Source organism: Enterobacter cloacae complex sp. P24RS (assembly GCF_014982165.1).
Taxonomy (GTDB): domain Bacteria; phylum Pseudomonadota; class Gammaproteobacteria; order Enterobacterales; family Enterobacteriaceae; genus Enterobacter; species Enterobacter quasihormaechei.
The window spans coordinates 1-41,402 of sequence record NZ_JADCKU010000023.1 but is presented as its reverse complement, the minus strand read 5'-3'; the positions used below and the strand labels follow the sequence as shown (position 1 = coordinate 41,402).

Sequence of the window (41,402 nt, the reverse complement as noted above, 5' to 3'; positions counted from 1 at the left end):
CTCACCCCCAGCCCCTCTCCCCTTTGGGGAGAGGGTCAGGGTGAGGGGTGTGCACAATTACTTCTTCTGGTCCTTCTTCGGCCAGTCGTCTTCATCGTCCCACTTGTCGTTAAAAACACGATGTGGCGGAAGATCCGGCTTGTTGGCAAGGAACTTCTTATGGTCAACGCGCTTGAGATCTTTGATCACGTTAAGCAGCACGCCTACCAAAAACACCAACACCAGAATCCACCAGTACTTTGAAAGCCAGTCCATTCGCTAATCCTCTGTAAGCACCCGTCAGGCGACGAGCTGCTCCATAATACGTTGATACATGCGGGCCAGCAGTTGTAAATCCGCTGCGTTCACACACTCGTTGATTTTGTGAATCGTCGCGTTAACCGGGCCCAGTTCGACAACCTGTGCACCCATGCGGGCGATAAAGCGTCCGTCAGACGTGCCGCCCGTTGTCAGCAGCTGTGGCTTAATCTCATTATAGTGCGCTATGGCGTTCACCACCGCATCCACCAGTTTACCGCGCTGCGTCAGGAACGGCTGCCCGGAAAGCCACCAGTCAATGGTATAGCGCAGCTGATATTTCTCCAGCAGCGCAACCACGCGTGCTTTGATCGTTTCGTCGGTCAGCTCGGTGCTGAAGCGGAAGTTAAACTGGACGAAGAGATCGCCGGGAATGACGTTGTTACTGCCGGTGCCGGCCTTGATGTTGGCAATCTGCATGCTGGTGGGCGGGAAGAATTCGTTACCTTTGTCCCACTCAATGCCCACCAGCTCGTTCAGCATCGGCGCTGCGCGGTGTACCGGGTTATCCGCCAGGTGAGGATAGGCAACGTGGCCCTGAACGCCATGTAGGGTCAAATTACAGGTCAGGGAGCCACGGCGGCCATTTTTCACTACGTCGCCCACCACTTCGGTACTGGACGGTTCGCCCACCAGGCAGTAGTCCAGGCGTTCGTTGCGCGCCATCAGCGCCTCAACGACCTTCACGGTGCCGTTGTGGGCGCTGGCTTCTTCATCAGAGGTGATGAGAAACGCAAGACGGTTTTTATGATTTGGATGCTGGGCAACGAAGCGCTCTGCCGCCACAACCATCGCGGCCAGGGAACCTTTCATGTCCGCCGCGCCGCGTCCAAACAGCATACCGTCGCGGATGGTCGGCTCAAAAGGCGGGTTGATCCAGCGGTCTGCGTCACCCGCAGGAACCACGTCGGTATGTCCGGCAAACGCCAGCGTCTCCCCCTGACCGCGCCAGGCCCAGAAGTTCTGCGTATCGCCAAAATCCATGGGTTCCACGGTAAAACCGATGGCACGCAGGCGCTCAATCATTAGTGCCTGACAACCTGCGTCGTCCGGGCTAAGGGAAGGACGGCGAATAAGCTGCTGAGTCAGCTCAATGACCGGGCATGACATAGACTACACCTCAACGAAAAAATCTGAATAAAGGGTTTCACTGAAACCCAGCAGCATAGGCCGACCTGGCTTGCAGAGCAATGGGCGTTTAATGATTGCCGGCATTTCAAGCATCAGTTTGGCGGCGCTGTCAGCGTCATCGATTGTGGCCCGGAGAGCTTCATCCAGCTTACGCCAGGTGGTTCCGCGCGTATTCAGCAGCGCTTCCCAGCCCAGCTCGTTGATGGCGGAATGGAGAAACGCCGGGTCAAGCCCGTCGGCACGGTAATCGTGAAAGCGATAGTCAATGCTGTGGGCTTCCAGCCAGCGGCGGGCTTTTTTGATCGTGTCGCAATTCTTAATGCCGTACATCACAACCATGGTGAATCCTTTTGTTCTTTTGTGGATTAAATGTTCAATATTTTCGAAGATATATCCTTAAGTGGAATATACCACATTCGGAATTTTTCGTGATTTACAATTCTCCATAATTCAACGAACAGTTGTAAGCTGAATAGTCTTTCATCTTTTAAGCATAGTTGTCCATCCTGTTTAAATAACCAATAAACTCAGAGGGAAATTTAAAATGCTGTCATTTTTCTGACTATTTCAAAATATTGCTGTAGGTCACATAAAATTTATCCGGCAACGCTCATAGTGATCTTAAACCCACCCACATAGCGGGGCGCAATCACAGCAATCGGATAAAGTGGCTTCACAATGATGATACGTTTTCGTAGAATGCGCATAATAATAAGAGAGGTTGTTATGATTGAACGTGAAATGGGGAACTGGAAAGATTTTATCGAAGGCATGCTTCGTAAATAAATTCCGGTCAGAATTGCAAGAGCACTTAATTAACTAAAATAACCATAGTGTGAAAACATCACACAATAAAAAAGGCGGCCGATAAAGCCGCCTTTTTTATTTCAACGGGTTATTCCGGCTTATCCTTCAGCGGGAAACGGCGGCGTACCAGCACGAAGAACAGCGGGACGAAATATATCGCCAGAATCGTCGCGGAAATCATTCCCCCCATGACGCCCGTTCCCACCGCGTGCTGGCTGCTGGAGCCTGCGCCGGAGCTGGTGGCCATCGGCAGGACGCCGAACACAAACGCCAGAGACGTCATCAGGATCGGGCGCAGGCGCTGGCGGCAGGCGTGCAGCGTGGCGGCCATCAGCTCGTGGCCTTTGGCGTTCATCTCGTTGGCAAATTCGACGATCAGAATGGCGTTTTTCGCCGACAATCCGATAACGGTGAGGAGCCCGACCTGGAAATAGACATCGTTTTCCAGGCCGCGCATCCAGGTGGCCAGCAGCGCGCCGATAACCCCGAGCGGCACCACCAGCATCACCGAGAACGGCACTGACCAGCTCTCATACAGCGCCGCCAGGCAGAGGAAGACCACCAGCAGCGAAAGAGCATACAGGGCAGGCGCCTGCGCACCGGAAAGCCGTTCCTGGTAGGACATCGCCGTCCACTCCAGGCCAAAGCCGGTCGGCAATTGCTGCACCAGCTTTTCCATAATGTCCATTGCAGTACCGGTACTGACGCCCGGCGCGGCTTCCCCGACAATCTCCAGCGCCGAATAGCCGTTATAGCGCTCCAGACGCGGCGATCCGGTCTCCCAGCGCGACGTTGCGAACGCCGAGAACGGCACCATACCGCCGGTGTTATTGCGCACATACCAGCGGTTAATATCGTCCGGCAGCATGCGGTATTTGGCGGCGGACTGAACGTAGACCTTCTTCACGCGGCCGCGATCCATAAAGTCATTTACGTAGCTTGAGCCCCATGCCGTTTGCAGGGTGTCGTTAATGTCGTCGATGGAGACGCCCAGCGCCTGCGCTTTACGCTGGTCAATATCCACCTGGAGCTGAGGGCTGTCATCCAGACCGTTATGACGAACGCGCGTAAGCTGCGGATCGTTCCCGGCCAGCTCCAGCAGTTTATCGCGAGCCGCCATTAACGCGTCGTGCCCGGCTCCCGCGTGGTCCTGAAGCTCCATATCAAACCCGGCTGAACTACCCAGACCGCTGATGGCGGGCGGGCTGCTGGCGAAAACGCGCGCTTCCTTGATTTTGTTGAACGCTTTGGTTGCGCGCTCAATGATGGCAAAGGAGGAGCCGGTTTCGCTGTCGCGCTGATCCCAGTCTTTCAGGCGCACAAACATGCGCGCCACGTTTTGCCCGTTACCGCCAGGGCCAGAGCCGACGGTAGAGAAAACGGAGACCACGTTATCTTTTTCCTGGATATGGAAGTAGTTCTCAACCTTTTCTACCACCTTCAGGGTTTGCTGTTGGGTCGAGCCGCTCGGTAACTGCACGGAGGTGATAAACATGCCGCGATCTTCCAGCGGCAGGAAGGAGGTGGGCAGCCGCAGGAATAAGAAGACCATGCCGCCAAGCAGCAGGACATACACCACCATCCAGCGCATGCTGCGGTGCAGCACCTTGCCCACGCCCGCTTCATAGCGCGCCGCATTACGGTTGAACATGCGGTTAAACCAGCCGAAAAAGCCTTTTTGACCGTGATGCTCACCCTTGTGCAGCGGCTTGAGCAGCGTCGCACAAAGGGCAGGGGTGAGGATCATCGCCACCAGCACCGAGAGCACCATCGCGGAGACGATGGTGATCGAGAACTGGCGATAAATCGCGCCCGTGGTGCCGCCAAAAAAAGCCATCGGGATAAATACCGCCGACAGCACCATGGCGATACCGACCAGCGCACCCTGAATTTGCCCCATTGACTTGCGCGTGGCCTCGCGGGGCGAAAGCCCTTCCTCGCTCATAATGCGCTCGACGTTTTCCACCACCACGATGGCATCATCCACCAGCAGGCCGATGGCCAGCACCATGGCGAACATGGTCAGGGTGTTGATGCTGTAGCCAAAGGCATACAGCACCGCAAAGGTTCCCAGCAGCACCACCGGCACCGCAATGGTGGGGATCAGCGTGGCGCGAAAGTTTTGCAGGAACAGGTACATCACGAGGAACACCAGCGCGATGGCTTCGAGCAGGGTTTTCACCACGTCTTCGATAGAGGCCTTAACGAACGAGGTGGTTTCGTAGGCGACTTTATACTCCAGGCCGTGCGGGAAGTAGTGCGACAGCTCGTCCAGACGATCTAATACCAGCTGCGCGGTCGCCATTTCGTTGGCACCGGAGGCCAGCTTCACCCCTAATCCGGACGCGGCATTGCCGTTAAAACGGCTCAGGTAGTCATATTTTTCCGCCCCCATTTCCACGGTGGCGACATCACCCAGACGCACTTCCGACCCGTCCTGATTCACGCGCAGCGTGATATTGCGGAACTGTTCAGGCGTCTGGAGCAGCGACTGGGAGTTGATGGTGGCGTTAAGCGCCTGGTTATCCACGGAGGGCGTACCGCCCAGCTGCCCCACGGCAATCTGTGCGTTCTGCGATTCGATAGCGTCGGTGACATCCTTGGCGGTCATCTGCACGCTGTTCAGCTTGTTGGGATCCAGCCAGATGCGCATGGAATACTGCGAGCCGTAGGCGTCGATATCGCCCACGCCGTTGATGCGGCTGAGCGGATCCTGGATATTACTGGCGACGTAGTCCGCGATGTCCTGTTTATCCATCGAGCCGTCGGTTGAGACGAACGCGATGGTCAAAATATTGGTGTCACCGGTTTTACGCACGGTCACCCCCTGGTTCTGCACCGCCTGAGGCAGTTTGCGCAGGGCGGATTGCAGCTGGTTTTGCACCTGCTGTACCGCTTCATCCGGATCCGTGCCCGCCGTAAAGCTCAGGGTGACCGTCGCCTGGCCCGTGGCGCTGCTCTGCGAGGACATGTACATCAGGTTATCGAGACCCGTCATGTTCTGCTCGATAACCTGCGTGACGGTATTTTCCAGCGTCTGCGCCGAGGCGCCAGGGTAGTTCGCCGTGATACGCACGTTGGGGGGCGCGAGGTCGGGGTATTGCTCAACGGGAAGTGATGTAATCGCCAGGACACCCGTCAGACACAACAGGATTGCAAGCACCCAGGCAAAAATGGGGCGATCGATGAAAAAATTCGCCATGAAAAAGTGACCTCGTTATGCAGCACGTCATTATTGTATATTGCCCGCAACACTGTAGCGGGAAGGCGCAGGCCAAACGTGGAGAAATAAAGGAGATAATGTAAATTATCATGCGCTTTTTTCAGCGCGCCTGCTTTCTCGCTATTTTTCAGCCCGATCCGCAGGCGTCCGGAACGTTACGCTGACCTGCGTACCACCCTGCGGCGGCTGGGAAAAGCCCAGCGTCCCGCCGAGCCGTCCCGCGCGTTCGCGCATGATGTTCAGACCATAATGCCCCGGCGGTTCACTGGCGTCGCCGATGCCAATACCGTTGTCGCGGATAGTGACCGTGTGCATGCCGTCCGCAGCGGTGACGCAGCTGACGAGGATCTCGCTCGCGTCGGCATGTTTAATCGCATTCAGCACCGCCTCACGCACAATCTGTAAGAGGTGCACCTGTTTTTGCGCGTCCAGCGCCAGGGACGAGAGACGGCAGTCGAGCACCAGTTTCGCCCTGGTCTGGCTTTGCAGCCCGTCAAGAGACTCCTGTAGCGCGGCAGGAAGATTGGCGTGATTGAGCGTCAGACGGAAGGTGGTGAGCAGTTCGCGTAGCTGATGCCAGGCGTTATTCAGCTCGCGGGAGAAATCCGTAATGATGGTCTGTGCGGGGGCATTGTCGCCCGGCACGGCATGCTTCAGCAGCGTAAGCTGAATACGCAAATAAGAGAGCACCTGCGCCAGCGAATCGTGCAGCTCGCGGGCGATGGTGGCGCGCTCCTCCATCAGCAGCAGTTGCTGATAGTGCTTCTGCGCCTGATTGAAATAGAGCCCCCGGCCCAGCATCGTCGCCACGCTTTCCATTAGCGGCAGGGGCACATCGCCCGTAGTGCTTTGCCAGCGCAGTTCGCCGTACAGGGTATCCTGCATTAACACCGGTAACGTGTGCATCTTCTCGCCCGGTGTTTCCTGCCCTTCGCACAGCCGCCAGTCGTCGCTGGTGCGCAATTGCAGATAATTCATCTGCGTATATTCATGCACAATCTGCAACATATGTCGGAAGCAGTGGCTGTCTATCTGCCCGGTATTCAGCGCCTGCGAGCATTTGAACAGCATGTCGAGTTGCTGATGCGCTTCATTCAGATGGCGGGTTTTTTCGGCAACGGACTGCTCAAGGGAACGATACAGGGTGTGCAGTTCTGCCGACATATGGTTGAAGGCACGGGAAAGCTGGCCCAGTTCGTTAGGCAGCGCGGTATCCGGCGCGGGGGTATCGAATTGCCCCTGTTCGATACGCTCGCTCGCCGCCACCAGATTATTCAGCGGCAGCACCACCTGACGCCGGATCCGCCGCAGGGTTAATAGCGCCAGCAGCAAAATGCCCAGCCCGCCGGTCAGCGACATGAAAATGACCAGCTGAATTTTATGTTCGGTGTAGTGCTGAAGCGCCAGCACAAAGGCATCTATGCGGCCAACGAAATCCTCAATGTGGTTCTGATACCACCCGGTGTCGCCGCTGGCGATGCGCTTATCCATCTCCTGCCAGGCAAGGTGGAGCTGCCGGTAACGCTGCTTGACGTCCTCCGGCACATACCAGCGGTTTAACTTCTGCAACGCAGGTGCGCTCAGGGTTTTCTGCCAGACCGCACGGTGTTCTGCCAGCGACGGGCTGGCGCGCTGCATCTCGTAGCCCAGGCGGTAGCTCTGCATGCGCAGCGATCCGGCGATGTTAATCGCCTCGGCGTCACGCTGGCTGCTGGCGAGCGTGACCAGCGCAATGGCGCTGATTAACACGGACAATACAATCATCGAAAAGAAAGCCCGAGCCAGGCTTCCCGAAACGGGGCGTTTAACGGTCACTCATCAGCTTCCTGAATAAAATTGATCTGCCACAGGTTCACTGGAAATAGTTCGGCTTCCTGGGCATTTGAACATTGCGTCGCCATGCCGCTGTGGGTAAATACGATAACAATAGAAAGAATAAGGTTATTGAACCAAAAACAGGTGTAGTTATGAATCGTTTTATTATGGTCAACGGTCAGGAGTGTATCGGTTGTCGCGCCTGCGAAGTCGCCTGTGTGATGGCGCACAACGGGGAACAGCACGTACTGAGCGAGCGCCATTTTCATCCCCGCATTACGGTCCTTACCTCCGCTACCCGCACTAGCCCCGTCACCTGTCACCACTGCGAAAACGCGCCTTGCGCGCAAAGCTGCCCGAACGGCGCTATCACGCAACACAGCGACAGCGTACAGGTGAATCAACAAAAATGCATTGGCTGTAAAGCCTGCGTGGTGGCCTGTCCGTTTGGCACGATGGACTTGCTGGTCACCCCGCTGGAGAACGACCGCGTGAAGGCCTCGGCGCATAAATGCGACCTCTGCCTGGAAAGGCCGCAGGGGCCGGCCTGCGTCGAAAACTGCCCGGCAAACGTGCTCACGCTGGCTACCCCGGCGGTGCTGGAGAACCTGGCGAAGTCACGGCGCGAGCGCAGTGCAAGGCTGGACGCGCAGCCGTGGCACAGCGAAGCGGTTCAGGCAGAATGCCCGCAAACCAAACGGCAGCAGAGGCAAAATACCCCGGCGCGCGGTGAACCGGACAAGCTCAGCCCCGACGCGCGCGCCCGCCATTTTAACGAGATCTCCCTGCCGTTTCGCCCGGAACAGGCGCACCGCGAGGCATCCCGGTGCCTGAAATGCGGCGAGCACAGCATTTGCGAGTGGACCTGCCCGCTGCATAACCACATTCCGCAGTGGATTGAACGGGTCAGGGCGGGGGACATCGTCGGCGCGGCCGAGCTTTCTCATCAGACTAACTGTTTACCGGAAATTACCGGGCGCGTCTGTCCACAGGATCGTTTATGTGAAGGGGCCTGCACCCTGCGGGATGCGTCGGGTGCGGTGACCATTGGCAATATCGAACGGTATATCTCGGATCGGGCGCTGGCGACGGGCTGGATGCCGGACGTCAGCCACGTTATGCCGGTCGGTCAGCGCGTCGCCATCATCGGTGCCGGTCCGGCAGGGCTGGCCTGCGCCGACGTACTGGTGCGCAGCGGCGTCGAGGTCACGGTCTACGACCGTCATCCGGAAATCGGCGGCTTGCTCACCTTCGGCATTCCGGCCTTCAAGCTGGATAAATCCCTGTTAGCGCGGCGCAGAGAGATATTCAGCGCGATGGGTATCCGCTTCGAGCTGAACTGCGAAGTGGGGAAAGACGTGTCGATGGCACAGCTGCAAAACGACTACGATGCCGTTTTCCTCGGCGTCGGGACCTACCGCTCCATGAAAGCCGGTATTCCCCATGAGGACGCGCCGGGCGTGTATGACGCGCTGCCGTTTTTAGTGGCGAACACGCGGAACGTAATGGGTCTTGAGCCCGTCGCTGACGCGCCGTTTATCGACACCCAGGGGTTGAACGTGGTGGTGCTGGGCGGGGGCGATACGGCGATGGACTGCGTGCGTACCGCGCTTCGACACGGCGCGGCGAAGGTGACCTGCGCCTATCGGCGGGACGAGGCCAACATGCCGGGCTCCAAAAAAGAGGTTAAAAACGCGAAAGAAGAGGGCGCGGCGTTTGAATTTAACGTTCAGCCGGTTGAGCTTGCGCTGGATGCCGACGGCAAGGTCAACGGCATTCGAATGCTGCGCACCGCGCTGGGCGAGCCGGACGCGCAGGGGCGGCGGCGGCCTGTTCCGGTGGCGGGCAGCGAGTTTGTGATGCCTGCTGATGCGGTCATCATGGCGTTCGGGTTTACTCCGCACGCCATGCCGTGGCTTCAGGCACAGGGCGTCGACACCGACGATCGGGGGCGTATCAGGGCGTCCGTTGAGAGCCGTTATCGCTACCAGACCTCGAATCCGCAGATTTTTGCCGGCGGCGATGCGGTGCGCGGTGCGGATCTGGTGGTCACCGCGATGGCGGAAGGGCGCCACGCCGCACAGGGGATCATGGACTGGCTTGGCGTGCCGCCGCGCAGCATGCATTAACGCCGATGGGCGACAAAGCGGGCTTCACGGCGTAGTATAAACAGACTCATTTTGCCGTGGAGCCCGTATGTCCCTGAACATTAGCGTTATTAAAGACAAAATCCTTTCTGAAAATTACTTTGTCCTGCGTAACATCACTTACGATCTGACCCGCAAGAACGGGGACGTTATTCGCCACAAACGCGAAGTCTACGACCGGGGCAACGGGGCAACCATTCTGCTGTATAACCGTGAAAAGCAGAGCGTGGTGCTGATCCGCCAGTTTCGCATCGCCACGTGGGTCAATGGCAACGCGGACGGACGTCTGATTGAAACCTGCGCAGGCCTGCTTGATGACGATGAGCCGGAAGTGTGTATCCGCAAAGAGGCCATTGAGGAGACGGGTTTTGAAGTGGGTGCGGTGCAAAAAGTCTTTGAGCTTTTCATGTCCCCTGGCGGCGTCACCGAGCTGGTCCACTTCTTCATTGCGGAATACACCGATGCCCAGCGCACGCACCGGGGCGGCGGCGTGGATGACGAAGACATTGAAGTCCTGGAGATGCCTTTTGCTCAGGCTGTCGACATGGTGAAACGCGGCGAGATCCGCGACGGTAAAGCGGTGATCCTGTTGCAGTATCTGCAAACCAGCGGGCTGATGAGCGCTGCGCCGCAAGCGTGATAAGTTGTATTTCAGATAAATCTATCCGATAAATCCGATTGAGCCAGCCCGTCCAGGGCACGAAGATACGCCCCAGATTGACCTTTTCGTTTTCCGGGGCTGTGCCATTCATGCGCTACTGCGTTTTTCTTCTCTTCTTCATTTGCGTGCTTCCTGCGCCTCTGGCGTGGGCTGCACCTGCGCAGCAGTCTTTTTCTGACTGGCAGGTTACCTGCAACAACCAGAATTTCTGCGTGGCGCGAAACACCGGCGAGCATCGCGGTCTGGTCATGACGCTGAGCCGCAGCGCGGGAGCCAAAACGGACGCCAGCCTGCGCATCGATCTCGGCGGGCTTTCTGCGCCTCCGGTGAAAGAGCCTGACATCGCCCCGCGCCTGCTGCTCGACAATGTTCCGCTTACGCTCACGTCGAAGCACTGGCAGTTAACCCCCTGGCACCTTAAAACAGACGATACGGGCACCATCACCACGTTTCTCAAAACCATTCAGGAAGGTCAGGCGCTGACCCTGCGCGGCGGGAAGCAGACGATCTCCCTGGCCGGTCTGAAAGCTGCGCTGCTGTTTATCGACGCCCAGCAAAAACGCGTCGGCAGCGAAACGGCATGGATTAAAAAAGGGGACAGTCCACCGCTGAGCGTGCCGCCTGCGCCCGCCTTAAAAAAGGTGGCCGTGGTGAACCCGACGCCAACGCCGCTGACCCATCGCGAACTGAACGATCTGCTGGATTACGGTACCTGGCGCATGAACCATAGCCAGTGCTCCCTCGATCCGAACCGACGCGAAGTGCGCGTTACCGCGTTGACCGATGACAAAGCGCTGATGATCATCAGCTGTGAGGCGGGGGCGTACAATACCGTCGATCTGGCGTGGCTGGTGTCGCGTAAAAAACCCTTTGCGGCCAGGAGCGTGAAATTGCGCCTGCCGTTTACCCCGTCCAGCCAGAGTAGCGACATGGAGCTGATGAATGCCAGCTTCGATGAAAAAACGCGCGAGCTGACGACGCTGGCGCTGGGACGCGGGATTGGCGACTGTGGGATCCAGACCCGCTGGCGTTTTAACGGCCAGCGTTTCCGCCTGGTGCGCTACGCGGAAGAGCCAAGCTGTGATAACTGGAATGGGCCAGATGCCTGGCCCACGCTGTGGATCACGAGGTAGTTTTGCCGGGTGGCGCTGTCGCTCACCCGGCCTACGTTTTGGCGATTTGTAGGCAGCCGCCACCCGGCAATGCAGATCGCACTACAGCACGCTCAGCGCTTTCTCCACTACGTTCTCAACGGTAAAGCCGAAGTACGGGAACAGCTTATCGGCAGGGGCGGACTCGCCGTAGCCCCGCATGCCCACAATCGCCCCTTTCAGCCCCACGTACTTATACCAGTAGTCGGCAATACCCGCCTCCACCGCCACGCGCGCTGCAACGTTCGAAGGCAGCACCGATTCCCGGTACGCCTCATCCTGCGCATCAAAGATATCCGTTGAAGGCAGAGAAACGACGCGCACGGCGTGACCTTCGGCGGTCAGCTTCTCCGCCGCTTTCACGGTGATTTCCACTTCGGAACCGGTGGCAATCAGGATCACGTCCGGCTTGCCGCCGCTGTCTTTCAGAATGTATCCACCGCGGGCGATATTTTTCACCTGCTCTGGCGTGCGCTCAATCTGCGCCAGGTTCTGGCGCGACAGGATCAGCGCCGTAGGGCCGTTATGGCGCTCAACGGCCAGCTTCCAGCCTACAGCCGCTTCAACCTGATCGCACGGACGCCAGGTGCTGAAGTTTGGCGTTAACCGCAGGCTCGCCAGCTGCTCTACCGCCTGGTGCGTCGGGCCATCTTCACCCAGCCCGATGGAGTCGTGGGTATACACCATGATCTGCCGTGCTTTCATCAGTGCCGCCATACGCGCCGCGTTACGGGCATATTCGACAAACATCAGGAACGTGGCGGTGTACGGCACGAAGCCGCCATGGTGGGCGATGCCGTTGGCAATGGCGGTCATCCCGAACTCGCGCACGCCATAGTGGATGTAGTTCCCGGCAATGTCTTCCTTCAGGGATTTAGAGCCGGACCAGATGGTGAGGTTGCTTGGCGCCAGGTCCGCCGAGCCGCCCAGCAGTTCGGGCAGGATCGGGCCAATGGCGTTCAGGGTATTCTGCGACGCCTTACGGGTGGCGATTTTCGCCGGGTTGGATTGCAGGTTCTCAATCAGGGCCTGGGTTTTTTCTTCCCAGTCCTCCGGCAGGCCGCCGCTCATGCGGCGGGTAAACTCGGCGGCCAGCTCCGGGTGCGCTTTTTTGTAGGCGGCAAATTTTTCGTTCCACGCGTGCTGCGCTTTTTCACCGTCCTCGCGCGCATCCCAGGCTCTGTAGATCTCTTTTGGGATCTCAAAGGCCGGGTGTTTCCAGCCGAGTTTCTGACGGGTCAGCGCCACTTCCTCTTCGCCCAGCGCCGCGCCGTGCGCCTCTTCTTTGCCCGCCTTGTTCGGCGAGCCGAAGCCGATGGTGGTGCGGCAAATAATCAGGGACGGTTTATCCTTGACGCTCTGCGCTTCCTGAATCGCTTTTTTCACCGCTTCCGGATCGTGGCCGTCGATCTCGTGCACCACGTGCCAGTGATAGGCCTCGAAGCGCTTCGCCGTGTCGTCGGTAAACCAGCCCTCGGTTTCTCCGTCAATGGAGATGCCGTTGTGATCGTAGAAGCCAATCAGCTTGCCCAGCCCCAGCGTGCCCGCCAGAGAGCAGACCTCGTGGGAGATCCCCTCCATCAGACAGCCGTCGCCCATAAAGACGTAGGTGAAGTGATCGACAATCTCGTGGTCGGGCTGGTTGAACTGCGCGGCCAGCGTACGTTCGGCAATTGCCAGGCCGACGGCGTTCGCCAGCCCCTGGCCCAGCGGTCCGGTGGTCGTTTCAACGCCCGGCGTGTAGCCAATTTCCGGGTGGCCCGGCGTTTTGGAGTGCAGCTGGCGGAAGTTTTTTAACTCCTCAAGCGGCAGGTCGTAGCCGGAAAGGTGCAGCAGGCTGTAGAGCAGCATTGAGGCGTGACCGTTGGAGAGAATAAAACGGTCCCGGTCATACCAGGTCGGGTCAGTGGGGTTGTGCTTCAGAAAGTCGTTCCACAGCACTTCAGCGATATCAGCCATCCCCATGGGGGCGCCAGGGTGGCCGGAATTGGCTTTTTGTACGGCATCCATGCTGAGGGCGCGAATGGCGTTGGCGAGCTCTTTACGGGACATAGTTCACTCCGTGGCAAGGTTAAAGTTTGGCGGCAAGAAGATCTTCGAGTTTGCGCTGGTCGACGGCGAACTGACGGATGCCGTCCGCCAGTTTTTCCACGGCCATTGGATCCTGATTGTGCTCCCAGCGGAATTCCGCTTCGGTCATGGCTTTCGGTTTTGGCAGCACGGTAGAGGTTGGCACCAGCTTGCGGATCACCGTCTCTTCGCTCTCCTGTAGCTTTTTCAGCAGGTCAGGGGAGATGGTCAGGCGGTCGCAGCCCGCGAGCGCGAGGATCTGCTCGGTGCGGCGGAAGCTGGCCCCCATCACGATGGTTTCATAGCGGTGCTGCTTGTAATAGTCGTAGATATTACGCACCGATTTCACGCCCGGATCTTCGTCCACCACGTACGGATCCATCGGCTGTTTCGCCTGATACCAGTCGTAGATACGTCCGACAAACGGGGAGATCAGGAACACGCCCGCTTCGGCACAGGCACGCGCCTGGGCAAACGAGAACAGCAGCGTCAGGTTGCAGTGGATCCCCTCTTTTTCCAGCACTTCTGCCGCGCGGATACCTTCCCAGGTGGACGCAAGCTTAATCAGAATGCGCGATTTATCGATTCCCTGCTCCTGGTAGAGCTCCACCAGGCGGCGAGCCTTGTTAATGCTCTTTTCCTGGTCGAACGAGAGCCGGGCGTCCACTTCGGTGGAGACGCGTCCCGGAATGCTTTTAAGAATTTCCGCACCGATATTGACCGCCAGCTTGTCGCTGGCTTCGGCGACCTGTTGCTCCTGCGTTTTCCCGCGCTGTTTGCCGTAGGCAAGGGCGTCATCAATCAGATGACTGAAGTGCGCAAGCCCCGCCGCCTTGAGCAGCAGCGAGGGGTTGGTGGTCGCGTCTTCCGGCTGATAGTGACGAATCGACTCGATGTCGCCGCTGTCTGCAACCACGGTGGTAAATTGTTTGATGCCGTCTAGCTGGTTCATAATTACTCCTTGGAAATAAAAGAGTTAGTCGAGTGCGTTAGTTCACACTTCTGAGAAAATCATGATGGACTTAACAAAAAAGCATAGCAGACGGGGGAGGCATTGCCTTCTGAGACGGGTAACATGGCTGTTATAAATTGATAACAATTTTTATTCTGCAATGGTGAGAGTTTGGCAGCCTTCAAAGTTTAGGAGCCTGCCTGCGGCGATACTATGCGGCACACCAGGGTGTGCACAGGACCGTCGACATCACCCTTTTTGACCGAAACGTGAAAGGAATAACAAGATGGATGATCAGTTAAAACAAAGCGCTCTCGATTTTCACGAGTTTCCTGTTCCGGGTAAAATCCAGGTTTCCCCTACCAAACCGCTGGCGACCCAGCGCGATCTGGCGCTGGCCTACTCGCCGGGCGTGGCTGCCCCGTGCCTTGAAATCGAAAAAGATCCGCTGGCAGCCTACAAATACACCGCGCGCGGCAACCTGGTGGCGGTGATCTCTAACGGTACGGCGGTGCTGGGGTTAGGGAATATCGGCGCGCTGGCCGGTAAGCCGGTGATGGAAGGCAAGGGCGTGCTGTTTAAGAAATTTGCCGGTATCGACGTATTCGATATTGAAGTGGACGAGCTGGATCCGGATAAATTTATCAACGTGGTGGCGGCGCTGGAGCCGACCTTCGGCGGCATCAACCTGGAAGATATCAAAGCGCCGGAATGTTTCTATATCGAGCAGAAGCTGCGCGAGCGTATGAACATTCCTGTGTTCCATGACGACCAGCACGGCACGGCGATTATCAGTACCGCCGCCATTCTCAACGGCCTGCGCGTGGTGGAGAAAAATCTCTCCGACGTGCGCATGGTGGTGTCCGGCGCGGGCGCCGCGGCCATCGCCTGTATGAACCTGCTGGTGGCGCTGGGGATGCAGAAACACAACATCGTGGTCTGCGACTCCAAGGGCGTGATTTACAAAGACCGCGAGCCGAACATGGCGGAAACCAAGGCGGCGTACGCGGTTGAAGACGACGGCAAGCGCACGCTTGAGGACGTGATTGACGGCGCGGATATCTTCCTCGGCTGTTCAGGCCCGAAAGTGCTGACCCAGGAGATGGTGCAGAAGATGGCGCGCGCGCCAATGATCCTGGCGCTGGCAAACCCGGAGCCGGAAATTCTGCCGCCGCTGGCGAAGGCGGTGCGTGAAGACGCCATCATCTGCACCGGCCGTTCGGACTATCCGAACCAGGTGAACAACGTGCTCTGCTTCCCGTTCATCTTCCGCGGCGCGCTGGACGTGGGCGCCACGGCGATCAACGAAGAGATGAAGCTGGCCGCCGTTCACGCCATCGCGGAGCTGGCGCACGCCGAACAGAGCGAAGTGGTCGCCTCCGCCTATGGCGATCAGGATCTCAGCTTCGGTCCGGACTACATCATTCCAAAACCGTTTGACCCGCGTCTGATCGTGAAGATCGCGCCAGCGGTGGCCAAAGCGGCGATGGACTCCGGCGTAGCGACGCGTCCTATTGACGATTTCGATGCCTACGTCGATAAGCTCACCGAGTTCGTCTACAAAACCAACCTGTTTATGAAGCCGATCTTCTCCCAGGCGCGCGCCGACGCGAAGCGCGTGGTGCTGGCGGAAGGGGAGGAGGCGCGCGTGCTGCACGCCACGCAGGAGCTGATCACTTTAGGGCTGGCGAAACCGATCCTGATTGGTCGTCCGAGCGTGATCGAGATGCGTATTCAGAAGCTGGGCCTGCAAATTAAACCGGGCGTGGACTTTGAGATCGTTAACAACGAATCCGATCCGCGCTTCAAAGAGTACTGGAACGAATACTATTCGATCATGAAGCGTCGCGGGATCACCCAGGAGCAGGCGCAGCGGGCGGTGATCAGCAATACCACGGTGATCGGCGCGATCATGGTACACCGCGGTGAGGCGGATGCGCTGATCTGCGGCACCATCGGTGAATATCACGAGCATTTCAGCGTGGTGCAGGAGATCTTCGGCTATCGCGAGGGCGTCCATACTGCCGGAGCTATGAACGCGCTGCTGCTGCCGAGCGGTAACACCTTTATCGCCGATACCTACGTTAACGACGATCCAACCCCGGACGAACTGGCGGAGATCACCGTGATGGCGGCGGAAACCGTGCGCCGCTTTGGTATCGAACCGAAAGTGGCGCTGCTGTCGCACTCTAACTTCGGATCATCCAAATCCGCTGCGGCGTGCAAGATGCGCCAGACGCTGGAGCTGGTGCGCGAACGCGCGCCGGAGCTGATGATTGACGGCGAGATGCACGGCGATGCCGCGCTGGTGGAGAGCATTCGTAACGAGCGCATGCCGGACAGCCCGCTGAAAGGCTCGGCGAACGTGCTGATCATGCCGAACGTGGAAGCGGCGCGTATCAGCTACAACCTGCTGCGCGTATCGAGTTCTGAAGGGGTGACCGTAGGGCCGGTACTGATGGGGGTGTCAAAACCGGTGCATGTGTTAACGCCGATTGCCTCCGTGCGTCGTATCGTGAACATGGTGGCACTGGCGGTAGTTGAGGCGCAGACGCAGCCGCTGTAAGGGCGCGTTTGCTTACCCGACCTACGGATTGAGTAGGCCGGATAAGCGCAGCGCCATCCGGCAGTTAAATCCAGTCGCGTACTTTAAGGAACTCACTCAAGGCAGCCTCCGGGCTGCCTTCTTTTGGCGCGTAGCTGTATTCCCAGCGCACCAGCGGCGGCATCGACATCAGAATGGACTCCGTGCGTCCACCGGTTTGCAGGCCAAACAGCGTCCCGCGATCCCACACCAGGTTGAACTCTACGTAGCGCCCGCGGCGGTAAAGCTGGAACTCACGTTCGCGCACCCCGTAATCGGTATTTTTGCGGCGTTCGACAATCGGCAGATAGGCGTCGGTAAAGCCTTCACCCACCGCGCGCATAAAGCTGAACGCGGTATCAAAATCTGGGGTATTCAGATCGTCAAAGAACAGCCCGCCGATGCCGCGCTGCTCGTCGCGGTGCTTCAGATAGAAATAGTCATCGCACCACTTTTTGTATTTCGGGTAAACGTCTTCGCCAAACGGCAGGCAGAGGTCGCGCGCGGTGGTGTGCCAGTGCACGGCGTCCTCTTCAAAGCCGTAATAGGGAGTCATGTCAAAACCGCCGCCAAACCACCAGACCGGATCGGCTCCCGGTTTTTCCGCGATGAAAAAGCGCACGTTGGCGTGACTGGTCGGCACAAACGGGTTATGCGGATGCACCACCAGCGAGACGCCCATCGCCTCGAAGCTGCGCCCCGCCAGCTCGGGCCGATGCGCCGTAGCGGATGCCGGCATTGCCTCGCCGTGTACATGGGAGAAGTTGACGCCGGCCTGTTCAAAAATGCCGCCGTTACGCAGCACGCGGCTGCGCCCGCCGCCGCCCGCGTCGCGCTGCCAGGCGTCTTCCTGAAATTCACCGCCGTCTGCGGCGGTCAGTTTCTGGCAAATTTCATCCTGCAACTGCATCAGGAAGGTTTTGACCAGCTGTGCATTGGGTTTCATCAACGTTTCCTGGAGTGCGCTTTTTGGTTATCGAACCAGTTGAAATAACTGATGACCCCGGAGGCGATGGCGTTCGCGATCTTCTGACGAAACGCCTTAGTGCCGAGCAGGCGCTCTTCTTCCGGGTTGGTAATGAACGAGGTTTCAACCAGCACGGACGGAATGGACGGGGACTTCAGTACCACAAACGCGGCCTGCTCGGTGCTTTTACTGTGCAGACGGTGCACGGGCTTGATCCGCTTGAGGATATGCGAGCCGAGCGTCAGGCTGTTTTTGATGGTGTCCGTCTGCACAAGGTCGAACAGCACCTGCTGCAACAGATGATCTTTGTCGGTCGCTTTTTTACCGGCCACTTCATCCGCGCGGTTTTCGCGGTCGGAAAGGTATTTCGCCATGGCGCTACTGGCGCCGCGGTTGGAGAGCGCAAACACCGACGCGCCGGCGGCGGAAGGGTTTGTGAAACCATCCGCGTGAATGGACATAAACAGGTCGGCGCCGTGCTTGTGGGCAATTTCCACGCGGTCGTACAGCGGAATAAACGTGTCGCCCGTGCGCGTCAGGCGGGCGTCAATACCGTTGCTGCGTAAAATTGCGCGCACATTTTTTGCAATTGCCAGCACGACGTGTTTTTCTTTCGAACCGTTTCGGCCAATGGCGCCGGTGTCGATCCCGCCGTGGCCCGGATCGAGCATGACCAGACGCTTTGCGCCGGCTTTTTTGGTTTTCGGCTTGCTGTGTCCGTTACTGGTTTTAAGCGTGCTCTCTTCTTTTGCCTGAGCCTGCTTTGCGATGCCCGTTAACGTTAAGGCCGCCAGCCCCGCTTTGAGAACCTGACGACGCGATGTGAGTGCTTTTAATGGTTTGAATGTGCTCATGCGGCCTGAATACTAAAAAATGAGGTCCTGGTGTTATATCGTATCGTGTTTACCGTTACGACAGTCCTTATTGAGAATTGTTTTACTTTTCATTTCAATACGTGACAAAGTGACATTATGCCAAATTTTTAGACGATTTTCGCTGGTTATTGGCTAAACGCGGCGTTCACGCCATAATCACTGTTTTTAAACCCGAAAAGGCGGTTAATACCATGGAGATACGCGTTTTTCGCCAGGAAGATTTCGAAGAGGTGATCACCCTTTGGGAGCGCTGCGATCTGCTGCGTCCGTGGAACGATCCGGAAATGGATATCGAACGCAAGGTGAATCACGACGTCAGTCTGTTTCTGGTCGCGGAGGTCAACGGCGAGGTGGTTGGGACGGTGATGGGCGGATATGACGGCCACCGCGGGTCGGCCTACTATCTGGGCGTACACCCGGAATATCGCGCGCGCGGCATCGCCAATGCGCTGCTTAACCGTCTGGAAAAGAAGCTGATCGCCCGTGGCTGCCCGAAAATCCAGATTATGGTCCGGGAAGATAACGACGTGGTGCTGGGCATGTATGAACGTCTGGGCTACGAGCACGCGGACGTGCTGACGCTGGGTAAGCGCTTGATCGAAGATGAAGAGTACTGAGTTCCACCCCGGCGACTATGATGTTCACGGTCGTCTGCGTCTGCCTTTTTTGTTCTGGTGCGTTCTGCTGTTGCAGGCCAGAACCTGGGTGCTGTTCGTGATGGCTGGCGCGTCGCGCGGGCAGGGCGATACGTTACTGAATCTCTTTTATCCCGATCACGATGCGTTCTGGCTGGGGTTGCTGCCCGGCGTACCGGCGGTCCTGGCATTTCTGTGCAGCGGACGGCGGCAGGCCATTCCGCGCGTCTGGCGCGCGCTTCGCTGGCTGCTGATCCTGGCGCAGGTTGTGCTCCTGGTCTGGCAACCCGTGCTCTGGCTGTACGGCGAGCCGCTTTCCGGTATCGGAATTGCGCTGGTGGTAGCGGATATTGTCGCGCTGCTGTGGTTACTCACTAACCCCCGTTTACGCGCCTGTTTTACGCAAGAGTCAGATTAACACGGCACTTTTTGCCGATACCGCACTCCAACAAGCGTTGATTTACTACGTAAGGACGTCTCAATGAAATCGCTGCGTTTACTTTTATGCGCTCTCCCGCTGGCGTTAACCGGCTGTTCCACGCTCTCCTCCATCAACTGGTCTGCGGCCTATCCGTGGAACTGGTTTGGCTCCTCAATGGAAGTGACCGAGCAGGGCGTGGGCAACATCACCGCCTCGACGGCACTGGATCAGGACGCTATTCAGGATGCCATCGGCGGTGATTATCGCCTGCGCAGCGGCATGAAAACCGAGAACGGCAACATCGTGCGCTATTTCGAAGCGTTGAAAGACGACAAGGTGGCGATGGTCATTAACGGCGATAAAGGAACGGTAACCCGCATCGCGGTGATGGATGAAGCTATTCCAGCCTCGGGTGGCGTGAAGGTGGGAACGCCGTTTGGCGAACTCTATCAGAAAGCGTTTGGCCACTGCGCCAGCGCGCCGTCGGATGACAGCGTCGCGGTTGAGTGTAAGGCCGAAGGCAGCCAGCACATCAGCTACGTTTTCAGCGGCACCTGGAACGGTCCGGAAGGGTTAATGCCGTCTGACGACACCCTGAAAAAGTGGAAAGTGAGCAAAATTATCTGGAAGCAGTAATTTGCGCCTGAGCAAACCGCCTCGCTGAAATCCGGGTATAATAGCCGCCATCAATGCCACGCTGTCGTGGCATCTTTTTTTCAGGAGGAGCGATGTCTCAGGTTCAGAGTGGCATTTTGCCAGAACATTGCCGCGCGGCGATTTGGATTGAAGCCAACGTCAACGGGGACGTGGATGCCCTGCGCGGGGCCAGCAAAATTTTCGTTGATAAACTGGCCACCTTCCAGGCCAAATTCCCGGAAGCCCATCTGGGCGCGGTAGTGGCCTTCGGCAACACCGTCTGGCGTCAGCTGAGCGGCGGCGAAGGCGCGGAAGAGCTGAAGGACTTCATTCCTTATGGTAAAGGTCTCGCGCCAGCCACCCAGTACGACGTGCTGATCCACATTCTCTCCCTGCGCCACGACGTGAACTTCTCCGTCGCTCAGGCAGCAATTGAGGCTTTTGGTGACAGCATTAACGTGCAGGAAGAAATCCACGGTTTCCGCTGGGTGGAAGAACGCGATTTAAGCGGCTTCGTCGACGGTACCGAAAACCCGGCCGGGGAAGAGACGCGTCGCGACGTGGCTGTTATCAAGGACGGCGTGGACGCGGGCGGCAGCTATGTGTTTGTCCAGCGCTGGGAGCACAACCTCAAGCAGCTTAACCGCATGAGCGTGCATGACCAGGAGATGATGATTGGCCGCACCAAAGACGCCAATGAAGAGATTGATGGCGATGCGCGTCCGGTGACGTCCCACCTGACCCGCGTTGATCTTAAAGAAGACGGTAAGGGGCTGAAGATTGTTCGCCAGAGCCTGCCGTACGGCACCGCAAGCGGTACGCATGGCCTGTACTTCTGCGCCTACTGCGCGCGCCTCTATAACATTGAACAGCAGCTGCTGAGCATGTTTGGCGATACCGACGGCAAGCGCGACGCCATGCTGCGCTTCACCCGCCCGGTCACCGGCGGCTACTACTTTGCGCCGTCCGTTGAGCGCCTGCTGGCGCTGTAAAACGCACTCCACATATAGGCCGGGTAAGCGTTAGCGCCACCCGGCAATTTCTCCCGCACCCCTTATTCCCTTTTCTGCTTCCAAATCACCAAACGGTATATAAAACCGTTACTCCTTTAGACTCCGTTATAAATATTATGACTATAAGATAGTCATCACATTTATAAGGGCGCGCAATGGCCGTTACTGTACTGAAAAAAGGATCGCTGGCACTGGCAGGCTTACTGCTGGTGGCGCAGGCGCAGGCAACTGAGTTACTGAACAGTTCTTATGATGTTTCGCGCGAGCTGTTTGCCGCCCTTAATCCCGCCTTCGAACAGCAGTGGGCGAAAGAGAACAACGGCGACAAGCTGACCATCAAACAGTCTCACGCCGGCTCGTCCAAGCAGGCGCTGGCCATTTTGCAGGGGCTGAAGGCGGATGTGGTGACCTATAACCAGGTGACAGACGTGCAGATCCTGCACGACAGAGGCAAGCTGATCCCGGCGGACTGGCAAAGCCGCCTGCCGAACAACAGCTCACCGTTCTACTCCACCATGGGCTTCCTGGTGCGCAAGGGCAACCCGAAAAACATTCACGACTGGAACGATCTGGTGCGTTCTGACGTAAAGCTGATCTTCCCGAACCCGAAAACCTCCGGCAACGCGCGTTATACCTACCTGGCAGCGTGGGGCGCGGCGGACAAAGCTGACGGTAACGATAAAGCGAAAACCGAACAGTTTATGACCCAGTTCCTGAAAAACGTCGAGGTGTTTGATACCGGCGGCCGTGGCGCAACCACCACCTTCGCCGAGCGCGGGCTGGGCGACGTGCTGATCAGCTTCGAATCCGAAGTGAACAACATCCGCAAGCAGTATGAAGCGCAGGGGTTTGAGGTCATTATCCCGAAAACTAATATTCTGGCCGAGTTCCCGGTGGCGTGGGTAGATAAAAACGTTAAGGCTAACGGCACCGAAAAGGCAGCTAAAGCCTATCTCAACTATCTGTACAGCCCGCAGGCGCAGACGGTGATTACTGACTATTACTACCGCGTCAACAATCCGGACGTGATGAACAAGCTGAAGGATAAATTCCCGCAGACCGCGCTGTTCCGCGTGGAAGACCATTTCGGCGCCTGGCCTGAGGCGATGAAAACCCATTTTGCCAGCGGCGGTGAGTTAGACAAGCTGCTGGCGGCGGGGCGTAAGTAATGTTTGCAGTCTCCTCCAGACGCGTGCTGCCGGGCTTTACCTTAAGCCTCGGGACCAGCCTGCTGTTCGTCTGTCTGATTTTGCTGTTGCCGCTCAGCGCGCTGGTGGTGCAGCTCTCTGAGATGAGCTTGTCCCAGTACTGGGAAGTGGTCACCAACCCGCAGGTGGTGGCGGCCTACAAGGTCACGCTGCTGTCGGCGTTCGTGGCCTCGATTTTCAACGGCGTGTTTGGCCTGCTGATGGCGTGGATCTTAACCCGTTATCGCTTCCCGGGCCGTACGCTGCTCGACGCGCTGATGGATCTGCCGTTTGCGCTGCCGACGGCGGTAGCCGGCTTGACGCTGGCGTCGCTGTTCTCCGTAAACGGCTTCTACGGCGAATGGCTGGCGAAGTTTGATATCAAAGTGACCTATACCTGGCTCGGTATCGCGGTGGCGATGGCCTTTACCAGCATCCCGTTTGTGGTGCGTACCGTGCAGCCGGTGCTGGAAGAATTAGGCCCCGAATACGAAGAGGCCGCGGAAACGCTGGGGGCCACGCGCTGGCAGAGTTTCCGTAAGGTTGTGCTGCCGGAACTTTCTCCGGCCCTGCTGGCGGGTGTTGCGCTCTCGTTTACCCGCAGCCTCGGTGAATTTGGCGCGGTCATTTTTATCGCCGGGAACATCGCGTGGAAAACCGAAGTGACCTCGCTGATGATTTTTGTCCGTTTGCAGGAGTTTGATTATCCGGCCGCGAGCGCGATTGCCTCGGTGATCCTTGCCGCGTCGCTGCTGCTGCTGTTCTCGATTAACACTCTGCAAAGTCGCTTTGGTCGACGTGTGGTAGGTCACTGATGGCGGAAGTTACGCAATTGAAGCGCTATGACGCGCCCCGCATCAACTGGGGCAAATGGTTTCTGATTGGTACGGGTGTGCTGGTCTCTGCCTTCATTCTCGTTGTGCCGATGGTGTACATCTTCGTTCAGGCCTTCAGCAAAGGGATTATGCCCGCGCTGCAAAACCTGGCCGATCCGGACATGCTCAACGCCATCTGGCTGACGGTGATGATTGCCCTGATCACCGTTCCGGTGAATCTGGTGTTTGGCGTATTGCTGGCCTGGCTGGTGACCCGCTTTAACTTCCCGGGGCGTCAGCTGCTGCTGACCCTGCTGGATATCCCGTTTGCGGTGTCGCCGGTGGTGGCCGGTCTTGTCTATCTGCTGTTTTACGGCTCTAACGGTCCGCTGGGCGGCTGGCTGGATGAACACGACCTGCAAATTATGTTCGCCTGGCCGGGCATGGTGCTGGTGACGGTCTTTGTGACCTGTCCGTTCGTGGTGCGCGAGCTGGTGCCGGTGATGTTAAGCCAGGGCAGCCATGAGGATGAAGCGGCCGTCCTGCTGGGCGCCTCCGGCTGGCAGATGTTCCGCCGCGTGACGTTGCCGAATATCCGCTGGGCGCTGCTTTACGGCGTGGTGCTGACCAACGCCCGTGCGATTGGTGAGTTTGGCGCGGTGTCGGTGGTATCCGGCTCGATTCGCGGCGAAACCCTGTCGCTGCCGCTACAGATTGAATTACTGGAACAGGACTACAACACCGTCGGTTCCTTTACTGCCGCAGCGTTGCTGACGCTGATGGCGATTTTGACCCTGTTTTTAAAGAGTGTGGTGCAGTGGCGTTTAGAGAATCAGGAAAAACGTCAGCATCAGGAGGGAAATCATGAGCATTGAGATTGCCAATATTAAGAAGTCTTTTGGTCGCACCCAGGTGCTGAATGATATCTCGCTGGATATCCCTTCCGGACAAATGGTGGCGCTGCTGGGGCCGTCTGGCTCCGGTAAAACCACGCTGCTGCGTATTATCGCCGGGCTTGAACATCAGACCAGCGGACATATCCGCTTCCACGGTACGGACGTTAGCCGCCTGCACGCCCGCGACCGTAAGGTGGGCTTTGTGTTCCAGCATTACGCCCTGTTCCGCCACATGACGGTATTCGACAACATCGCGTTTGGCCTGACCGTACTGCCGCGTCGTGAGCGTCCGAATGCGGCCACCATCAAAGCGAAAGTGACCAAACTGCTGGAGATGGTGCAGCTGGCTCACCTGGCGGACCGCTTCCCGGCCCAGCTTTCGGGTGGACAGAAGCAGCGCGTGGCGCTGGCGCGCGCGTTGGCCGTTGAGCCGCAAATTTTGCTGCTGGATGAACCGTTCGGCGCGCTGGATGCGCAGGTGCGAAAAGAGCTGCGCCGCTGGCTGCGTCAGCTGCATGAGGAACTCCAGTTCACCAGCGTTTTCGTGACCCACGATCAGGAAGAGGCAATGGAAGTGGCCGACCGCGTGGTGGTGATGAGTCAGGGCAACATTGAGCAGGTTGACGAGCCAGAGCAGCTCTGGCGTGAACCGGCGACCCGCTTCGTGCTGGAGTTTATGGGCGAGGTGAACCGTCTTCAGGGCACCATTCGCGGCGGTCAGTTTCACGTTGGGGCGCACCGCTGGCCGCTGGGCTACACCCCGGCGCATCAGGGGCCGGTCGATCTGTTCCTGCGTCCGTGGGAAGTGGACGTCAGCCGCCGTACCAGCCTGGATTCACCGCTCCCGGTGCAGGTGCTGGAAGCGAGCCCTAAAGGTCACTACACCCAGTTGGTCGTTCAGCCGCTGGGCTGGTATACCGAGCCGCTGACCGTGGTTATGCGTGACGACGAGCCGCCACACCGGGGGGAACGCCTGTTTGTGGGGCTGCAACACGCGCGCATTTATCACGGCAACGAGCGCATCGAGACGCGCGAGGATATTGCTCTGGCGGAGTCAGCCTGATAGGTTAGGATTACGTAGTTTTGCCGGGTGGCGCTGCGCTTACCCGGCCTACAATATGACGTCTGTAGGCCCGGATCGCTGCGCGCCACCGGGCTTTTTATTGGACAGCGATCATGAATACATTAGAAAACACCATCGGCAACACCCCTCTGGTCAAACTTCAGCGCATGGTGCCGAACAACGGCAGCGAAATCTGGGTCAAACTCGAAGGCAATAACCCGGCAGGCTCGGTAAAAGATCGGGCGGCGCTGTCGATGATTGTCCAGGCCGAAAAGCGCGGCGAGATAAAGCCCGGCGACGTGTTAATTGAAGCCACCAGCGGTAATACCGGTATCGCACTGGCGATGATTGCCGCGCTGAAGGGCTATCGCATGAAGCTGCTGATGCCGGACAACATGAGCCAGGAGCGCCGGGCCGCCATGCGCGCCTACGGGGCCGAGCTGATTCTGGTGAGCAAAGAGCAGGGGATGGAAGGGGCGCGCGACCTGGCGCTGGCGATGGCCGGGCGCGGGGAAGGCAAGCTGCTCGACCAGTTCAACAATCCGGACAACCCGTACGCGCACTACACCACCACCGGCCCGGAAATCTGGCAGCAAACCGACGGGCGTATCACCCACTTTGTCTCCAGCATGGGCACTACGGGCACGATCACCGGTGTGTCACGCTTTCTGCGCGAGCAGGCAAGCCCGGTGACGATTGTCGGCCTGCAACCGGAAGAGGGAAGCAGTATTCCGGGCATTCGCCGCTGGCCCGCGGAGTATATGCCGGGCATCTTTAATGCGCAGCTTGTGGACCAGGTGCTGGATATTCATCAGCGCGAGGCGGAAAATACCATGCGTGAGCTGGCCGTGCGTGAAGGCATCTTCTGCGGCGTCAGCTCTGGCGGTGCCGTAGCGGGCGCGATCCGGGTGGCCAAGTCCACGCCGGGAGCGGTGGTGGTTGCGATTATTTGCGATCGCGGCGATCGTTACCTGTCTACCGGCGTCTTTGGTGAAGAGAGTTATTCGCAGGGGGCGGGGATCTAAGCGTCATGGAGATGATTTTATTCCGGGATAATACCCGGGCGCAGCAAACCGATATTGTCGCCGTACAGTCGCAGGTGGTGTACGGCAGCGTAGGCAACAGCATCGCGGTGCCGAATATTCGCACCCACCGGCTGAACGTTACCGCCGTGCCAACGGTGCTGTTCAGCAATACGCCGCATTACGACACCTTCTACGGCGGTGTCATCCCGGATGAGTGGTTTAGCGGCTACCTTAAGGCGCTGGAAGAGCGCGAGATCCTGCGCGAACTAAAAGCGGTCACGACCGGCTATATGGGCAGCGCCAGCCAGATCGTGCTGTTGGCGCAGTGGCTAAAGGCGATAAAGGTACAGCATCCCGATCTGCTGGTGCTGGTTGACCCGGTAATCGGGGACGTCGACAGCGGGATGTACGTGAAACCTGAAATTCCTGAAGCCTACCGTGAGCACCTGCTGCCGCTGGCCCAGGGCATTACGCCCAACGTGTTTGAGCTGGAAGTGTTGAGCGGTAAAACATGCCGTACGCCAGAGAGCGCCATCGCCGCCGCGCAGGGGCTGCTCTCCGACACGCTGAAGTGGGTAGCCATTACCAGCGCGCCAGTGGCTGACGATCCGCAGAATATCCACGTGGTGCTGGTCAGCGAAGAGGGCGTTACCGTAAGCGCGCACCCGCGCGTAGAGACGGACCTGAAAGGGACGGGCGATCTGTTTTGTTCGGAGCTGGTGAGTGGTATCGTCGGGGGGAAAACCGTGGCTGACGCCATTCGCATGGCGGGTGACAGAGTGACTGACGTGATGATCTACACGCAGTCGAAAGGCTACGACGAGCTTATTCTGCCTGCATAAACAAAAATGGCGCCCGAAGGCGCCATTTTACCGTGCGGCAAGAATTACTTCTTGATGCGGATAACCGGGGTTTCACCCACGGTAACGCTGCCAGACAGTTTGATCAGCTCTTTGATTTCGTCCATGTTGGAGATAACAACCGGAGTCAGGGTAGACTTCGCTTTTTCTTCCAGCAGTGGCAGATCGAATTCAATCACCGGGTCGCCAACTTTCACACGCTGGCCTTCTTCCGCGATACGTTTGAAGCCTTCGCCTTTCAGTTCAACGGTGTCGATACCGAAGTGAACGAACAGTTCGATACCGCTATCAGATTCGATAGAGAACGCATGGTTGGTTTCAAAAATCTTACCAATGGTACCGTCAACTGGAGCAACCATTTTGTTGCCAGTTGGTTTGATAGCAATGCCATCACCAACGATTTTCTCAGCAAACACTACATCCGGCACGTCTTCGATGTTGACGATCTCGCCGGAAAGCGGAGCAACAATCTCAATAGTTCCGGAGTCGCTATTGCTTTTGTCACCGAACAGTTTACTAAATAAACCCATTAGACTTATCTCCTAAGCAGTAATTTGGGCCGCATCTCGTGGATTAGCAGATTGTTTTTTCTTCAATGAACTTGTTAACCAGCGTCATTAACTCGTCCGTTGTCGGTTGAGCAAGAGCCTGCTCTGCTAATACCTTCGCATCTTCGAAGTTCGTGTTACGGATAATCTTCTTGATGCGCGGGATGGAAATGGCGCTCATAGAGAATTCGTCCAGACCCATACCCAGCAACAGAAGTGTAGCACGTTCGTCGCCTGCAAGCTCACCACACATGCCAGTCCATTTACCTTCTGCATGAGAAGCATCAATAACTTGCTTGATCAAATTCAGTACAGACGGCGACATTGGCTGGTAGAGATGTGAAATCATATCATTACCACGGTCAACTGCCAGGGTGTACTGCGTTAAATCATTGGTACCGATACTAAAGAAATCAACTTCTTTGGCTAAATGACGCGCAATGGTCGCGGCTGCCGGTGTTTCCACCATTACGCCGATCTCGATTGACTCGTCAAACGCTTTACCTTCGTCACGCAGTTCCTGCTTGTAGATTTCGATCTCTTTCTTCAGTGCACGCACTTCTTCAACAGAGATGATCATCGGGAACATGATGCGCAGTTTACCGAAAGCGGAAGCACGCAGGATAGCGCGAACCTGGTCACGCAGGATCTCTTTGCGATCCATGGCGATACGCACGGCACGCCAGCCCAGGAACGGGTTCTCTTCTTTCGGGAAGTTCATGTACGGCAGCTCTTTGTCGCCGCCGATGTCCATGGTGCGAACGATTACGGCCTGTGAGCCACACGCTTCGGCAACCGCTTTGTACGCGGCAAACTGCTCTTCTTCAGTTGGCAGTGCGTCGCGGTCCATGAACAGGAATTCAGTACGATAAAGACCTACACCTTCCGCACCGTTGCGCTCAGCGCCGTCAACGTCGCGTACGGTACCGATGTTAGCGCACACTTCAACCTGATGACCGTCCAGCGTGATGGCCGGCAGGTCTTTCAGTTTAGCGAGTTCCGCTTTCTCGGTGGCAACCTGCTCCTGAACGGAACGCAGCTGCTCGATCACATCGTTAGTTGGGTTGACGTAAACCACGTTGTTTACGGCATCCAGAATCAGATAGTCGTCGTTTTTCACCTGCGAGGTGACGCTACCAGTACCCACGATAGCTGGCAGTTCCAGAGAACGCGCCATGATTGAGGTGTGGGAAGTACGGCCACCTGCATCGGTAATGAAACCCAGCACCTTGTTCAGGTTCAGCTGTGCGGTTTCAGACGGGGTCAGGTCAGCGGCAACCAGGATCACTTCGTCCTGAATCGCGCTCAGATCGATGATGGCCAGACCCAGGATGTTGCGCAGCAGGCGCTTACCGATGTCACGTACGTCAGCCGCACGCTCTTTCAGGTATTCATCGTCCAGCTCTTCCAGGGCAGAAGCCTGACCTTCGATAACTTCATGCGCAGCCGCGTCGGCCGTCATGCCTTTATCTTTAATCAGGGCTATGATTTCCTGCTCCAGCTCCTCATCTTCGAGCAGCATAATGTGCCCTTCGAAGATGGCTTCTTTTTCTTCACCGAAAGTTTCACCAGCTTTAGTTTTAATCGCTTCCAGTTGCGCAGATGCCTTGGCACGACCGCTCAGAAAACGTTCAACTTCCTGATCAACCTTGTCGGCAGAAATTTTTTTCCGGTCAATGACGATTTCGTCTTCTTTCAGCAGCAGTGCTTTGCCGAAAGCGATACCCGGGGATGCTAAAATGCCTGAAATCATAACCCTACCTTACTTGTGACTGATATTGAAAAGAACCCGGTAAACTTACTCGAGTTCAGCCATCAGCTTAACCAGATGCTCAACTGCTTTCTGCTCGTCTTCACCTTCAGCAGAAATGGTAACAACGGTACCCTGAGTCAGGCCCAGAGTTTGCAGTTTGAACAGGCTTTTTGCGCTAGCGCTTTTGCCGTTGGAAGTCACAGTGATTTCAGAAGTGAAGCCTTTCGCTTCTTTAACAAACTGAGCAGCAGGGCGGGTGTGCAGACCGTTCGGAGCGGTAATGGTAACTTCTTGCTGGAACATTGTATTTCCCCAACTTATAGGTTTAGTGTTGTGGAACTAAAGTCTAGCCTGGCGACTTAACTTTAGCCTGTATTGTTAGCGCTGACGTTTCAATCGTCATTAAACATTATGCAGTGAAAGCAAGACTTGAACCAAATCATAAAATCGATTCAGCAGCGCTATTTCGTTCACTGATTAATTTCGCGCATCAAAATAATTGCTGGTTTAAATACCAGACCCAACGGGGTGAAGCAATGCCAGGAGGGGTAAAAGTTTGAAGCAGGCCACAAAAAAGCACCTGAAAAGGTGCTTTTTTACGCGTTTTTAACATACTGGCATCACTGTTGCAGTTCTTTCTCCGTGAAGAGATCGGCAAACAGTGCGGTGCTCAAGTAACGCTCACCCGAAGAAGGCAGGATAACCACAATATTCTTATTGGTAAAGGTTTCATCTTCCAGAAGTTTGAGGGCAGCCGCAACCGCCGCACCGGAAGAGATACCCGCCAGAATGCCTTCCTCGTCCATCAGGCGACGCGCCGTGGAGATGGCTTCTTCATTGGTAATGGCAACCACTTTGTCGATCAGCTTCAGATCCAGGTTGCCTGGAATAAAGCCTGCGCCGATACCCTGGATTTTGTGCGGGCCTGGCTTAATTTCTTCTCCCGCCAGCGCCTGAGCGATAACCGGTGAGTCGGTAGGCTCAACGGCAACGGTAATCAGATCTTTTTTACCTTTCGTGCCTTTAATATAGCGAGACACGCCGGTCAGCGTACCGCCGGTACCTACGCCGGAGATAAAGACATCAACCTGGCCGTCGGTATCTTCCCAGATTTCCGGACCGGTGGTTTTCTCATGAATTTCCGGGTTGGCCGGATTGCTGAACTGCTGAAGCAGCAGATATTTTGCCGGATCGCTGGCGACGATTTCTTCCGCTTTCTGAATCGCACCCTTCATGCCTTTCGCGCCTTCGGTCAGGACCAGATTCGCACCCAACGCTTTCAGCAGCTTGCGACGCTCAATGCTCATGGTTTCAGGCATGGTCAGCGTCAGCTTATAGCCGCGCGCCGCCGCAACGTAAGCCAGGGCAATACCGGTGTTACCGCTGGTAGGTTCCACCAGCTCAACGCCGGGCTTCAACACGCCACGTTTTTCAGCATCCCAAATCATATTTGCACCGATACGGCATTTCACGCTGAAGCTTGGGTTACGAGATTCGACCTTCGCCAGAATGCGTCCATTACCGATACGGTTCAGTCGAACCAGGGGCGTATGACCGATAGTCAGCGAGTTGTCTTCATAAATCTTACTCATGGCCTGTCCTTAACTGTATGAAATTGGGATACCGACCCAGCATACCTGTTGAATAAGTATGGGGAAGTAAGGAAATCGCATATCTATATGCTGCAAGGAAATAATGGGGATCAGTATGGAATAAGGGGCGGCATAAGCCACCCCTCTTTTACACATTTTTGCATTATTTCCATAACGCGTGCTTAGCACGGTAGCAGTCCACCCACATCGCCGTCGCGCCGCAAACGGCAACGGGCATGATGAACAGATTCAGGAAAGGAATCATGGTGAACAGGCTGGTGAGCGCGCCGAACTGCATATTGGCAACCTTCTGAGTGCGCAGGGCGGTGCGCATCTCTTTAAACGGCACCTTGTGGTTATCGAACGGGTAGTCGCAGTACTGAATGGCGAGCATCCAGGCGCTGAACAAAAACCACAGCACGGGGGCCACCGTCTGGCCGATACCAGGGATGAAATAAAGGATAAGCAGCACAATCGCGCGCGGCAGGTACCAGGCAAATTTCTGCCATTCGCGCTTCATGATGCGGGGGATATCCTTCATGATCCCCAGTACGCCCGTGTCAGGAGGGGTCGCACCGGTCAGGCGCGCTTCCAGCTGTTCGGCCAGCAGACCGTTGAACGGCGCGGCTATCCAGTTTGCTATCGTGGAAAAGAAATAGCCGAAAACCAGCAGCACGGAAATGACCGCTATCGGCCAGAGCAGGTAGTCAAGCCACTGTAACCAGTCCGGCACATAGCTCATCAGGGAAGGGATCCAGCTTTCCAGCCTGGTGAACAGCCACCAGAACGCGCCCCCCATCAGAAGAATGTTGATCAGCAGCGGCAAAATAACGAAGCGTCGAATGCCCGGCAGGGAGACCAGTTTCCAGCCCTGTGAAAAATACCAGACCCCGCTACGTGGGGCAGAAGAAGATGTTGAAACCATACCAGGCTGTACTCCTTTTTACACAACCAGTGGAATTGCCCGCCTATATTATCCAGTTACGGGCTAATGACCAGTTCGGAAATGTTCGAAAAACCAGCAAAAAGCACGATTTAGTTCATCTTTATGCTGTGAATGCTCTGCATACACTTGCACTTGACGTAAACGGCAAATACTCTTAGTGAGTAAATGTTTGCCGTGGTGGCAAGGTGTTAGAACAACAGAGAATATAATGATGCAGGATTTGCGTCTGATATTAATCATTGTTGGCGCGATCGCCATAATCGCTTTACTGGTACATGGTTTCTGGACCAGCCGTAAAGAGCGTTCCTCTATGTTTCGCGATCGTCCACTGAAGCGCATGAAGTCCAGTCGTGACGACGATGACGTTGAAGACGACGTCGACGGCCTTGACGACGACGGCGTGGGTGAAGTCCGTGTTCATCGGGTCAATACTGCGCCCGGCGCAGCGCATGGAGAGCATGAAGCTCCCCGCGCTCCGCAGCACCAGTATCAACCACCGTATGCCTCTGCCCAGCCGCGCCAGCCAGCGCCGCCGCCAGTGGAAGAACCTGTGCGTCATCCGCCGCAGCAGCCTGTGCAACCGCAGCCCGTTGCGCCACAGCCTGTACAGCCGCAACCTGTGCATCAGCCTGCTCAGCCAGTGCAACAGCCGCAGCCGACTCAGCAGCCACAGCCGGTACAGCAGCCGCAGCCAGTGCAGCAATCGCAGCCGCAGCCTGAACCCGTACCGCCTGCGGCACAGCCCGCTCCGCGCGTTGAGCCAGAGCCGGTAGCAGCGCCAGAACCGGTTGTTGAAAAGCCGCAGCGTAAAGAAGCGGTGATCATCATGAACGTGGCTGCCCATCACGGCACCCATCTGAACGGTGACGTGCTGCTTAACAGCATCCAGCAGGCAGGCTTCAAGTTCGGCGACATGAATTTTTTCCATCGCCACCTGAGTCCTGACGGCAGCGGCCCGGCATTGTTTAGCCTGGCCAATATGGTGAATCCAGGCACGTTTGACCCGGAAATGACCGGTGATTTCGTCACGCCAGGCGTAACGATCTTTATGCAGGTGCCGTCCTACGGTGACGAACTGCAAAACTTTAAGCTGATGCTACAGTCCGCTCAGCACATTGCCGACGAAGTGGGCGGTGTGGTGCTCGACGATCAGCGTCGAATGATGACGCCGCAGAAACTGCGCGAATATCAGGACCGCATCCGCGAAGTTAAGGAAGCGAACGCGTAATCGTCGCGTTAACGTCAACCCCTCCTCAACCCCCGCTTGTCGGGGGTTTTTCTCATTGATGGTGCGATATGGACTCAATCGAACAACAACTTACTGAACTGCGAACCACGCTTCGCCATCATGAATATCTCTATCATGTTATGGATGCACCGGAAGTGCCGGATGCGGAATATGACCGCCTGATGCGTGAACTGCGCGAACTGGAAGCGCAGCACCCGGAGCTGATCACGCCAGACTCCCCGACGCAGCGCGTCGGCGCCGAGCCGCTGGGCGCTTTCAGCCAGGTGCGTCACGAAGTGCCGATGCTGTCGCTGGATAACGTTTTTGATGAAGAGAGTTTTCTGGCTTTCAACAAGCGCGTACAGGATCGCCTGAAGAGTGTCGACAATCTGAGCTGGTGCTGCGAACTGAAGCTGGACGGTCTGGCCGTCAGCATTCTTTATGAGAACGGCGTGATGGTGCGTGCCGCAACGCGCGGCGATGGCACCACCGGGGAAGACATCACCACCAACGTGCGCACCATACGTGCGATCCCGCTGAAGCTGCGTGGGGAGAACATTCCAGCCCGGCTGGAAGTGCGCGGGGAGGTGTTTCTTCCGCAGGCGGGCTTCGAAAAGATCAATGAAGAAGCGCGTCGTACCGGGGGAAAAGTGTTTGCTAACCCGCGTAACGCGGCGGCAGGTTCTCTGCGTCAGCTCGATCCGCGCATCACCGCGAAGCGACCGCTTACTTTCTTCTGCTACGGCGTTGGGATCCTGGAGGGCGGCGAGCTGCCAGATACCCATCTCGGGCGCTTATTGCAGTTCAAAGAATGGGGGTTACCGGTAAGCAACCGCGTGCAGCTCTGCGACTCTCCGGAGGCGGTGCTGGCGTTCTACCGTAAGGTTGAAGAGGATCGCCCCACTCTCGGGTTTGATATTGATGGCGTGGTGATCAAGGTTAACTCCCTGGCGTTGCAGGAACAGTTAGGGTTTGTGGCCCGTGCGCCGCGCTGGGCGGTGGCCTTTAAGTTCCCGGCGCAGGAGCAGATGACCTTCGTTCGCGACGTGGAGTTTCAGGTAGGGCGTACGGGGGCGATTACGCCGGTAGCGCGTCTGGAGCCTGTACAGGTGGCCGGCGTGCTGGTAAGCAACGCCACGCTGCATAACGCCGATGAAATTGCCCGCCTGGGCCTGCGCATCGGTGACAAAGTGGTGATTCGCCGCGCGGGCGACGTGATCCCGCAGGTGGTCAACGTTGTGGAGTCAGAGCGTCCTGCCGACACCCGTGCCATTGAGTTTCCGGCCCACTGTCCGGTATGTGGTTCTGACGTAGAGCGCGTGGAAGGTGAAGCGGTAACGCGCTGTACGGGCGGGTTAATCTGCGGCGCGCAGCGTAAAGAGTCCCTGAAGCACTTTGTCTCACGCCGGGCGATGGACGTGGACGGAATGGGTGACAAGATCATCGACCAGTTAGTTGAGAAAGAGTATGTCCATACGCCAGCGGACCTCTTTACGCTGACGGCAGGCAAGCTGACCGGCCTCGATCGTATGGGACCGAAATCCGCCCAGAACGTCGTTAACGCACTTGAGGCAGCCAAAAACACCACCTTTGCCCGATTCCTCTACGCGCTCGGCATTCGTGAAGTCGGGGAGGCGACGGCGGCGGGGCTGGCGGCGTATTTCGGCACGCTGGAGGCGCTGGAGAAAGCCAGCATCGACGAGCTACAGAAAGTCCCGGATGTCGGCATCGTGGTCGCCACCCACGTCTTTAACTTCTTCGCCGAAGAGAGCAACCGTGAGGTGATCGGTAAATTACTGGAGCAGGGGATTCACTGGCCTGCGCCGGTGGTGGTTAATGCCGACGAGATCGACAGCCCGTTTGCCGGTAAAACGGTGGTGCTGACCGGTAGCCTGAGTCAGCTTTCGCGCGATGACGCGAAGGCCCGCCTGGTGGCGCTGGGGGCGAAAGTGGCGGGCAGCGTGTCGAAGAAAACCGATCTGGTGATTGCCGGGGAAGCGGCCGGCTCGAAGCTGGCCAAAGCGCAGGAGCTCGGCATCGAGGTGATCGACGAAGACGAAATGATGCGCCTGTTAGGAGAATAACGTGGAAAAAGAGCAGCTCGTTGAGATCGCCAATACGGAGATGCCGTTCGGTAAATATAAGGGCCGCAGGCTGATTGATTTACCGGAAGAGTATCTGCTGTGGTTTGCCCGTAAGGATGCGTTCCCCGCCGGGCGACTGGGCGAGCTGATGGCTATCACGTTAGTGATCAAAACTGAGGGGCTGACCCAGCTGGTTCAGCCCCTGAAGCGTCCTTAAGCTTTCGCGGCGCGGGTCTCTTCCTGCGCCAGCTTTTCCGTCTGCGCCTTGTAGCGCCGCGCCAGTACCGCACACACCATCAGCTGGATCTGATGGAAAATCATCAGCGGCAGCACCATCATCCCAATGACTGAGGTCGGGAACAGGATATTGGCCATCGGGATCCCGTTAGCCAGGCTTTTTTTCGACCCGCAGAAGACGATGGTGATTTCATCGGCCTTATTGAAGCCGCACCTGCGGGCCACAAAGACGTTGACCGCGATGACAATGGCCAGCAGAACAATGCTCACCACCACAATAAACAGCAGCGATCCGGCGCCCACCTTGTGCCAGATGCCGTTTACAACGGCTTCGCTAAAGGCCGTGTAAACCACCAGCAGAATGGAGCTTTGATCCGTTTTGCCGATCCATTTTTTGTGTTTCGCCACAAACTCCCCAATCCAGGGGCGGGATAAGTGTCCGAGCACAAACGGCAGCAGCAGTTGCAGACAAATTTTACCCACCTGTTCCAGGTTGCCCTCCGCACCGTGCATGTTCATCAGCAGACCGACCAGCAGCGGTGAAACGAAGATCCCCAGCAGGCTGGAAGCGGAAGCAGAGCAAACTGCCGCCGCGACGTTGCCGCCCGCCAGCGAGGTAAAAGCAATAGCGGACTGCACCGTGGCCGGCAAAATGCATAGATAGAGGAAGCCGGAATACAGCGCGGGGTCGACATTCACCGGCGCCCACCAGGCAAACAGCACGCCCAGTACCGGGAAGAGGATAAAGGTGCTGCACATTACCCAGAGGTGCAGTCGCCAGTGGCTACCGCCTGCAATAATGGCCTCCCGGGAAAGCTTGGCGCCATGCATAAAGAACAGCAGGGCAATGGCTGCCGTGGTCACGCCTTCAATAATGGGCACAAAACTGCCTCGCGCCGGGAAAAACGAGGCCAGCAAGACGACACCAATCAGGGTCAGCGTGAACGGATCAAGGATACGAAAAAGTTTCATAATCACTCCTTAAAACAGATGTCGCTATTGTGCTTTCTTCCCTTTGAGAAATAAAATTGATTTATTGCATCCATTCATGAATTAAACAGATGAATTATTCGTTACGTCAGCTTCGCGTTTTCGTCACCGTCGCGCAGGCCCGCAGCTTTAGCCGGGCAGGGGAGATGATCGGCCTCAGCCAGTCGGCGGTGAGCCATAGCGTTAAGGAGCTTGAAACGCAAACCGGGGTGAAGCTGCTCGACCGTACGACGCGGGAAGTGGTGCTCACCGAAGCGGGACAGCAGCTGGCAACGCGTCTGGAGAGGCTGCTGGATGAACTGAACAGTACGCTGCGGGATGTCGGGCGGCTCGGGCAACAGCTTTCCGGCACCGTGAGAGTCGCGGCGAGCCAGACGATTTCGGCGCATCTTATTCCTCAGTGCATTGCGGAAAGTAATCACCGCTATCCGGATATCGATTTTGTTTTGCACGACAGGCCGCAGCAGTGGGTGCTGGAGAGTATTCGTCAGGGGGAGGTGGATTTCGGGATTGTCATTGACCCCGGTGTGGTAAGCGACCTGGAATGTGAAGTGGTGCTCTCGGAGCCTTTTTTATTGCTCTGCCGCGATGATGACCCCCTGGCATCGCTGCCGCAGGTGACCTGGCAAGCCTTGCAGGGGGCAAACCTGGTGCTACAGGATTATGCCTCTGGCAGCCGTCCGCTGATAGATGCCGCACTGTCCGCGCAGGGCGTTAAGGCAACCATTGTGCAGGAAATTGGGCATCCTGCCACGCTGTTCCCGATGGTCGAAGCGGGGATTGGCATCAGCGTTCTGCCGGCGCTGGCGCTGCCACTGCCGCAGGGGAGTCGTTTAACGGTGAAGCGTTTCTTGCCCTGTATTGAACGCCAGCTGATGCTGGTACGCCGTAAAAACAGGTCTCTTTCTGGAGCGGCGCACGCCTGCTGGGATGTGGTGCGCATGCAGGCCGGGCGTTTGATGGAGGCCCGCACGCGCGATCCGCTCTTTAACGAAAACAGCGATCAGATGTAGATATCAACCTTATGGTCTGCGGAGGGCTTATTGATGCCTTCCGCCACGGCCTGACCGTTTTCCTGTTTTGGCATTGCCTCTTCTGCCTGCTGACGCAGCAATTGCGCCAGCTGTGCCTGCAACATAGCCAGCTGAGATTCGAGTAATTCCTGCTGCTTTTGCTTCTCTTCTGCCGTGGCATCACCCATGGCGACTTCTTTGAGCTGCTGAGTGACTTTCGTTATCTGTTTGGTCAGACGGGTGATCCGGGAAGCAATATCGTTTCCGCCGGAGCTGTTGTCGACGCTGCCGATGTCCATCGCCGACAGAGAAACGGGCTTAAGAGTTGTCATATTGAGATCCTTTTCGCCATAAAATAGAGGTATCGGCAAAGAAGGCGTGAGCTTGAGTAAAACAAGCGGTCTGGCTGCAATGGGGATGTGCTATATGGCAGATAGCAAAAAAGCGCCTTTAGGGCGCTTTTTTACATTGGTGGGTCGTGCAGGATTCGAACCTGCGACCAATTGATTAAAAGTCAACTGCTCTACCAACTGAGCTAACGACCCGAGATGGTGGGTGATGACGGGCTCGAACCGCCGACCCCCTCCGTGTAAAGGAGATGCTCTACCAACTGAGCTAATCACCCCCGCTGTGTGGAGTCGCATTATAGGGAGAGTTGAAAATGAGTCAACGCATTTTCTAAAGTTTTTATTCGTTCGTCGTAAAATTAGTCAAAACGATCGCAAAACGGACTGTGGCGCATGATTTCTAAACAAAAACAGCAATCTCGAACCGGATAAAGTGATCGACATTGAGGAATCGGCCCACAGTGATAGAATATTGCCCATTGTTTTCTTCCCAGGATTTGCCGATTACCGGCATCTTTATAACGTAAGGCCATTTCATGAAAATCAAAACTCGCTTCGCGCCGAGCCCGACAGGCTATCTGCATGTCGGTGGTGCACGTACCGCTCTCTATTCCTGGCTTTTCGCACGCCACAACAAAGGTGAGTTTGTGCTGCGTATTGAAGACACCGATCTTGAGCGCTCAACGCCGGAAGCAATTGAAGCCATTATGGATGGGATGAACTGGCTGAATCTGGAGTGGGACGAAGGCCCGTACTTCCAGACCAAACGTTTTGACCGCTATAACGACGTCATTGACGAGATGCTGGTCGCGGGCACGGCCTATAAGTGCTACTGCTCCAGAGAGCGTCTGGATGCACTGCGCGAAGAGCAAATGGCAAAAGGCGAAAAACCGCGTTATGACGGTCGTTGCCGTCACGACCACAGCGAGCATGCTGCCGATGAGCCGTGCGTTGTGCGTTTTGCTAACCCACAGGAAGGCTCTGTTATCTTTGATGACCAGATCCGCGGCCCGATCGAATTCAGCAACCAGGAGCTGGATGATCTGATTATTCGTCGTACTGACGGATCGCCAACCTATAACTTCTGCGTAGTGGTGGACGACTGGGATATGGAAATCACGCACGTGATCCGTGGTGAAGACCATATCAATAATACCCCGCGTCAGATCAACATCCTGAAAGCGCTGAACGCGCCGGTACCGGTGTACGCGCACGTATCGATGATCAACGGTGACGACGGCAAAAAACTGTCCAAACGCCACGGCGCGGTGAGCGTAATGCAGTACCGTGATGACGGCTATCTGCCGGAAGCACTGCTGAACTACCTGGTGCGTCTGGGCTGGGCCCATGGCGACCAGGAGATCTTCAGCCGCGAAGAGATGATCAACCTGTTCTCTCTGAACTCGGTGAGCAAATCCGCCAGCGCGTTCAATACCGACAAGCTGCTGTGGCTGAACCATCACTACATCAATACCATGCAGCCAGAATATGTGGCGACTTATCTGCAATGGCACATTGAGCAGGCAAACATCGATACCCGTACTGGCCCGGAACTGGCGGATCTGGTGAAACTGCTTGGCGAGCGTTGCAAAACGCTGAAAGAGATTGCCGAAAGCTGCCGCTATTTCTATGAAGAGTTTGACGCGTTCGACGCGGACGCAGCCAAGAAACACCTGCGTCCGGTTGCGCGTCAGCCGCTGGAAGTGGTGCGAGACAAGCTCGAAGCCATTAGCGAATGGACAGCGGAAAATGTGCACCACGCGATTCAGGCTACTGCTGATGAGCTGGAAATTGGCATGGGTAAAGTCGGTATGCCGCTGCGCGTTGCGGTAACGGGGGCAGGCCAGTCTCCGGCGCTGGACGTGACCGTACATGCGATTGGTAAATCGCGTAGCGTTGCGCGCATCAACAAGGCGCTGGGCTTTATCGCTGAGCGCGAAAGCCAGCAGTAATGCCCGCGTAATACACATAACGGCAGGGTGACCTGCCGTTTTTTTTGCCTGTTATTCAGCAATACCAAGACGCGTAAGGAAACCCTGCAAACCTTCACGCGCGAGCAGTGCGCGCAAACGTTCCTGTTCCACTGCCGTCATGTTTTCCAGCGAGTCGATGATTTGTGGAAGCAGGCTGGGTGAGGCCGCCACGCCATAGAGGGAAGGGCTTTCCGCAACGTGGTAAACAGCCTGACGGTTACGCATGGCGGGAAGGCTTATGATGTGCTCCTTCACGTGCGCATCAATGCATATCACCCGCGCTCTTCCGCCTTTAACACCGTTAATCCCCTCCGTTTTCCATCCTTTTTGTCGTATCCAGCGATTAACGGTCTGTCGGGCTACGCCCAGACTGTCCGCCAGCTCTTCCGTGGTCATTTTGCTGCGTAATCTTTTCATATTAGCGTTGGTCGCGAATCCCTAAGCGTTGTAACAATCCGGTAATCCCTTCCCGCAGTAACAGCGATGTCATCTGCTTTTGCTCATCCGGCGTCATTTCATTCGCCAGCGTCATGAGTAGGGCGTGAAGTGAACCGTCGTGGTACGCCTTATCTGGCATTTCCGGCGACTCTGTCACCCTGCGTGCGCTGCGAATAAAGTCGCGCACTTTTTCATTGACGTGTACCAGACGCGCCTTGCCACCCTGAACGCCTGGTTTTGGCGATGTAATCCAACCCTCTTTACGTACCCATTTATTGATGGTCTGTCGGCTATAGCCAGTCAGCAGGGCTAACTCTTCTGGCGTCATTCGTTCCTTGATCATACAATTTCCTGAATATCTGTGGGGTTAATTAGTGGTTCATTTTATAGCACCGTTTTACGTGAAAACGTGACAAGCTTAACTCCTGGCTGCGAGCAGGCTCGCAAAGTGATTCATTTGCATGATTTTTCGACGGTTGAAAGGCGGAGGCTGAATTTGCCGTTGACACGTTGCGGCGGAATTCATATTATGCCGCCCGTCAACATGACAGCTTTACGATGGGGCTATAGCTCAGCTGGGAGAGCGCCTGCATGGCATGCAGGAGGTCAGCGGTTCGATCCCGCTTAGCTCCACCAAATTCTGAACCCAACAGAATGCGGTAGGTAAAGTAACATGTGGGGCTATAGCTCAGCTGGGAGAGCGCTTGCATGGCATGCAGGAGGTCAGCGGTTCGATCCCGCTTAGCTCCACCAAAATTTAAACCCTCGTCGCAAGACGGGGGTTTTTTTATATCTTGTAAAATGTTTAGACTCTTTTTGTTGCCAGCAATGTCGTTTTCTATACATCACCTCAATCCAAATCAATAAACAAGTCTATAAATAGACCTGAACTTGATTCGTGCAATTAATAAACCTATTATCCATCCGGTCAATAAGACGATGGTTAAATAGATCTCACGGATTAATGAATAGAAAAATTTACAATAATGTAAAAATATTTATGATTGCCCTGGCGCTAAGCC

The 41,402-nt window shown here is 56.6% G+C and carries 38 protein-coding genes and 4 tRNA genes; 22 read left to right on the top strand and 20 right to left on the bottom strand.

What is annotated here, in order from left to right:
- Positions 1-57: 57 nt before the first annotated feature.
- The 3 genes from INF58_RS19555 to INF58_RS19545 are packed head-to-tail and all read right to left on the bottom strand — an operon-like array spanning position 58 to position 1,767.
- Positions 58-255 carry a YpfN family protein gene (locus INF58_RS19555; protein ID WP_193528334.1) on the bottom strand — a complete coding sequence of 66 codons (198 nt, stop codon included), beginning with the start codon at positions 253-255 and terminating at the stop codon, positions 58-60.
- 24 nt (positions 256-279) lie between these two features.
- Complete coding sequence (dapE, locus tag INF58_RS19550) at positions 280-1,407, bottom strand: succinyl-diaminopimelate desuccinylase (RefSeq protein WP_063450476.1); 1,128 nt, start codon at positions 1,405-1,407, stop codon at positions 280-282.
- Positions 1,408-1,410: 3 nt separating this feature from the next.
- The gene (locus INF58_RS19545; protein ID WP_063450475.1) at positions 1,411-1,767 is read right to left on the bottom strand and encodes an ArsC family reductase; all 357 of its coding nucleotides are present in this window, start codon (positions 1,765-1,767) and stop codon (positions 1,411-1,413) included.
- 387 nt (positions 1,768-2,154) lie between these two features.
- Here INF58_RS19545 and ypfM point away from each other — a divergent pair, with 387 nt between their 5' ends.
- Entirely contained in the window at positions 2,155-2,214 is a 60-nt protein-coding gene (gene ypfM / locus INF58_RS19540; RefSeq protein WP_102751470.1) for a protein YpfM, read from the top strand.
- A 109-nt stretch (positions 2,215-2,323) separates the two neighbouring features.
- On the opposite strand, the gene acrD is transcribed toward ypfM, so the two are convergent.
- Entirely contained in the window at positions 2,324-5,437 is a 3,114-nt protein-coding gene (gene acrD / locus INF58_RS19535; protein WP_193528333.1) for a multidrug efflux RND transporter permease AcrD, read from the bottom strand.
- Positions 5,438-5,578: 141 nt separating this feature from the next.
- A complete protein-coding gene (gene narQ / locus INF58_RS19530) occupies positions 5,579-7,273 on the bottom strand; it encodes a nitrate/nitrite two-component system sensor histidine kinase NarQ (RefSeq protein ID WP_193528332.1) in 1,695 nt (564 codons plus the stop codon).
- A gap of 152 nt (positions 7,274-7,425) precedes the next feature.
- Between narQ and aegA the strand changes: the two genes are divergently transcribed.
- From aegA to INF58_RS19515, 3 genes are all read left to right on the top strand, one after another.
- On the top strand, positions 7,426-9,402 hold the full coding sequence (aegA, locus tag INF58_RS19525) for a formate-dependent uric acid utilization protein AegA (protein WP_193528331.1): 1,977 nt from the start codon (positions 7,426-7,428) through the stop codon (positions 9,400-9,402).
- 67 nt (positions 9,403-9,469) lie between these two features.
- Entirely contained in the window at positions 9,470-10,060 is a 591-nt protein-coding gene (gene nudK, locus INF58_RS19520; protein ID WP_107533464.1) for a GDP-mannose pyrophosphatase NudK, read from the top strand.
- A gap of 110 nt (positions 10,061-10,170) precedes the next feature.
- On the top strand, positions 10,171-11,214 hold the full coding sequence (locus INF58_RS19515; protein WP_107533463.1) for a DUF1176 domain-containing protein: 1,044 nt from the start codon (positions 10,171-10,173) through the stop codon (positions 11,212-11,214).
- A gap of 81 nt (positions 11,215-11,295) precedes the next feature.
- Here INF58_RS19515 and tkt read toward each other — a convergent pair whose 3' ends face one another.
- Together tkt and tal are read right to left on the bottom strand one after the other, a co-directional pair.
- Positions 11,296-13,284 (bottom strand): transketolase, encoded by a 1,989-nt coding sequence (gene tkt / locus INF58_RS19510; protein WP_193528330.1) that lies wholly within the window; start codon positions 13,282-13,284, stop codon positions 11,296-11,298.
- A 19-nt stretch (positions 13,285-13,303) separates the two neighbouring features.
- Positions 13,304-14,254 (bottom strand): transaldolase, encoded by a 951-nt coding sequence (gene tal / locus INF58_RS19505; protein ID WP_193528329.1) that lies wholly within the window; start codon positions 14,252-14,254, stop codon positions 13,304-13,306.
- Between the two features lie 286 nt (positions 14,255-14,540).
- On the opposite strand from tal, the gene maeB reads away from it, so the two are divergent.
- Positions 14,541-16,820 carry an NADP-dependent oxaloacetate-decarboxylating malate dehydrogenase gene (gene maeB, locus INF58_RS19500; protein WP_063450467.1) on the top strand — a complete coding sequence of 760 codons (2,280 nt, stop codon included), beginning with the start codon at positions 14,541-14,543 and terminating at the stop codon, positions 16,818-16,820.
- Between the two features lie 64 nt (positions 16,821-16,884).
- Here the strand turns inward: maeB and hemF are convergent, their stop codons facing one another.
- The gene (gene hemF / locus INF58_RS19495) at positions 16,885-17,784 is read right to left on the bottom strand and encodes an oxygen-dependent coproporphyrinogen oxidase (protein ID WP_063868087.1); all 900 of its coding nucleotides are present in this window, start codon (positions 17,782-17,784) and stop codon (positions 16,885-16,887) included.
- Positions 17,784-18,659 carry an N-acetylmuramoyl-L-alanine amidase AmiA gene (gene amiA, locus INF58_RS19490; RefSeq protein ID WP_023314619.1) on the bottom strand — a complete coding sequence of 292 codons (876 nt, stop codon included), beginning with the start codon at positions 18,657-18,659 and terminating at the stop codon, positions 17,784-17,786. The genes hemF and amiA overlap by 1 nt, the downstream gene beginning before the upstream one ends.
- A gap of 212 nt (positions 18,660-18,871) precedes the next feature.
- Here amiA and INF58_RS19485 point away from each other — a divergent pair, with 212 nt between their 5' ends.
- The 10 genes from INF58_RS19485 to pdxK all read left to right on the top strand — a co-directional run bounded on the left by INF58_RS19485 (position 18,872) and on the right by pdxK (position 27,213).
- Entirely contained in the window at positions 18,872-19,297 is a 426-nt protein-coding gene (locus INF58_RS19485; protein ID WP_003861292.1) for a GNAT family acetyltransferase, read from the top strand.
- A complete protein-coding gene (locus INF58_RS19480; RefSeq protein WP_107533460.1) occupies positions 19,284-19,733 on the top strand; it encodes a DUF2919 domain-containing protein in 450 nt (149 codons plus the stop codon). Before INF58_RS19485 ends, INF58_RS19480 begins: the two co-directional genes overlap by 14 nt.
- 63 nt (positions 19,734-19,796) lie before the next feature.
- The gene (locus INF58_RS19475; RefSeq protein ID WP_193036657.1) at positions 19,797-20,372 is read left to right on the top strand and encodes an RpoE-regulated lipoprotein; all 576 of its coding nucleotides are present in this window, start codon (positions 19,797-19,799) and stop codon (positions 20,370-20,372) included.
- 92 nt (positions 20,373-20,464) lie between these two features.
- Complete coding sequence (locus tag INF58_RS19470; RefSeq protein WP_063450462.1) at positions 20,465-21,364, top strand: Dyp-type peroxidase; 900 nt, start codon at positions 20,465-20,467, stop codon at positions 21,362-21,364.
- A gap of 176 nt (positions 21,365-21,540) precedes the next feature.
- Positions 21,541-22,554: a sulfate ABC transporter substrate-binding protein gene (locus tag INF58_RS19465; RefSeq protein WP_193528328.1), complete on the top strand. Its 1,014-nt coding sequence runs from the start codon at positions 21,541-21,543 to the stop codon at positions 22,552-22,554.
- A complete protein-coding gene (gene cysT, locus INF58_RS19460; RefSeq protein WP_193528327.1) occupies positions 22,554-23,387 on the top strand; it encodes a sulfate/thiosulfate ABC transporter permease CysT in 834 nt (277 codons plus the stop codon). Before INF58_RS19465 ends, cysT begins: the two co-directional genes overlap by 1 nt.
- The gene (gene cysW, locus INF58_RS19455) at positions 23,387-24,262 is read left to right on the top strand and encodes a sulfate/thiosulfate ABC transporter permease CysW (protein ID WP_063868095.1); all 876 of its coding nucleotides are present in this window, start codon (positions 23,387-23,389) and stop codon (positions 24,260-24,262) included. Before cysT ends, cysW begins: the two co-directional genes overlap by 1 nt.
- Positions 24,252-25,346: a sulfate/thiosulfate ABC transporter ATP-binding protein CysA gene (cysA, locus tag INF58_RS19450; RefSeq protein ID WP_063868097.1), complete on the top strand. Its 1,095-nt coding sequence runs from the start codon at positions 24,252-24,254 to the stop codon at positions 25,344-25,346. Before cysW ends, cysA begins: the two co-directional genes overlap by 11 nt.
- 113 nt (positions 25,347-25,459) lie before the next feature.
- A complete protein-coding gene (gene cysM / locus INF58_RS19445) occupies positions 25,460-26,371 on the top strand; it encodes a cysteine synthase CysM (RefSeq protein WP_193528326.1) in 912 nt (303 codons plus the stop codon).
- 5 nt (positions 26,372-26,376) lie between these two features.
- On the top strand, positions 26,377-27,213 hold the full coding sequence (gene pdxK, locus INF58_RS19440) for a pyridoxine/pyridoxal/pyridoxamine kinase (protein ID WP_193528325.1): 837 nt from the start codon (positions 26,377-26,379) through the stop codon (positions 27,211-27,213).
- A gap of 44 nt (positions 27,214-27,257) precedes the next feature.
- On the opposite strand, the gene crr is transcribed toward pdxK, so the two are convergent.
- The 5 genes from crr to cysZ all read right to left on the bottom strand — a co-directional run bounded on the left by crr (position 27,258) and on the right by cysZ (position 32,049).
- Positions 27,258-27,761, bottom strand: a complete 504-nt coding sequence (gene crr, locus INF58_RS19435) for a PTS glucose transporter subunit IIA (protein ID WP_022648946.1) — start codon at positions 27,759-27,761, stop codon at positions 27,258-27,260.
- A 43-nt stretch (positions 27,762-27,804) separates the two neighbouring features.
- Positions 27,805-29,532 carry a phosphoenolpyruvate-protein phosphotransferase PtsI gene (gene ptsI, locus INF58_RS19430; RefSeq protein ID WP_006811455.1) on the bottom strand — a complete coding sequence of 576 codons (1,728 nt, stop codon included), beginning with the start codon at positions 29,530-29,532 and terminating at the stop codon, positions 27,805-27,807.
- A 45-nt stretch (positions 29,533-29,577) separates the two neighbouring features.
- Complete coding sequence (gene ptsH / locus INF58_RS19425; protein WP_000487600.1) at positions 29,578-29,835, bottom strand: phosphocarrier protein Hpr; 258 nt, start codon at positions 29,833-29,835, stop codon at positions 29,578-29,580.
- A 317-nt stretch (positions 29,836-30,152) separates the two neighbouring features.
- Entirely contained in the window at positions 30,153-31,124 is a 972-nt protein-coding gene (gene cysK / locus INF58_RS19420) for a cysteine synthase A (RefSeq protein WP_006811453.1), read from the bottom strand.
- A 163-nt stretch (positions 31,125-31,287) separates the two neighbouring features.
- Positions 31,288-32,049, bottom strand: coding sequence for a sulfate transporter CysZ (gene cysZ, locus INF58_RS19415; protein WP_063868105.1), 762 nt, complete (start codon positions 32,047-32,049; stop codon positions 31,288-31,290).
- Positions 32,050-32,278: 229 nt separating this feature from the next.
- Here cysZ and zipA point away from each other — a divergent pair, with 229 nt between their 5' ends.
- From zipA to INF58_RS19400, 3 genes are all read left to right on the top strand, one after another.
- Positions 32,279-33,298 carry a cell division protein ZipA gene (gene zipA, locus INF58_RS19410; protein ID WP_193528324.1) on the top strand — a complete coding sequence of 340 codons (1,020 nt, stop codon included), beginning with the start codon at positions 32,279-32,281 and terminating at the stop codon, positions 33,296-33,298.
- A gap of 68 nt (positions 33,299-33,366) precedes the next feature.
- Positions 33,367-35,382: an NAD-dependent DNA ligase LigA gene (ligA, locus tag INF58_RS19405; protein WP_107533453.1), complete on the top strand. Its 2,016-nt coding sequence runs from the start codon at positions 33,367-33,369 to the stop codon at positions 35,380-35,382.
- Between the two features lies 1 nt (position 35,383).
- On the top strand, positions 35,384-35,599 hold the full coding sequence (locus tag INF58_RS19400) for a DUF3820 family protein (protein WP_063868110.1): 216 nt from the start codon (positions 35,384-35,386) through the stop codon (positions 35,597-35,599).
- Here INF58_RS19400 and INF58_RS19395 read toward each other — a convergent pair.
- Positions 35,596-36,591 (bottom strand): bile acid:sodium symporter family protein, encoded by a 996-nt coding sequence (locus tag INF58_RS19395; protein WP_063868112.1) that lies wholly within the window; start codon positions 36,589-36,591, stop codon positions 35,596-35,598. The two genes, INF58_RS19400 and INF58_RS19395, sit on opposite strands and share 4 nt — an antisense overlap.
- A gap of 89 nt (positions 36,592-36,680) precedes the next feature.
- Between INF58_RS19395 and INF58_RS19390 the strand changes: the two genes are divergently transcribed.
- Positions 36,681-37,622 (top strand): LysR family transcriptional regulator, encoded by a 942-nt coding sequence (locus INF58_RS19390; protein ID WP_193528323.1) that lies wholly within the window; start codon positions 36,681-36,683, stop codon positions 37,620-37,622.
- On the opposite strand, the gene INF58_RS19385 is transcribed toward INF58_RS19390, so the two are convergent.
- The 3 genes from INF58_RS19385 to INF58_RS19375 all read right to left on the bottom strand — a co-directional run bounded on the left by INF58_RS19385 (position 37,613) and on the right by INF58_RS19375 (position 38,247).
- The gene (locus INF58_RS19385) at positions 37,613-37,954 is read right to left on the bottom strand and encodes a FlxA-like family protein (RefSeq protein ID WP_107533451.1); all 342 of its coding nucleotides are present in this window, start codon (positions 37,952-37,954) and stop codon (positions 37,613-37,615) included. The genes INF58_RS19390 and INF58_RS19385 overlap by 10 nt on opposite strands.
- Positions 37,955-38,091: 137 nt before the next feature.
- Positions 38,092-38,167: transfer RNA gene (locus INF58_RS19380), tRNA-Lys, on the bottom strand.
- A 4-nt stretch (positions 38,168-38,171) separates the two neighbouring features.
- Positions 38,172-38,247: transfer RNA gene (locus tag INF58_RS19375), tRNA-Val, on the bottom strand.
- A gap of 258 nt (positions 38,248-38,505) precedes the next feature.
- Between INF58_RS19375 and gltX the strand changes: the two genes are divergently transcribed.
- Entirely contained in the window at positions 38,506-39,921 is a 1,416-nt protein-coding gene (gltX, locus tag INF58_RS19370; protein ID WP_063450449.1) for a glutamate--tRNA ligase, read from the top strand.
- A gap of 51 nt (positions 39,922-39,972) precedes the next feature.
- Here gltX and INF58_RS19365 read toward each other — a convergent pair whose 3' ends face one another.
- Together INF58_RS19365 and INF58_RS19360 are read right to left on the bottom strand one after the other, a co-directional pair.
- A complete protein-coding gene (locus INF58_RS19365) occupies positions 39,973-40,359 on the bottom strand; it encodes a YfeC-like transcriptional regulator (RefSeq protein WP_227415138.1) in 387 nt (128 codons plus the stop codon).
- 1 nt (position 40,360) lies between these two features.
- Positions 40,361-40,723: a YfeC-like transcriptional regulator gene (locus tag INF58_RS19360; RefSeq protein WP_063868121.1), complete on the bottom strand. Its 363-nt coding sequence runs from the start codon at positions 40,721-40,723 to the stop codon at positions 40,361-40,363.
- 217 nt (positions 40,724-40,940) lie between these two features.
- Here INF58_RS19360 and INF58_RS19355 point away from each other — a divergent pair.
- Together INF58_RS19355 and INF58_RS19350 are read left to right on the top strand one after the other, a co-directional pair.
- A tRNA-Ala gene (locus INF58_RS19355) sits at positions 40,941-41,016 on the top strand.
- 41 nt (positions 41,017-41,057) lie between these two features.
- A tRNA-Ala gene (locus tag INF58_RS19350) sits at positions 41,058-41,133 on the top strand.
- Positions 41,134-41,402: the final 269 nt, after the last annotated feature.

What these genes read in the sequence shown, in the direction of transcription:
- INF58_RS19555 (WP_193528334.1), bottom strand. Translation starts at nt 255, where the DNA reads ATGGACTGGCTTTCAAAGTACTGGTGGATTCTGGTGTTGGTGTTTTTG.
- dapE (WP_063450476.1), bottom strand. Translation starts at nt 1,407, where the DNA reads ATGTCATGCCCGGTCATTGAGCTGACTCAGCAGCTTATTCGCCGTCCT.
- INF58_RS19545 (WP_063450475.1), bottom strand. Translation starts at nt 1,767, where the DNA reads ATGGTTGTGATGTACGGCATTAAGAATTGCGACACGATCAAAAAAGCC.
- acrD (WP_193528333.1), bottom strand. Translation starts at nt 5,437, where the DNA reads ATGGCGAATTTTTTCATCGATCGCCCCATTTTTGCCTGGGTGCTTGCA.
- aegA (WP_193528331.1), top strand. Translation starts at nt 7,426, where the DNA reads ATGAATCGTTTTATTATGGTCAACGGTCAGGAGTGTATCGGTTGTCGC.
- nudK (WP_107533464.1), top strand. Translation starts at nt 9,470, where the DNA reads ATGTCCCTGAACATTAGCGTTATTAAAGACAAAATCCTTTCTGAAAAT.
- INF58_RS19515 (WP_107533463.1), top strand. Translation starts at nt 10,171, where the DNA reads ATGCGCTACTGCGTTTTTCTTCTCTTCTTCATTTGCGTGCTTCCTGCG.
- tkt (WP_193528330.1), bottom strand. Translation starts at nt 13,284, where the DNA reads ATGTCCCGTAAAGAGCTCGCCAACGCCATTCGCGCCCTCAGCATGGAT.
- tal (WP_193528329.1), bottom strand. Translation starts at nt 14,254, where the DNA reads ATGAACCAGCTAGACGGCATCAAACAATTTACCACCGTGGTTGCAGAC.
- maeB (WP_063450467.1), top strand. Translation starts at nt 14,541, where the DNA reads ATGGATGATCAGTTAAAACAAAGCGCTCTCGATTTTCACGAGTTTCCT.
- hemF (WP_063868087.1), bottom strand. Translation starts at nt 17,784, where the DNA reads ATGAAACCCAATGCACAGCTGGTCAAAACCTTCCTGATGCAGTTGCAG.
- amiA (WP_023314619.1), bottom strand. Translation starts at nt 18,659, where the DNA reads ATGAGCACATTCAAACCATTAAAAGCACTCACATCGCGTCGTCAGGTT.
- INF58_RS19485 (WP_003861292.1), top strand. Translation starts at nt 18,872, where the DNA reads ATGGAGATACGCGTTTTTCGCCAGGAAGATTTCGAAGAGGTGATCACC.
- INF58_RS19480 (WP_107533460.1), top strand. Translation starts at nt 19,284, where the DNA reads ATGAAGAGTACTGAGTTCCACCCCGGCGACTATGATGTTCACGGTCGT.
- INF58_RS19475 (WP_193036657.1), top strand. Translation starts at nt 19,797, where the DNA reads ATGAAATCGCTGCGTTTACTTTTATGCGCTCTCCCGCTGGCGTTAACC.
- INF58_RS19470 (WP_063450462.1), top strand. Translation starts at nt 20,465, where the DNA reads ATGTCTCAGGTTCAGAGTGGCATTTTGCCAGAACATTGCCGCGCGGCG.
- INF58_RS19465 (WP_193528328.1), top strand. Translation starts at nt 21,541, where the DNA reads ATGGCCGTTACTGTACTGAAAAAAGGATCGCTGGCACTGGCAGGCTTA.
- cysT (WP_193528327.1), top strand. Translation starts at nt 22,554, where the DNA reads ATGTTTGCAGTCTCCTCCAGACGCGTGCTGCCGGGCTTTACCTTAAGC.
- cysW (WP_063868095.1), top strand. Translation starts at nt 23,387, where the DNA reads ATGGCGGAAGTTACGCAATTGAAGCGCTATGACGCGCCCCGCATCAAC.
- cysA (WP_063868097.1), top strand. Translation starts at nt 24,252, where the DNA reads ATGAGCATTGAGATTGCCAATATTAAGAAGTCTTTTGGTCGCACCCAG.
- cysM (WP_193528326.1), top strand. Translation starts at nt 25,460, where the DNA reads ATGAATACATTAGAAAACACCATCGGCAACACCCCTCTGGTCAAACTT.
- pdxK (WP_193528325.1), top strand. Translation starts at nt 26,377, where the DNA reads ATGGAGATGATTTTATTCCGGGATAATACCCGGGCGCAGCAAACCGAT.
- crr (WP_022648946.1), bottom strand. Translation starts at nt 27,761, where the DNA reads ATGGGTTTATTTAGTAAACTGTTCGGTGACAAAAGCAATAGCGACTCC.
- ptsI (WP_006811455.1), bottom strand. Translation starts at nt 29,532, where the DNA reads ATGATTTCAGGCATTTTAGCATCCCCGGGTATCGCTTTCGGCAAAGCA.
- ptsH (WP_000487600.1), bottom strand. Translation starts at nt 29,835, where the DNA reads ATGTTCCAGCAAGAAGTTACCATTACCGCTCCGAACGGTCTGCACACC.
- cysK (WP_006811453.1), bottom strand. Translation starts at nt 31,124, where the DNA reads ATGAGTAAGATTTATGAAGACAACTCGCTGACTATCGGTCATACGCCC.
- cysZ (WP_063868105.1), bottom strand. Translation starts at nt 32,049, where the DNA reads ATGGTTTCAACATCTTCTTCTGCCCCACGTAGCGGGGTCTGGTATTTT.
- zipA (WP_193528324.1), top strand. Translation starts at nt 32,279, where the DNA reads ATGATGCAGGATTTGCGTCTGATATTAATCATTGTTGGCGCGATCGCC.
- ligA (WP_107533453.1), top strand. Translation starts at nt 33,367, where the DNA reads ATGGACTCAATCGAACAACAACTTACTGAACTGCGAACCACGCTTCGC.
- INF58_RS19395 (WP_063868112.1), bottom strand. Translation starts at nt 36,591, where the DNA reads ATGAAACTTTTTCGTATCCTTGATCCGTTCACGCTGACCCTGATTGGT.
- INF58_RS19390 (WP_193528323.1), top strand. Translation starts at nt 36,681, where the DNA reads ATGAATTATTCGTTACGTCAGCTTCGCGTTTTCGTCACCGTCGCGCAG.
- INF58_RS19385 (WP_107533451.1), bottom strand. Translation starts at nt 37,954, where the DNA reads ATGACAACTCTTAAGCCCGTTTCTCTGTCGGCGATGGACATCGGCAGC.
- gltX (WP_063450449.1), top strand. Translation starts at nt 38,506, where the DNA reads ATGAAAATCAAAACTCGCTTCGCGCCGAGCCCGACAGGCTATCTGCAT.
- INF58_RS19365 (WP_227415138.1), bottom strand. Translation starts at nt 40,359, where the DNA reads ATGAAAAGATTACGCAGCAAAATGACCACGGAAGAGCTGGCGGACAGT.
- INF58_RS19360 (WP_063868121.1), bottom strand. Translation starts at nt 40,723, where the DNA reads ATGATCAAGGAACGAATGACGCCAGAAGAGTTAGCCCTGCTGACTGGC.